The following is a 57671-nucleotide window of genomic DNA, read 5'->3' on the forward strand; positions in this document are numbered from 1 at the left end:
GGAGTAAAGGATTGCCAGAAATACATCATGTCATTTCCTGGAATAATCTTGTAGAAACTGCGTCAGCAGAGGGGTTGCAAACATTGACAGATGCAGTTGCATATTGGCCGGAAAGTGTGACAGCATTAAAGGGTGCATTGCAGAAAACATGGTATGAATATCTGTGGGAAAAAGCATTGATAGCGCATGCTTCACTACGCAAGTTTGAAAGATCAAGTCATGAAGCAGCAGTGAAACAGTTTGTAAAATTAGATACACTTAACCTGCAATATAACAGAGCAAGAGCGGCATTAAAACACTGGGATGGTGTACCTCCGCTGGAAGCCGGCGGACAGGTGAATGTGCTGCGGACTGAGTTTAACAAGAAGGCCAGACATATGCCTATACGTAAACTGATGCAGTCTGCAGGATTGGCCATACAAGCTATTAAACCTGTGTTCATGATGAGCCCTCTTTCTATTGCGAACTTCTTACCACCAGGATCGCTGCAGTTTGACCTTGTGATATTTGATGAAGCGAGTCAGGTGAGACCAGTGGATGCATTGGGTGCTTTATTGAGAGGAAAACAACTGGTGGTGGTAGGGGATAGCAAACAGTTACCACCAAGCACTTTCTTTGATTCATTGATGAAAGAAGTCGATGATGAGGAAAATGTAACAGCAGATATGCCAAGCATCCTGGGAATGTGTGATGCACAGGGAGCACCGCAGAGAATGTTACGCTGGCACTATCGTAGCCGGCATGAGTCGCTGATCAGTATGTCCAATCATGAATTCTATGAAGACAAGCTAGTGATCTTCCCTAGTCCTGGTGCAGAACACAAAATGGGATTAGTATATCATCATTTAAAAGATGCAACATACGATCGGGGTAAAACAAGAACAAATCAGCGGGAAGCAGATGCCATCACGGAAGCGGTAATTGAACATGCAAAAAATCATCCGGACATGAGTCTTGGCGTTGTTGCTTTCAGTTCCGCACAGATGCAGGCAATACAGCAGTCACTGGAAACAGCGAGGAAGAAAATGCCTGAAGTAGAAATGTTCTTCAAGGCACATCCACATGAACCGTTCTTTGTAAAGAACCTGGAGAATGTGCAGGGTGATGAGCGAGATGTGATCTTTATCAGTATTGGTTATGGCCGTACGCCGGAAGGTAATGTGAATCTATCCTTCGGTCCTTTGAATAACGAAGGTGGTGAGAAGAGATTGAACGTATTGATCACAAGAGCAAAGCAACGCTGTGAAGTATTTACCAATCTGACATCTGATGATATCGATCTGACTAAAACAGAAAGTGAAGGAGTACGCGCGTTAAAGAACTTCCTGTATTTCGCGCAGCATGGATCCATGCAAAGCGGATATACTGATGGCATGCCGGTGAATATTCCTTTTGAAACGCTTGTTGCGGAACATCTGACAGCAGCTGGTTATAATGTAAAGAAGCAAATAGGTAGTAAAGGTTTTTATATAGACCTGGCAGTAGTTGATCCGGAGCATCCGGGTAAATATATTCTCGGTATTATGTGTGATGGTGCGGCATATCATGCAGCACGTTCTGCAAAAGACAGGGACAGGTTGCGTCAGCAGGTGCTGGAGAATATGGGCTGGAACATTTATAATGTATGGAGTACAGACTGGTTCCGTCATCCTGCAAGAGAATTGAGAAGGTTGATATCCGCTATTGAAAATGCACGTGGAGGAAATGGAGATGATCAGGAAATGGATGCTATCCCTGAGGAAGATTATACGATGATAAGAGAAGATGAAGGAGAGGAGAGTGATGTACCATTGTATGAAATGGCAGTATTGCCGGAAGAAATAGCAACAAAAGATCTGCATCAGCATCCGGCAGATAAATTAAGATCATGGCTGGAAATGGTAGTGCGTGTCGAAAGCCCGGTTCATGTGGAAGAAGTAACTCGCAGAATATTAGATGCGGCTGATGTATCACGTGTGGGTAACAGAATACGCGAGGTATTGAAACAGGCTATTGCGGATGCTGTTGGAAATGATTCAGTAGTAGTAAAAGAAGAGTTTCTGTGGAACGCGACAATGGATACACCATTGGTGCGCAGCAGAATGAATCTGCCTTCTGCATCGCGTAAGATGACTTATATCGCGCCGGAAGAATTGCAGGTAGTGATTGAAAAGGTGGTAGGTGATGCCATTGCTATTACGATGACTGCGGCCATACCCATTATTGCAAAGACACTTGGTTTTGCCCGGGTAACAGAAGACCTGAAAACAGATCTGCAGGAAGCTGTTGAAAAAGCATTGGCAGATGGTGTCATTTACCAGGATGATGAGTGGCTCAAAGTAAAGTAATCACTTTTTCAATACCAGATCTTCTTTAGCAGCCCAGCCGTTGATATCCTGCTTGCTGAGTGCTGCCGCCATCATATCAGGAAACTTGTCTGGTGTACAGGCAAAAACAGGAATGCCAAGATTAGAGAAGTATTGTGCATTGCTATAATCGTAAGCAGGAGCGCCATCATCATTTAGCGCCAGTAACACGATCACCTGTACACCGGCAGCAACCAGTTCAGCTGCACGTTTCCGCATGTTATCGTCACTGCCTCCTTCAAAGAGGTCTGTGATCAGCACCAGTACTGTATCAGCAGGTTTTGTAATGATCTGCTGGCAGTACGACAGTGCGGCATTAATATCTGTACCTCCTCCTAATTGTACGCCAAATAACAGGTCAACTGGATCTTTCAATTCTTCAGTCAGATCAGCAACGGCAGTATCAAATACCACCATGCGGGTTTTGATGGCAGGTATTGATGCCATTACAGATCCGAAGATACCAGAGTAAACAACAGAAGTTCCCATAGAACCACTTTGATCAAGACAGAGAACTACGTCTTTCAGAGAGGTTGTTCTTCGTCCATAACCGATACGGGTTTCGGGAATGATAGTTTTGTATTCAGGTTGATAATGCTGTAGGTTCTTGAGTATAGTAGCGTGCCAGTTGATCTCATTGTGACGGGGCCTCTTGTTGCGAATGCTTCTGTGCAGACTACCGGTGATAGCTTGTAAGGTAGGCTGTGTCAGCTTTTTCAACAGATCATCTACCACTCTTTTTACTACCTGGCGGGCTGTATCTCTTGTTTTATCAGGAATGGCATGGCGTAACGTTAGTAATGTAGCTACGAGATGTACATCAGGTTCTACATTTTCCAGCATTTCCTTTTCAAGTAAGAGCTGTGTAATGTTTAGGCGTTGTATGGCATCGCGTTGCATGACCTGCACAACGGAGGCTGGGAAGAATGTACGGATATCACCCAGCCAGCGACTAACGTTGGGAGAGGAGGGGCCAAGGCCTCCTTTTTTCTCACTATCATAAAGTGCCTCCAATGTTTTATCCATCTGCAGTTCCTGTCCACTGAGAGAGAAACCAGTGCCGTCTGCATCACTACCTCCCAATACGAGGCGCCATTTATTCAGATCATCCATACAATACTATTTAATACCTAACATTTGTAATACCACAGGAACACCTTTCATCGCTCTTGCAGTATCTATGTTGTCCATTTCCTGCTGATGCAGGCCTGTGATTCCGGTGGTACCACCTTTTGCTTTTTCCCCCAGTTTCCTTCTTTCTGTTTTACTGAAATTAGAGAAGGTTCTGCGCAGTAAAGGCAGTAGTTGTTTGAAGGCCTCTTCTTCCAGCTGATGCATCCAGTTATATACAACGGTCCAGAGATCATTATCTACAAGTAATAGCGTACCACTTCCCTTGAGAAATCCTTCCAGCCACGCTGCAGATATTACAGGTGGCACAGCAGCAGACATAGCATAACTGAACGTTTTTACCAGTTCATTGCCTCCAATTTGTCTGTGGTCTGTTAATAGTCTGGTAGCATAACCTCCGATGATTGGAGCGGTACTATCATTGCCTGCTACCTGGAAGAGGGTTTGTTGCCATTGTGTGGTAAGCTCTAGTTCCTGTAAGATCAGGATAGCGTCATTCATTCCATAGATGAGTTCCAGTAATTCTGTTGCTGCATCATCAGCAATAGCAATACAGGCTGGAGGCAGACTGATACAGATACGTGTGATCATCCCGGCAGTGATACTCTCTACAAGCGTCGCATCCGTTTTCCTGACGTTACCATAGCGGCTGATCTGCACCAGACCTGGAATGACAGTCATTAACTGCATTACATCTCCTGTAGCAGCAGCAAGGTTGTTCACCTGCTGGACTAATACTTCTACGGCAGCATGCAATTCAGCAGGGATGGCTGTTTCGAGTAAGGTACATACTTCTTTCAGAGAAGTAGTAGTACGTGCCTGATGTTGTACGTATTGAGAAGTAGCTTCTTCTACTGTATTACCCCAGCTACCTTTCTCGATGATATCAATTGAAAAGCCGGGATCCCATTGCAGGCGCCATTGTTCTTTGAAGGTACCTTTACCGTTAGTGCCATAACGTTGCCCCCATTGAATACCGAGCATTTCAAGACGATGTAAAAGAATACTACGATCAAGATCTGTCTCCTTACGAAGGTCAAGTACATAATCTTTAAAGTCGGCAGTTTGTGGCAAACGTAATCTCTTCTGCTGTTTTTCGATATCTGTCTGCAATGGAGGGCGGGGGATATCTGAAGGAACCTCACCGATCTTATCACTGACAATTAACTCATCCCTGATAAGCTGCAGCATGAAGTCTTCTCCATTACAGAGCACACTAAGCGTAGCGTCATTCAGTTCTTCCAGACCAGGCTTAGGTAGCTGCCTGATAGCTGTTAAGGCAGAAGAGAGACGAACCGCTTCCAATACATGCGCAACAGAAATATCTTTTTGCTGATCCCTGAATAGCCTTGCCACACGCGACATCCAGCGGGAACCATCATCTGTAGGGTAACGCCAGTTATGTTCGTACCATCCTGGCGAATTGATACCAGCACCGTAGCCGCTGCTATAACTAAGACGATTGTATGTCCAAGGGATCCAGGTGGTCGCTACCTTTACTTTAGGGAGTCCTTTTAACAGGTCGTTATCATCCTTTGCTTTGGGCATATTAATGAGTGCAGGAGCATGCCATGCACCACAGACAACGGCAATCTCCGTGAACATTTCTCTTTCTGCCTGCCGGATAGTTTTGCGCATATGTGCTTCACGCAGCTGTTCCTCTCTGTCGTAAGGCAGGCGCAGGTCCTGGCGTAATGCCTGTATACCTTCTGCTATAGCGGTAAATACTTCCTCGGGGTCCTGCCTGTACTCAAACATATGTTCCCACCATTTCTCCTCATCTTCAAAACCAGCAGCACCGGCCAGATGAGCGATTGGATTATATTTTACAGTACGGGCATCGGGTATGTGAGGAGTAAGAGTACTATTCAGTGAAGGCGCTTCTTCAGCGTCTACCTTTGGTTCTCTTGCTGCCTTTAATTCAAATTGGTGAGCCATGGGCAAATCCATGAAACGCACCGGGATCTTGTTTTTACGGGCGTATAAGATAGCCTGCCATTCCGGAGAGAATTCAGCAAACGGATAGAATACCGCTTTCTGTGGAGCATCCGGCTGATAGGCAAGAATGGCCACTGGCGGAACCAGGTGTTCATTACCTACCCATTCCAGGATGCCATCTGCTTCAGGAGGACCTTCAACCAGCACAATGTCAGGTCTCGTCTTTTCAAGGTACTCCTTCACATGTCTGGCAGAGCCGGGCCCATGATGTCGTATGCCTAATATATGTATTGACATAAGGTCTGTTTATAGGTCGCGGCAGGCGCGATAAATATCTTTCCAGTCTTCACGTGTCTTTACCACAGTTTCCAGGTATTCCTGCCACACCAGTTTATCCTGCACAGGATCTTTTAATACTGCACCGATAATGCCCGCTGCTACATCTGTAGCCTTTAATTGTCCATCGCCAAAATAGGCTGCCATGGCCAATCCGTTGTTCACAACAGAAATTGCCTCTGCGGTGCTGAGAGTACCGCTTGGAACCTTTATTTTGGTCTTGCCATCTGCAGTGACGCCATTTCTTAATTCACGGAAGATGGTCACAATGCGGCGAATCTCTTCTACAGCGGGCTTTTCTGCAGGTAGCTCCATGATCTTCTCATAGCTTTCCACACGTCGCTTTACGATGTCTATTTCTTCCTCTATGGAGTCAGGCACAGGTAGTATCACTGTATTGAAACGACGTTTCAGCGCGCTGGAGAGATCGTTCACTCCTTTGTCCCTGTTATTGGCAGTAGCGATAATATTGAAACCTTTTTGCGCCATCACAGCGGTATTCAGCTCTGGCACAGGCAAGGTCTTTTCAGATAATATTGTAATCAGGGTATCCTGTACGTCAGCGCTGATACGGGTCAGCTCTTCAATCCTGGCTATTTTACCAGTCTGCATTGCCCGCATTACCGGTGTTTCTACAAGTGCTTTTTCAGATGGACCTTCAGCCAGTAGTCGTGCGTAGTTCCAGCCATAACGGATAGCCTCTTCACCAGTGCCGGCAGTACCCTGTATTATCAGGGTAGAATCTCCGCTGATAGCAGCAGCCAGGTGTTCACTTACCCAGCTTTTTGCAGTACCGGGCAGTCCGTATAAGAGTAATGCCCTGTCGGTAGTAAGTGTAGCAACAGCGATCTCAATCAACCTGCGGTTACCGATATATTTAGGTTGTACCTCGAACCCATTTTTCAGTTGCCCTCCCATCAGATAAGTGACTACCGCCTGCGGGGATAACTGCCAGGTGTAAGGACGCTTTTCAGTATCCTGCTTTCTCAGTTCTTCCAGTTCCTCAAGGAACAATTGTTCGGCATGTTGACGTAGTACGTTTGACATCTTTATATGCTTGAAAGTGATCGTTTGGGTTTATAAATTATTTGAAGGCCTTGTTGATCTGTACTTTACAGGACAACAGCTTTCGTATATGCTCGCTTGTATTTCTCCAGGTGGCCTGATATGCAGGTTCTTCCGGAGCAAGCTTTTCCAGTTCTTCTGTTATAACCGGAGGCAACTGCAATACATGTTTGTCGAAGAAGTTCCGGGTATACTGATATGGATTGCGGGCCATCCATTTTAATACCTCACTGGTAATTTCAAGTCCCCATTCATCTGTACGGTTGCTCAGGTAATTAATAACATCCTGCGGATAGTTACTGAACAGTCGTAAGGCATATGCTTCCTGTTCTGTCGCCGGCAACAGGGGAATAACATCAGGATAAAAAGCAGTACTCTTTTGAAGCAGTAATCTCAACCATGCAGCATCTTTAAACCGCCCGGCGGCGAGGATGAGCGCAGGTATGAAACGTTTACCAAGATCATCTTTTTCAAAAAGAAGGAAGACTTCTTCCTTGTCTGCATTAAAAAGAGATTCCCACCATGATGGAGGAACACTGCCCGTTAACTGAAAGAGGATGTAGGCTTCTTCGCTGATGTTCTTCTCATTGCTTAGTGTAGCAATGCCAGAGTCAATAATCCTTTTATCCAGGGGTAGTTGCAAGGAAATATGCAATGACTGACCAGGTCCGCGGGAAATAGCACCTTGTAGTATCTGCCAGTAAGCTTGCACAATAAACGAAGATGGAATCTGCTTCAGTAGCGCCCATACCTCGTCTTTGACCTTCTGGTTTTTCTCCTGTAGGGATTCCAGCCAGGAACGATCATCTTCAGATATATTGATACGCATGATCTTCAGAAATTCCGTTCTGGTAGATATGTTCTCCTGCGCCCATGTTTGCTGTAACCATTCACGCGCCATACCTGGATAGGACTGCCTGATCTCCTGTAATACCTGTCTGCGGTCTTCAGCACTTCCCGTCTGCCAGCGATCTTCATTGCTGACTGCAAAAGGAAATTGCCAGTCAGGGTTCATACTGCTTAGCCACTGCCCACGTTTTCCACATACCGTCATTGCGAGATGGCGTATACGCTTTTGGGCGACTGCCGTATCCAGTAGTACAGGAATATATTCAGACACTACCACCTGTCCTTTGTCGTGACAGGCTTCCAGCCAGTAAGTAACTAAGGGTAAGAGGTCCATATCAAGGGCGTCCTGCAATGCATAGATTGCCTGTGTGCTACAGTAGGGGCGCTCTTCTGCCGGGGCGGGTTGTAGAGGAACGCCGCTGTTGTTAACAGGATTCACACCACTTTGCCGGTAGTTCAACATCACTGCTGCTATATGCAGGAATTGTGTTTCCGCATCAAGGCTTTTATCCTTCATTATCGTTTCGGCTACAGGAGTCAGGTCTGCCGGAAGATCAGCAGGAGTTAACTGTTTTTTCCCTGTACCCAGTAAAGCGGTATTAATGATATTATTCCACATGTCCTGCTATAACAATTTATAGGTCCCATTATGCCAAACGCCCAGTGGTTCGTATTCCTGCTCTTTCCCAAGTACTGCCATGTCTAAAGGATGACCGCCGCTCAGGGATAGCAATTTCCAGATATTCCGGAAGCCGTGTTTTACCGGCATGATCTGGTCATGCTGGTCTTTCAGCCACCATTTCATATTGTGCTGAACAGGGGTCAGCTGTTGTACAATATACGGCCTTTCACTGCGGACAGGCATCTTTTCCGAAAGCTCAGTTTCTGCAGCTGCCAGTTCCTGCCATCCGGGCAATCCATATGTATCTTGCAGGGAATTGTTGGTAACCGGCTCTTTGATGATAGCTCTCAGTGGAACATTGGACTGAAAATAGACCAGTTCTGCTTCAATAGACATGCCTGGCGTTAATAGCAATTGTGGCCTTGACATTCCACGGGCATAGAACTGTAGTACCAGCGCCGGCAGGAAGGAATGAAGGCCATACAGCCAGTATTTTTCAGTAGTGAGATTATCTTCTTCAGTCGTTTGTTTGTTGAGGATCAGCCAGGTGTCTTTTATGCCGGACTGCTGTCGCAGCATTTCCTGGCTTTGTGTAAAACCTACTAAGGAGCGAAGCTCCTGTTGTAAGGAGGAGGAAAGTGCTTCTCCCTGAAGGAAGCCCTGAGCTACCAGGTAAATACGGAGAAACTGATCCATGAATTCATGCTGCCAGCCTTCACCGTAAAAGTTAATTTCTGATAATCCGCGTATCATACCTGCCAGTCCGGGAGCCTGTGCATCCACCATTCTGCGGGCCATGGTTTCCCAGTAGGAAGTGCCTTTTTCCGGCAACTGGAGCAGACCATTACGCACGATATCCTTCATCCACAGTAATAGCTCATAAATGCCGTCTTCCACTTTTTGTTGCCGGGCCTGTTGCCTTTTGGCCTGAGCTGTTTCATCAACAGATTTTTCTTCCTTATCTGCCTGTTTGGTTTCTTTCTGAGTCCGCTTTTGGATCCATTCATTCACCCAGTCAGGCGGAGCGTTATCTGTAAATAGTTCCGGCTGCCGTGCATACAATAGCATCAATCCTATACCATGTTTACAAGGGAATTTACGACTGGGGCAACTGCATTTGAAAGCAAGCGTATCAGAAAGCGCTATCTGGGTTTGATAAGGCTTGCTGCCACTTCCCTGGCATTCTCCCCACAAGGCGTGGTCACTGGCTCCTTTACTTACCCATTTGGCAGTACCGGCCAATGCCTTTCCGGCTTTCCTGGAAGGTTCATCTGGTGCCAATGCAAGCACCTGTTCTTCTGATAGGCGCAATGGATATAATGTTTAAAAAGTACTGTATACAAACAATGTTATGCCAGCAGTGCATGATAAATCCTGGTATATAACATCACCAGGTAAGTGATCAGGATAACAGAATTTAAAACCAGCAGCCAGTTGATGTCTGTTTGCTTGTATTTATTTTTCACGCAAAGGATGGCGAGTGTAATAAAACCAATAAATAATATGGCTGGAAAAACTAGTGTCCACTTACTGGGAAACACCAGATGGGCATTCACCATTTTAGCTTCCCACGATTCACCCTGTCCGGCAATAAGCGGCAGGAGTCCCATGGCAAGAATTATAATAAAGATCCTTAGGGCCGTCTTTGCCGCAATTTTGCTGATTTTCTGACCCTTACTTTCCTGTTGTTGCATCATTTCTTCAAGAGTTTAAAATAACATCCGGTTGCTAAGTTCGGGATTAAAATATTAGGAACCTATTGCCGGTTTGCGAAGATGGGTCCACCAGTGAATAAATATGCCCAGCAGCAGGTTCAACACGCAAAAGAATGTCATCCATGGGTTTTCCCCGGCAAAACCGCCTATGAATAACCATGCGAAAAAGTAGAGATGAAACCAGCCGGGTACCAGCCAGGTGATGGCAGGAAGCTTAGCCGTTTGCAGGACTCGTTTTTTCCTGAATCCCCAGATGCTGAGTATCGGGAACAAGATGAGCAGGAAGATCAGTTTTTCCCTGCTGGCGATGTTGAACTTTTCATGTAGCCAGGTTGACATAGGAAAGAGCGTAATCCATAATGCGAGCTGGGAAATGAGAATAGATAACAAGGGCGTAATTGCCTGCCAGATACGTGTGATAGCACGGCCACGGAAATGTACTTTTTCAAGTGTACGAGCGAATGTGGAATAAAAGAAAACGACGCACAGCCATCCAAAGAAGTTACCATAGGGAATGCCGAACCATTGGGCAGTAAGGGGAGAGAGACCCGGTCCACGGGTTTCCCAGTCCCAATGCCACATGTGCAAACGATAGGCGACTACATCCATGCTCAGGTCAATGCTCAATGCCAGCAATGCATCAAATGCAGCGGCAGCAATGAGTGGCAGGCCACGACTGTCAGATACCAGTCTGGATGTGTAAATGATAATACCCCATCCCATACCAATGCAAACGGGAATGTTGTCCGGCGCATGTCCAAGCATCAGCCAGAACTGGCCGTATTTATAGCCGGCATTGGACATAACATTCACATATTCCAGTAACAACCCAAAGCCCAGACCTCCCAGCAGATAAGCGACATGACCTGTTCCTCTTTTCCATGCATGGAATAGTGAAAGGAGGAACAATATGATCATACAGGATTCTGTCAGCGGATAACAGAAACCGGGCGGAAGGCCATAAGGCATGTTTGCGTAAGGTAACATAGCAGGGATTTTCATTGTTCTTTATCCATATAAGAGGTACGTTTTGTATCTCTTACAAGACTATAAACGATCAGGGAGATAAAGATACAACCGGTGACATACCAGTAATACAGGGATTCGTGATCTACGTTCTTGAAGTATAAGGCAATATACTCTGCCGTACCTCCAAACAACGCCACAGTGAGCGCATAGGGGAGGCCAACACCCAGTGCACGGACCTCGGAAGGAAACATTTCTGCTTTTACAACAGCGTTAATGGAAGTATATCCGCTTACAATGATCAGTGCAGCCAGGATTAGGAAAAAGGCGGTCCACTCACTGCTTGCATGGCTGATAGCCGTTAGAATAGGAACAGTGAGTAAGGTTCCTAATATTCCAAAGCCAAGTAATAGCGGCTTGCGGCCGGTCTTATCGCTCAACATGCCGAACAGCGGTTGCAGGCAGGCATAAATGAGCATGAGGAAGAAGGTAAGTACAGTAGATCTTTCTTTAGTGAGATGCACGGTATTTACCAGGAACTTCTGCATGTACGTGGTATACGTATAAAAGGCAAGCGTACCGCCCATGGTTAAGCCCACAACAGTCAACACGGCCTTGGGATGTTCTTTTAAGAGAATAAGTACAGATCCTCGTTTTTTGTTCTCTTTCTCTGTAGCAATCGTTTCCTGCATATGCTGGCGGATCACCAGGGCGAAAAGGGACAGTCCTGCGCCTATTACAAAAGGGATACGCCAGCCCCATTCATGGAGTTGTTCCGGGGTAAGGAAAACCTTTTGGAGGAGCAATTGTATACCCAATGCGGTTAGTTGTCCGCCAATGAGCGTTACATATTGAAAACTGGAATAAAAGCCTCTCTTTCCCGGTGTAGATATCTCACTGAGGTAAGTAGCGGATGTGCCATATTCGCCTCCTACACTAAGCCCTTGCAGCAGCCTGGCCGTCAGCAGGATGATAGGAGAGAATATGCCCGCTGTGTTATAGGAAGGCGCCAGGGCAATCATCATACTACCGAGAGACATCAGTAAAACGGACAGAGTCATGGACGCTTTTCTGCCTTTACGGTCAGCAATGCTGCCGAATAGCCATCCGCCGATAGGACGCATGAGGAAGCCTACGGCAAAGATGGCGGCGGTATCGAGCAACTGTGCAGTAGGATTTCCTTTTGGAAAGAAGACTGGCGCAAAGTACAGGGCGAAGGCAGCATAGGCATACCAGTCGTACCATTCAACCAGATTACCGATAGAGCCGGTGAAGATGGCTTTTATGCGGTGGACGGTATCTTTTTTCTGATAAGTATTCATTATTGAAAGGAGGGTAGATTTCAAAAATAATACAATCGGGGCAATAGTATTATATTGCTAAACAATTAACAGGATAATCATGGATACGATCACACAAGCAAAGAAAGCAGCAGGAGAGAAGGCTGCAGCGTTAGTACAGCCCGGTATGCTGGTAGGATTAGGAACAGGGTCAACGGCCTATTGGGCCATAGAAAAGATTGGCGAAATGGTTAAAGGCGGATTGAATATCCGTGCGGTGGCAACCTCCCTTGCATCCGAAAAACAGGCAAGAGAACTGGGTATTCCCATTACCTCTTTCAGCGAAATACAACAACTGGATATTGATATAGATGGCGCCGATGAGGTAAGCCATGACCTGCAGATCATCAAAGGCGGCGGTGGAGCCTTACTGCGTGAAAAGATAGTAGCCATGGCCAGCAGAAGAAAAGTGATTGTGGCCGATGAGCGTAAGTATGTAAAGACCCTCGGTAAATTTCCTTTACCGATAGAGATCATCCCTTTCGGCTGGGAACTGGTATTCAGGGCTGTACAATCCCTGCAGGGAGCGCCTACACTGAGAACAAAAGACGATAAACCATATATCACTGACAACGGGAACTATATCCTTGATTGCGCTTTTGGTGCAATCGAGAATCCGGAACAACTGCATCATCAGCTGAAAACCATCACCGGTGTTGTAGAAACGGGACTGTTCATCAACATGAAACCAACAGTCATCATCGCGTATGAAAGTGGTGAAGTGAAGACGATTTAATAGTATATAACAGTCTTTCTCCATGTACCCAAACCTTCATCTGTTTATTGCTCTTATCTGGGTTACGTCAGAGATACTGCTGAACCGTCTGCTCAGATCATCACAATCTGATAAAACAAGATCAGACGGGCAATCGCTGCGTATTATCTGGATCACTATCATGATCTCATTGCCGCTGGCGCATTTACTGTCATGGCAATTGAACTGGCCTATCAGTGCTTCAGCCCTGGTATCTGATATAGGCTTGGGGTTGATTGTGACAGGTATGCTATTCCGGTTTACTGCGATATATACCCTGGGAAGGTATTTCACAGTGGATGTAGCTATACGTACAGATCATAAAATAGTGAAGGCGGGCGTCTACAGGTTTCTGCGTCATCCGTCTTATCTGGGGATGCTGATCTCTTTCTTTGGCAACGCACTGGCATTTAACAGCTGGTATGCGGTGCTGATCGGCTTTCTGCCTGTATTGGGAGCAGTTCTCTACAGGATAAAAATTGAGGAGGAACTGTTGATATCAAACTTCGGGCAGGGCTATATTGATTATAAGAAAGGAACATGGCGGTTGATACCATTCATATATTGATACAAGGATCTAATTACCATATCATTATTTAAAAGACACACTATGAGCTATACAAATTTTGTAAAGCCTGCAGAAGCCCAGGTGCTTATTAACACTCCGGATGTTCTTTTTATTGATTGCAGCTTTGCGCTGAATGATAAGGAATGGGGTAGAAGGGAATATGAAAAATCACATATACCCGGTGCATTGTATGCGGATCTGGATAAGGATCTTTCCGGACCGATCATAGCTGGAGTAACAGGACGCCACCCGCTTCCGGAGAAAGGAGCTCTTGAGGCTACATTCTCTGCATGGGGAATAACGCCGACCACCCAGGTGATAGCCTATGATGCCGGCGCTGGCTTTATGGCCGCTGCCAGATTATGGTGGTTGCTGAAATGGGCAGGGCATGAGCAGACAGCGGTATTGGATGGTGGAAAGAAGGTATGGGCGGAGAAAGGGTTTCCGCTGGAAAGTGGGGTAGTTACACCTAAGGCGACGACGTTCACAGCGCATTTTAACGACTCCCTGCTTGCCTCAGCAGAGGAAGTATTAAAAGCGACAGAAAAGCACGGCAGCTGTGTAATAGATTCCAGGACAGCAGACAGATATGCCGGTCAGAATGAGACTATTGATCCGGTAGCAGGACATATCCCAGAAGCGATTTCCAGGCCGTTTAACGCGAATATTACGCCTGAAGGAATAGTGGCAGGGCCGGAGGCCGTAAGGAGCTATTTTGCGGCTGATTTTGCCAAAGATGATGTGATCTTTTATTGCGGATCAGGAGTGACAGCGGCATTCAATGTACTATTATCAGCTTATGCGGGATATCCTTTGCCGAAGCTGTATGCAGGTTCCTGGAGTGAGTGGATCACTGATCCGGGAAGACCTGTAGCGGTAGGAGTGTAAATAACTCTCTGGTAAAAATAATAAAGGCCACTGGCCCGGAATAACCGGCAGTGGCCTTACGGTTTTATGTGGCGGTCTATATAGAAAATCATTGCTTCGCGGCCCAGTCATCCATATAATGCTCAAGCACCTTCAGCGGCATATCTCCCTGTGCCAGCAAGGCATCATGGAATTTGACAATATTGAATCGGCTGCCCAACATTTTCCTGTATTTCTCCCGTAAGCGCAGCATTTCCAGTTCCCCGATCTTATAAGTGAGTGCCTGCCCTGGTATTGCCATGTAACGTTCTACAGATGTAACAGCATCTTCCTCGCTGATGGATTCATGGACTAGCATGTAATTGATCGCCTCTTCTCTTGTCATTTTGCCGGTATGGATGCCGACATCTGTTACCAGCCGGATGGCGCGGTGAATCTCATTATTAAGAGCGCCCATCTGTTGTGGTATATCTGTATAACATCCCAGTTGCTTACCGAGCGACTCGCAATAAAGCGCCCATCCCTCTGTGAAGGCGCTGAAGTTTATTTGTCGTCTGAAGGTTGGCAAAGACATATTCTCTTGTTGTAAGGAGATCTGGTAATGATGCCCGGGAATTGCTTCATGTATGAAAGTCGCTTCCATACCCAGGAATGTAACGTTGATCTTTGTGGCATCAGGAACCGGCACATAAAATATACCGGGGCGGCTGCCGTCCATGGAACCAATCATATAGGAGGGACCGTTCTGGGATGCTTCCCGGAATGCTTCCACTCTTCTGATCTCAAACCTGGCTTCGGGAGCCACGCTGAGCATTGTATGCAGTCGTGGCTTTATCTTGTCGTAGATCTGCTGGTAAGCCTGTATAACTTCCTCCGGCGTCTTAAAAGGCATAAACTGCCGGTCAGTTCTAAGGAAAACGAAGTATTCCTGTAGCGTACCAGTGAAGCCACTTTGCTTTTTCAATTCCTCCATCTCAGCGTTGATCCGCGTTACTTCTTGTATACCTGTTTCGTAAATCTCTTCTGGTGTCCGGTTTGTAGTGGTGAAATACCGTACATAGTACTGATATAGCTCTTTGCCGCCTGGAATGCCGGAAAGTCCTGCGGCATCAGTAGCATAGGGTAGGTAATCGTTCTTCAGATAATCAGCAAGACGTTGATAAGCAGGAAGCAACTGTGTGTTCAAAACCAGTAAGAAGGATTGTTTCAGCTGTTCCCGTTCCGGACCGGAGATAGCAGGAGGCATGTTATTTAATGGCTGAAACAGTGAATTCTTTGCGGTATCTTTTTCAGCGAGGCTTTCCATTTGAGGGATCATTTTCATCACCAGCACTTTAGGCAAAACAAAACCGCTGGAAACTGCTTTTTGCATATTGCTGATAGCAGTGTCTATCCATGCTGAAAATGCGGCGACGCGTTTAAACCAGTTTTTGTAATCCTTCGCTGTTGCAAAGGGCTGTGCTGATTCTCCTGAACCCAATTGGCCTACTAATAATGGGAGAGAAGAGAACTGATTGATTGGCAGGTATTCCGTGTGATATTTCATCCGCTCAAGATCCATTTCGAGGATCTCTTTCAGCACGTCGTAAGAAATCCGGTCTGCACCATTCAGAGAGCGTCTGTCATATCCGGATAACAAGTGCAGGTACTTTTTATCAAACTGCTCTTTTTGTTTTGAATATGAAGCTGATATGTCATTTGCTAACAGTTCATCATAACGGTGATCACCGGCAAACGTTGCACTGATAGGATCCTGTTGAAGGCTTTCCTGGTAATAGTTTTCAAAAAGCTGGTGTAATTGTGTATTGCGCTGTTGGCCATATGCTGTTGTAAATGCACAACTGCATAGAAAAAGGAAGCTGCTGATCTTAGATGGAAGTCGTTTCATAATGCACCGGGCACATTTTCTACCCTTGTGATACAAAGGTAAAAGGCGCGCTGCCGGCAAAATTGTATCGCATTAGCGTAAGGGGAGGGTCAGATCTTCCTGTACTCTTTCGGAAGCATGGCGGTAACCTGTTGGAAGGTTTTGGTAAAATGCGCCTGATCAGTAAAGCCACACATATAGGCGATTTCTGTCAGGGAGTACTTTTTCGACCTGACTAATACCAGGGCCCGTTCAATTTTGAGTCGTCTGAAGTACTCTCCCAGCGTACAGGAGAAGTATTTGGTAAAGTATTTTGACAGGGTGACGGGATGGATACCTACCTGGTCAGCAAGCCTTTTGAGAGAAAGCGGTTCATTCCAGACATCGTTCAATACTGTGACGATCTGCTTTGTCCATTCGGGATGATGCTTTTCTGTAGTGAAGTTGGTGCTGATTAAATCGATACACAGTTGCTCCATTGAGAGCTGGCTGCATTCATCATTATAGTAATGTTCTCTTAATAAGCGTAGTAATCCGCCGGCATTAATGACCGCATTGCTTTCGAACATTAAGGATTCAGGTGGAACATTAAGATTGTATGCTTTGAAGAAATCTTCTTCTATTTCAATATTAAATATGCGGGTACCTGGCCGGTAATGTATGTTCTGATGAATAATGCCTGGGTAGTAGTATAACCCCTTGCCCGCCATTTGTTGTTCCGCCTTTTTCCCTCTTATTTCCTGGCTGCCTCCGGAAAGGATATGAGAGAAATGGGGATTTTCGTGGCAATGCCAGTCAGATGTAAGATTCTCCGGGAAGATGGTTTCACTGGTGATGATATATCCGATGTTATGTTCCTTCACCTTCGATCCAACGTAACAGCCTTTGGAAAGCACAACAGGATTGTTCATGAGTATGCTTTTAAAGTTGGAATATCGCCAAAGATATGAGTTAAAATAACCACGGCAAACATATAATGAAAATGCTCCAAATGTATTAATTTTAGTTTACGTGAACAACTACATAACCTACCTATGAACACCAGAAAGCAACCCGCAAAAGAAGACCTCATACCATTATGGCAACTGTTAAACTCCTTTCATCCTGTCGGCAAGGGAATTGAACAGCATTTGTTGAAAAGTATTTATTGCTGCAGTATTCCAAAGGGAAAATACCTGCTGCGGAATGGAGAGATAAGTCATAGTCTTTATTTTATCAGAAAAGGATTGTTAAGGGGCTTTATTAAAGAAGAAAATAAGGAGATCACTACCTGGTTTGCCATGGAAAATGAAATGGCATCGGGCATTCGCAGTTTTTTGCTGCAGATAGAGACAGTGGAAAATATACAGGCGGTAGAAGATTGTGAACTGCTGGCGATTAGCTTTTCTGATCTGAATAAAATATACGAGAAGTATCCTTCGTTTAATATTACTGGCCGGAAAATAACAGAGTTCCACTACACATCGGCTGAAAACAGGGCATATATTACCAGACTGCATGATGCGGAGAAGAAATATGCACTTTTCCTGGAATTCTATCCTCAGTTTGCCAACCGTATACAACTTACCTATGTAGCATCCTTTCTGGGAATAACCATTGAAACATTAAGTCGGGTACGGTCTAAAACGTCTGCACGGAAGAGATCAACATAAAAATAAAATTTGATATATATCAAAAAAATGACCCTGATAAGCGGGTTTATTTCTTGGGGAAAAACTCCCTAAACCGCGCTGTGCCTACTATACTGCATTTTTGAGTTTGAAAAGTGTCTTTAAGACAGTTTCCTTCAGGAGACGGCGTTTCGCTAATTCTTTCTAATTTTCCGTCACAATGTGAATGAAACATTGTCATGAAGAGAAAAGAGAACAAGTAACCGTGAAATAACTGTACCTGCTTTTTAAGTTAATTTTTTCTAAGAGAACAAGTAACCGTAAACATGACTGTACCTTTTTTTTAGCCAATTTACTTTATAGAAAATGTAATTGTCCCAATACCTATACCTATGAATGCCAAATGAAGCGTCGCCAGTACTTTCATGCTGGCGTGAAAGTTAGCACAACCAGTTAACCATTTAACCACTACTCATGGGGAACACAAGGCGCCGGGGAGGTCTTCTTCTTCGGTGCCTGTTCCTCGCTGAGTAAAGAGCAAGCGTGAGGTTCTGACTATTCCAATCTTATTTAGGAGGGCATTTATGTAATGATCTGCCACAACCATTAAAATGCCTATGTTGGGAGTTATATAAACGATTGTCGTAAGTAATGTGGGCTCATCTTAAATCGGAGTTGTGTGAAAATTGGTGCTAAAATAATGACGTCTGGAGATCTACTTTGGGAATTTCTTTTTTAGGGTAAAAAACGCCGATGATTACAAATGGGTTCTTTGCCCGGCGCATGTGCCACTCTCTTGTTGTGCCCATAAAAAGATACAGATCTTTTTCCTTAAACTCATCTTCGTACTTAGTCTTAACCTTCTGAAGAGCCTCTGCCTCTGCTTCAACTTTATCTCCTTTAGCGCGGGCCAGGCAGTTCCAATATAAAGCCCCTATTTCCCAGTCTTCAATCATTAACTTCCGCTGCTTCCCTGTTTCATCTGTAAAGACATAGCTAAACTTATAAGGAAGTTTTGGGATTACTATTTCTGGGTCTTTTCCTGGCAGGAATAAGTCACCCTGTTTGCGGAGGTTCTTCCATTCGTTTTTCCATTCTCTTTCTGTTTCTACCCATTCAAGTCTTACAATACTTGCAGGCTTAAAGACAGCTAAAGAGACATTCTTTGGCGACTTTGAGTCATCAATAAGGATATCCATGTTTGTATAAACATTGCGGAGGCAAACATCCTTTCTGGCTTGCCAATTATTTTTTGTATCGAGGCGCTCACCAATTATCAGGTCACGGAAATCATAGTTTACCGGAGAATGGCTTTCTGGTCTAAAATCATCCGTTCTTTTTTTTAGGTCAAGTTCAATCCAGGTGTATTTTACATTTTGGACTTGTCCACTCCCTTTAAGGTCGCCTAAAAAGCTAAGAGGAACCGGATAGATCCTAATCATTTCCCCAGTCTCAAGTATTCCTGCAGTACAAACTAGTTCGTCGTGGCTTCTTGATGGAAGAGGATAGGTGGTAACAGTTATAAGGACTTTTTTGGGGGGCATATAATTCTATATATGTTTTACTTCATACTCGAAGCCCGGTAGCGTTTTTATTGCATTTGCTAAATGACTTCTATGACATTGGCAATAGTTTGCCTCAAAGCAAGTTAAAGCAATTCGTTTATATTCTTGCAGGATTTTTAAGATAGTGATTTGAGTATCAATTGTTTTTGGGATATTATTCTCACGATAATCAGCAAATAATCTATCGTAATCTGCCTGTGTATCTAAAGCCTGCCTTTTATCTGACACAATACCTACCTCGGGGAAATGCATGTATATAATGCCCAAGCTCTCACAATAGCGTTTAAGTTGGCTTTTACTAAAGCCAAATTTCATGCTCAGAGGATTATTGCGAACATCGACCAAAACTTTAACATCATTTCGAAGAAGGCGATTTAGGTAATCTTCTAAACTTCCTCCCTCATATCCAATTGTGTATAAAATCGTTTGGTTAGAAGAGGCCTTTTGCTTTTCTACTTTATCTAACTCGTCTTTTGATAAGATAGATGGAGCTTTTATACTATTGATAGCCCAATACGGGAAATTTCTGTATGTGTGCTTCATCAGCGCAATACTATTCATTTCGCCATAAAGCGTTTTTATACTTCTGAGTTTGGATAGATCAGTAGCCTTCAACTGATTAAAGTAACTGACAGCATCAATTTTTTGAAAACTCTTGTCTGTTTCAGCAAGTAAGCCTTTCGTCGTCATTGCAGTCATATCCGCATTTGCGGAATATGAGTAACAACCATACTTATAAGGGATAAAATCATAGTCCGCTTTCTCCTGTTTTTGGCAAAACAGAAACAACAACTTTTGTAGACGGATTTTTTCTAATTCGCCTTCAAAAAGCTCCAACAAAGAAAGTATGATTTTACGTCTATAAAACATGACTCTAAAGATAGAAGTTACGTGGCGTTCTGCCTAATCAGAATAGAAAACGAAAATAAGGATCAACAATGTTTATATCCAAAGAAAAAGGGTTTGACGTTTATTGCGTCAAACCCTTTATTACTTTTCGTGGTGTGAGGCGGGATCGAACCGCCGACACAAGGATTTTCAGTCCTTTGCTCTACCAACTGAGCTACCGCACCATCTTTTTTTTGTGTCCTTCTCGTGAAGGGATTGCAAAGATAAGCAAATTAAAAATTAACTTCCAAATTTTTATGCAACAAAACTTTTAATTTCTTCCAGGATCCCATTCCACAGTGCGTTTCGCTGTTCCAACGCAGCCTTCGATGCCTGTGCAGCCTGCTCCCATTTCACAGGATCATCACCACAAAGTTCCTGCACCATTTCCATGCCTAAATGACTATGATGATCGCCATCCACTTCTATATGTCTTTCCAGATAATATTTGAAGAGACTGATCTGTCCCGGGAATTGTCTGTCCAGATCTGTTACCAGTGCCAGGAACATATCCGGAATAAGATCTTCACGACCAAAAGTGAATACCGCCGCCTGCACATGTACAGGAGCAGTAGTGATCAGATCGAATGTATATTTCACAAAAGAATGCACCGCAGGTGGCAAGGTATCTAATACTGATGCAATTGATTTGCCGTTCTGTAACTGCTGCAGACAATCGGAAATACCGGAAGTATCCGCACCTGCCTGTTCCATTGCCTGCAGGTATAGTTCAAAATGACTGACACGCGTACCATCCGGAGCTACGTCACTTTCTTCACCAGTCACGATCTCATTGATGAGATAACGGGTAGCAGCGCTGCCCTTAGGTACCCATGGAATATCTGTACAGGTAAGATGTCTTTGTAATGACTTCAGCAATGACATGAAGTCCCATACGGCGAACACATGATACTGCATAAAAGAACGGAGATCTTCTATGCGTTGCATTTCGGTGTATAGCGGATGCTGTATAATCGTATCCCTGATGGGAGCAATGCTCGTTCTAATGTGTTGTATGCCAGTCATGTACGGTTAAGATTCAGCTATTAGTTGCCATATACCACCAGGAACTTGATACGCATGAGTTTCAGCTGTTCAATAGTGTAATCGCTTTCTATCAGTTCCTCACGAGCCAGCGCCAGACTTGAAGTCTCACAGCCTTTGAAATATTCCATGATCTCATCCTGGGCATAGTCGTCCAGTTCTTCATCCAGACAATAATCCAGATTGAGTTTAGTACCGCTCGCCACAATGGTTTCCATTTCATCCAGCAACTGTGGAATGGTTAATTCCTTATTGCGGGCAATGGTTTCCAGCGGCATTTTTTTATCAATATTCTGGATGATAAATACTTTCAGACCACTCTTATTCACCACGCTCTTCATCACGAAGTCGTCGGGCTTTACGATATCATTCTCTTCCACATATTTGGAGATCACGTCCACAAACTGCTTACCGTAGCGGATCGCTTTACCCTTACTGACACCCTGGATCTTTTCCAGCTCCTGTACTGTAGTTGGATATTGTGTGGCCATGTCTTCCAGCGAAGTTTCCAGGAAGATCACAAAAGGAGGCAGGTTTTTTTCTTTGGCTACCTTCTTACGCAATTCCTTCAGCATTTCGAACAGCACGGTATCTGCAGATGCCTGGCCTTCAGTAGCAACGTCGTCATCTTCTCCACCGTCTTCTTCAAACTGGTGGTTCAGGGAGACCATGATGGAATACGGTTCTTTCAGGAATTTGTGTCCTTTATCCGTGATCTTCAGCAGACCATATTCTTCAATATCCTTTTCTATAAGGTCTTCCAGCATCATCTGGCGAATGAGGGAATTCCAGAAGTGAGCGTCAAATTCTTTACCCTCGCCAAATACTTCCAGCTGATTATGTTGATAAGTGGTAATCTGCGGATTCACTTTACCTGTGATAATATTCACCACGTAATCACTACCGAAGCGCTCTTCCAATGCTTTAATAGCATTGAGCACGATCACTACCCGGTTCTTAACTTCTATCTTCTCTTTTGGATTCCGGCAGTTATCGCAGGCATTATTACACTGAGACTCTTCATACTTTTCACCAAAGTAGTGGAGGATCACCTTTCTGCGGCAGGCAGAGCTTTCTGCATACGCTACCGTTTCATTAATGAGCTGTGCGCCCATTTCTCTCTCACTCAATGGTTTATCGCGCATGAGGTGCTCCAGCTTTTGTACGTCCTTATAGGAGTAAAAGCAGACACAGATACCTTCCAGTCCATCACGGCCAGCGCGGCCCGTTTCCTGGTAATAGTTTTCCAGGCTTTTGGGAATATTATAGTGAATTACGAAACGAACATCGGGTTTATCGATTCCCATACCGAAGGCAATGGTAGCCACGATCACATCCACATCTTCATGGAGGAACATATCCTGGCGCTGGGCACGGGTACCCGCATCCAGACCGGCATGGTAGGCAACAGCTTTAATGTTGTTAGCCACCAGCATATCTGCCAGCTCCTCCGTGGTTTTACGATTGAGCGTATATATGATACCGCTTTTCCCTTTATGTTGGTGGATAAACTTGACGATCTCCCTGATGGTCTGGTCCTTTTTGCGTTTAGGACGGATCTCGTAATACAGGTTAGGCCTGTTAAAAGAAGAAAGGAATACCTGCGGGTCACGCAAGCCCAGGTTCTTTACGATATCGCTCTGTACTTTAGGTGTGGCAGTAGCCGTCAGGGCGATAATAGGAAGATTGCCATTGATCTGTTCAATCATCTCCTTCAGGCGGCGGTACTCCGGACGGAAGTCATGCCCCCATTCCGAGATACAGTGCGCCTCATCTACGGCGATGAAAGAGATCTCCAGTTCCTTGAAGAACTCCAGGTTTTCCTGCTTGGTCAGCGTTTCCGGTGCTACATAGAGCATTTTGGTCTTGCCTGCAAGCAGATCCGTTCTTACTTTTTTTATCTGTGCTTTTGACAGGGTAGAATTGAGAAAGTGCGCCACGTTATCTTTACTGCTGTATGAGCGGACCAGGTCCACCTGGTTTTTCATTAAAGCAATAAGAGGGGATACTATCAGCGCGCAACCCGGACTCATAAGAGCCGGTAATTGATAACATAAAGATTTTCCTCCGCCGGTTGGCATTATAACAAAAGTATCTTTACCGGCTAGGATGCTTTTGATGATGATTTCCTGGTTCCCTTTGAAGGAATCAAACCCAAAGTGTTCCCGTAATGCATCTATCAAACTTACCTTTACAACAGCCATTGCATTCAAATTTAAAACAAATAAACTCTAAAGAAAGTAACAAATTATGGATATTGTTTATGTGTTTTTTAGGGGACACGAAGTTAACTAAAAATGCGCTGACCGGCAATTATTTTATGCGGTTTAGGCACTTATAGCTCATTCCAATACCCGTTCAGCCTGCATTTAGCGGCCTCCCGAATCCACAGTTTGGAAAGGAAAATGGAGCGATGAGGAAAAATCTGCCCGGAATGGCTCCTTATTATAAAATAAGACAATATCATCAGCTTAATCTGCTGAATCATAGTTAACTTTGTGGCTGCCCATGAAAAATAGAACGGTTATTAATATTGCCGAGGTGGCAACCAGGACATTGAACCTGGAGGCTGCAGCAATTTCTGAACTCAGGCAATACATCAATAGTGATTTTGAACAGGCGGTAGAATTGATTGCACATTGTGCCGGACGACTAGTTGTATCCGGTATAGGTAAAAGCGCAATTATCGGTCAGAAGATTGTAGCAACATTGAATTCCACTGGCACTCCTGCGATTTTTATGCATGCTGCGGATGCTATCCACGGGGATCTGGGCATGATCCAGGAGGATGATATAATCTTATGTATTTCAAAGAGCGGTAACTCACCTGAAATAAAGGTATTGGTCCCTTTAGTGAAAAACTTTGGGAATAAGCTGATTGGCATGGTGGGAAATATGGATTCTTTCCTCGCAAGGGAATCAGATCTGGTATTAAATACCACAGTTAGCCAGGAAGCCTGTCCCAATAACCTGGCCCCGACAACCAGTACTACCGCCCAACTGGCAATGGGAGACGCACTGGCTGTATGCCTTATAGAATGGCACGGATTTACGGCTTCAGATTTTGCGAAGTTTCATCCGGGAGGCACGCTAGGTAAAAAATTATATCTCAAAGTAGGAGATCTGAGTCGCCTTCACAAAGCTCCACAGGTGGAGAGAGGCAGTTCTTTAAAAGAGATCATTGTAACGATCTCGTCCGGCATGCTGGGTGTAACAGCCGTACTGGAGGCGGATGGATCACTGGGAGGAATTATTACAGACGGAGACCTTCGTCGTATGCTCGAAAAGGGCATACAGGCGGAAAGTGTTACTGCTGAAAGTATCATGTCAAAGTACCCGAAAACGATCCAGGAAGATGAATTAGCCATCAATGCCCTGGAGAAAATGAGAGAACATGATATCACACAACTATTGGTTTTGCGAGATAAACAATATATAGGCATCATTCATTTACATGATTTAATCAGGGAAGGAATTATATAAGATGACAGCTGTGAACAGGCATTTTTACGTGGCCATTATGGCCGGGGGAATAGGTAGTCGTTTCTGGCCCTACAGCCGCACTGATCACCCCAAACAATTCCTGGATATTCTAAATACCGGGAAAACCTTGTTACAATGGACCTTCGAGCGGTTCGCACAATTTATTCCAAGTGAGAATATTTTCATTGTCACACACCATCACTATGTATCAAAGGTGAAGGAACAGCTTCCCGAGTTGAAGGTGGAAAACATCGTGAGTGAACCCTCCCGGAAAAATACTGCTCCCTGCATCGCTTACATTTCCCATAAGATAAACAGGCAGGATCCTAAGGCCAATATCATCTGCGCACCGGCAGACCATCTGATCATGGATCCTATCTCCTTCGCCAGTACCTGTCTGAACGCATTGATGTTTGTACAGAAACACAGTGCCCTGGTGACGCTGGGTATTAAACCTACCCGTCCTGATACCGGCTATGGCTATATCCAGTTTGAAACACAACAGGTGGCAGATAATGTGTACCCCGTAAAGACATTTACCGAAAAGCCCAACCTGGAGCTGGCAAAGACATTCCTGCAAAGCGGAGACTTTCTCTGGAATGCCGGGATCTTTGTGTGGAACGTAAAGACAATACTGACCGCCTTTAGTAAATATCTTCCGGAAATAGACGAGCTGTTCGTGCAGAGTGTAAGCAAGTTGAACACGCCTGAAGAAAAGAAAGTAATAGAGACGATTTATCCACAGTGTACAAATATTTCCATTGATTATGCCATCATGGAAAAAGCAGACAACGTATATGTGATCCCGTCTAATTTCGGATGGAGCGATCTTGGTACATGGGCATCTGCATACGAAAACCTGGAAAGAGATGAAGATGGCAATGCCGTACAGGGTAAAAATGTAATGCTGGTCGATGCCACCAACTGTATGGTGAAGGCGCCACAAGAGAAGCTGCTGGTCATACAGGGCCTTGATGAGTTCATCGTAGTAGATACTTCTGATGTATTACTGATCTGTAAAAAGGAAAACGAACAACAGATCAAGGAATATGTGGCCGAAGTAAAAAGAAATAAGGGAGAAAAGTTCCTTTAAACAATAAAAGCTTGAACGGATGATCAATTACGGATTACATGTTTTAAATTCAGACATTAATTCGCAATTGATCATCCGTTTTTTATGTCAAAACTTCCTAAGGTAGGTACCACCATATTCTCTGTCATGTCTGCGCTTGCTGCGCAACACAAAGCCATTAATCTCTCACAGGGCTTCCCCGATTTTGATTGTGATGAATTGTTGAAAAGACTGGTAAATGATGCCATGGAGGATGGGTATAATCAATATGCTCCCATGCCGGGTATTATTCCGCTAAGAGAAGTGATAGCACAAAAGATCGAAAGTCTCTACGCGCAACAGGTAAATCCGGATACAGAGATTACGATCACGCCCGGAGGCACCTATGCGATCTTTACTGCTATTGCTACGTGTATTGGTCCCGGTGACGAAGTCATTATATTTGAACCCGCCTACGATAGCTATATTCCCAACGTATTGGTGAACGGTGGTGTACCGGTATTGATTCCCCTGTCTTTTCCTGATTATAGTATTGACTGGAACCTGGTGCGTAGTAAGATCACGCCGCGTACAAAGATGATCATGATCAATACCCCGCACAATCCTACCGCTAGTATCATTAGCCGGGAAGACCTGGAAGAACTGCAAAAGATTGTGACAGAACATAACCTGCTTGTATTGTCCGACGAGGTATATGAGCATCTGGTATATGATGGGGAAGCGCACCTCAGTATATTGCGTTATCCGGAATTACTGCGCAACAGTTTTGTAACCTTCTCCTTCGGAAAGGTATTCCACAACACGGGTTGGAAAATGGGCTATTGTGTAGCGCCTGCGCATCTGATGGCAGAATACCGGAAAGTGCATCAGTACCTGTGTTTCTCTGTGAATACACCTATGCAATATGGGCTTTCCCGCTATCTTCAGACGCCGGAACACTATCTCTCCCTGCCAGGCTTTTACCAGCAGAAAAGGGATTATTTCCTGGAGCTGATGAAAGACACGCGCTTTACACCGCTGACCTCAAAAGGAAGTTATTTCCAGCTAATGCGTTATGACCGTATCTCGGATGAGGGAGACAAGGATTTTGCCACCCGTATTACGAAGGAATTTGGTGTGGCCAGCATCCCTGTATCCGCATTTTATGAAAATGGAAAGGATGATCATGTAGTGCGGTTCTGCTTTGCGAAGAAGATGGAAACACTGGAACAGGCAGCAGAACGACTCAGAAAGATATAAACATAGCATAAAGAAAAAAGCCACTCCTGGAGAAGAGCGGCTTTTCCTTTGTATATGACTACAAGCATGGCTTGTCAACTGTTGTTGGCCCTTAAGCGGTTACCGCTTCCAGCGCCTCTTTGAACGTCTCTCTACCTATCACCAGGGTGTCTTCATGGAAGGTTACCACGCCTGTTTCCACATTATACACAGCGCCGATAATGCCGATTTCGCCATTCAGGATCATGTCGCGCAGAATATGGCTCTGCTCCATGATAGCCTGTACCGAACGCTTAGTATGCAGGTCTGTTACTGCGTCTACAAATTCAGGGTTTGAAGATGTTCTGTTTTCTTTGATCGTCTTTTCAGCATACACTGCCGGAGTGATCTTACCCAGCAATCCGGTCAGGTTACCCATTTCCACTTTATCACAGGCGCCTTTAATAGCGCCGCATTTTGTATGTCCGAGTACAACGATAAATTTTGAGCCCGCTACTTTACAGGCATATTCAAGACTACCCAGTACATTATCAGAAATCACTGCACCTGCCAGACGGATACTGAAGATGTCGCCCAGTCCCTGGTCAAAAATGAGTTCTGCAGATGTACGGGAGTCCATACAGCTTACAATAGCAGCCATTGGCCACTGACCATCACGGGTTTCATTTACCTGCTCCAGAAGGTTGCGGTGCAGTCTAAGGTTGTCTACAAAACGCGCGTTACCATTTTTGAGAAGCTCATATGCCTGAGCGGGAGTGATATTTGACTGGGATGCTTTATTTAATGTTTTCATTTTTTTCAACTTTTACTGTTTTAATAATTAATCCTTTCCTGCTGCGGCTGTTTTAATTCAGCTGCAGCTCTTTCAACAATTGTTCATGATTCCCGGTAATGGTATGCACATGACCGCTGGCGATCTTTTCCTGGTGTTCAGGAGAGATATTTTCTGTATTCGGAAGTTTGTATTGTTCCCTGAATCCGGTCAGGATCACAGTGATATTTTTCTCAACGGCTTTTACATCTTTAAACTCACGGATTGTTTCCAGTACGTCAAAGTCTATGTAAGTCGTTTTGCTTGCGTCTATTACTACTGTGGTATTTTCCGGCATATGATCCAGCGTCAGCAGAATGCTTGCTTTGTTCAGGAAGGATACTTCCTGCGCCAGTTCGAGGATGATACTATCGCCGGTTCTGTATTTTTCCTTACGGAAGAAATAAGAGCTGCGGATATTACCACGCAAGATGGCGATCACACTTACCGCCATACCAAGGGCGATACCGATCAGCAGGTCTGTAAATACGATGGCGACTACTGTTACCACGAATGGGATCCACTGGTATTTACCATTCTTAAACATCTCTTTGAAGATGGAGATCTTACACAGTTTGTAACCGGTTACCAGCAGTACTGCCGCCAGTGTAGCCAGTGGGATCTTATTCAGTAAGGATGGTATCAGTGCGGCACAAACCAGCAGTAAGGATCCATGTATGATGGTAGAAAACCTGCTGCGGGCGCCGGCGTTGATATTTGCAGAGGAGCGCACAATCACGGATGTGACAGGCAAACCACCCAGCATACCACTTATAATGTTACCGATACCCTGGGCCCGTAATTCCCGGTTAGGGGAGGAGTACCTTTTCTGCGGATCCAGTTTATCGGTCGCTTCCAGGTTTAGCAGTGTTTCTATAGAAGCTACGATCGCGATGGTAGCTCCTACGATCCATACATCCTTATTGGTAATGGCGCTGAAATCCGGCAGACTAAACTGGCCGATAAAAGAATTGAAATCTTTCGCCACAGGCAGACTTACCAGGTGGCTCGGCGCAACTGCCAGTACACTGCCGGTTGCAATAAAAAGGGCATTCAGACCCACACCAACAAGTACTGCTACCAGTGGCGCAGGGATTATACCCACTTTCGGGATCTTATTCCAGTAGAGAATGATCGCTATTGAAACCAGGGTAATTAATGTTGCCCCAAGATGAATATGATTCAATGTGGAGAGTAAAGCGGTGATGCTGTTATCTCCATCTATCTGGATGAATGCGAAATCTCCTTCAGAGTCGGCGTCATAACCGAAAGCATGCGGTAACTGCTTCAGGATAATAATGATACCGATAGCGGTCAGCATCCCCTTGATGACATTGGATGGGAAGTAATTAGCTACAACACCCGCTTTTAACAGACCGAGTGCCAGCTGCATTACACCACCAACTACAACTGCCATTAAGAAGATGTCGAATACACCAAACTTGGTGATGGCGGTCAATACCACTGCCGTAAGACCGGCAGCTGGTCCGCTTACACTCAGTTGGGAACCACTTAGTGATCCGATCACCAAACCACCTACTATACCGGAAATCATTCCGGCAAATAAAGGAGCTCCTGATGCCAGGGCAATACCCAGGCAAAGAGGTACCGCTATCAGAAATACAACAAGACCGGCCGAGAAATCACTCTTCAGGTTGGAGAATATAGATTGCCTGCTCATAGTCAGAAGGATTTAGAAACGCAATGCGTTGAAAACAGAGAATACGTCTGCCATAGTACTACCAGGCATAGTGACGGTACTCCTGTTAAGTGAATGAAATATGGATAATAGTAAATGAAGCGCAGTATGATGCGCCCGGAAAGTGAAGAATATGCGTTAGCAGCATGTCTTGAATGCCTTCTCAGGCAATCAACGAGGGCTAAAGCATAATACTATTAACAGTTGGGTGGGGGACAGTGGATCTCGCGGGCAGGACTCTGGGGAATTTCCGCAAAGAAGTTATAATGAAGACTTTTTACCAGTAACGAAGGTTCAAACTGGAGGGTATTGTCATGCTTCAGGAACTTTAATTCCTTACCCAGTTTTACCAGATCTCCGCAACCACCATCTTCTACAGGATGTTCTTCGACGATCTGATTATTGAACAATAGCCTCCCCATCTCCTTGATTGGAAGGAGCTGTGTGCACATCAGTGCCAGGAGGAATATGCCAATAATTCTTTTCATCGTTCCGTACAAAAATAGGTAAGCCGAAGTCGACTTTGTAAATATACCATTTAAAAAAATGTTAAATCACCTTTTATGATGAATGGCTGTAACCTATAAGGTTCAATTTCAGAGCATTCTCTGGCAAACCAGGGCTTTTTTCACTTCAGCACGGTCCTGCTTCTTTAGTCTTATTCTAATGCCAGTCCGCTCTGAGTTTCATCAGTCTTCTATATCTCCATATCGCTATACCGTCATCTGGATATCACTTTACCGGCATATCTATATCCCTTCGATATAGATATGCCGGTGAAATGATATGGAAATGCCGGTAAAATGATGAAGACAGTACGAGGAAGGATGCAATAAATAAGCATTCTCAATGAGATGTCTTTGCAAATTCCTTAATTATAAAGGAATTAATACTGGGGGTCTGGTGGTTCAGGAAAAATACCTACTTGGTACGTTCATACCGTTCTAATACCATTCATCACAAAAGGAAAATTTTTTAATCAGGCGAGAAGTGGTCCCCAATGCCCTGCCATGGCTGGATTTGGAGATTAACTGCGGTAATATCTAAAGCAAGTTATTTTGTTTTCTATGGTATTGTGTATTGCATAGTAGTATAAAGTTCCTATCTTTACACTGTAAATATCAAAAACCACCATTAGAAATGTACAAGTATCATTTTATTCATAAAGCTCACTTGCCATGAATATAGATAACACACAGTCACAGATGAGAAAAGGGGTGCTGGAATTCTGCATTCTCTCAGTCATCAAGCAAGGAGAAGCTTATCCTTCAGACATTATAGAAAAAATGAAAGAGGCGAAGCTGGACATCCTGGAGGGCACCCTTTACCCGCTACTCACACGACTTAAAAACGCAGAATTGCTCTCTTACCGATGGGTCGAAAGCAGTTCAGGACCGCCCAGGAAATATTTTTCCATGACCGAAAAGGGAGAATTGTTCTACAAGGAACTGGAAGCAACCTGGAACGAGCTGGCGAATGCGGTCACACAGCTCACAAGTAATTAACAAACTACCATCCAATAACCAAAACCTAAAATAGAGACTCGAAATGAAAAAGATTATTAACATAAACCTGGCAGGCCGCCTCATAGCTATAGAAGATAGCGCATATGAGATTTTGCGGCAATACCTGGATAGTCTGACGCGGTATTTTGCCCGCGAAGAGGGTGGGGATGAAATTGTGAGTGATATCGAGAGCCGCATAGCGGAACTGTTCCTGAATAAATTAAAAACGACCCATTGTATCACTGATGAGGATGTACAATCTGTGAAAGCAGCTATGGGCACTCCTGAGCAGTTTGACGAGGCCGAAGAAGGCAGTCAGAAGCAGGCTCCTGCAAACGATCCGGTATATGATAGTATACGCCCGCGTAAGAGACTGTACCGCGATCCGGACAGTAAAGTACTGGGCGGCGTGTGCGGAGGCCTGGGTGCTTACCTGAACGTAGACCCGGTGGTATTCCGTATCATATTTGCCCTCCTGGCCATCGGTGGCTTTGGTACCGGCATCCTTGTATACTTTATCCTCTGGGTAGTAACTCCCGAAGCCAACACTGCAGCTGAAAAGCTGCAGATGAGGGGCGAGAAGGTAGATGTGCATAACATCAGAACTACCGTACAGGATGAGCTCAACGCGGCAAAAGGTCATCTGAAGAACTTCGGAAATGACGTAAGAAATTTTTCCCAGGGCCGCGGAAGACAATTTGGAAGTGATATAGAAAGGATTTTTCGCAACCTCTTTGAAGGATTAGGAAAAGTCCTGCTGTTACTGACCAAGGGATTCTTTTATTTTCTTGCGGTAGTGATCCTGCTTTCCCTCATCGGTGTAGGAATTGCCATCACCGCATCTTCTGCGGCCCTCTTCCCACTTAAGAACCTGATACTGGCTGGTCCCTTACAGAACCTGCTGCTGTGGGTGTCTATATTATTCCTGATCGGTATTCCCATTGTGGCGCTGATCATATTCTTTGTCCGCAAAGCAACCGGCATAAAAGAAGCCAACCGCTATGTAGGGTATACCCTCAGCCTGCTCTGGTTTGCAGGATTGATTTCCGCTATCGTATTGATAGTTTCTGTAATAAAAGACTTCCGTACCGGCAGTACTCCTATAAAAGAAAAATTTGCACTCGTGCAACCTTCTGGCAAAACGTTAGTCATTAAACAGTCGGAAGATTATACCGGCATCGACGAGATAGAATTTTTCGACGATATTTTACGAGTAGCCGAAGACACCGTTATCATCAATACGGCCAGAATAAAAGTGGAGAAGAGCGACACCGATAGTTTCGAAGTGTATGTTGAGCGCTACTCCCGGGGTAGAAGAGTGTCCCAGGCAAGGGAACTGGCCAGAGAAATACAATACCAGATCGTTCAGAAGGATTCCATTCTTTATGTACCCAATGGAATATCCATCCCGACCAATTCAAAATTCAGAGGACAACATGTGAGGATCGTCGTGAAAGTACCAGCGAACAAACATATAGTGATGGACAAAAGCCTGAACTATTATAATAATCACTGGGACAATGATGATGACTGGGATGAGTGGGGACATTACCATCAGAAAGGCCAGGTTGAGTTCAAAATGAATGAAAATGGTTACCCGGAAGATCTTAACGTGGAGCATGGGAGCGACTCTGACAACAACAGTACTCCTGAAAACAAGGCGGATTCTGTAGAAAGGAATTATCGCTATAAGGGAGGAAACCAGGAAAATAAAACACCTGTAGAAGATAGCGGATCAGATAAAACGCCGGCTGCTAAACATAGTGAAGTCGCGCTGGACGGTATGAGTGTGATCGCCTACAGCTTCTATAAACTGATTAAGTGATGGGATTGTGAACCTGGAGAAAACTTTGTCATCACAATAAGTTCAATAGTTAAAGAAACACATACCACGGTTTTTACCGTGGTTTTTTTATGTCTCATCTTTTTTCCCGATCCGATATCAGCCCTGCCGTATTAATTCATAGTTTTGCTTTTTTAAACGTTTATCAGGATAAGGCTAAGGAATGCAGGCAACAAAAAAAGCAACGGTCAATATTGCGCTGGTAGGAAATCCAAATAGTGGGAAAAGTTCGCTCTTTAATGCGTTGACGGGTCTGAATCAGAAAGTTAGCAACTTTCCGGGCGTTACTGTCGACAAAAAGACGGGTGCCGCCACCATTTCTGCCAATCTGCAGGCCAATATTATCGATCTGCCGGGTACTTACAGCCTTTATCCTAAAAGCGCAGACGAGTTTGTTACCTACGATGTACTCGTAAACCCCTCCGCCGATGAACAGCCTGACATGATCCTCATTATAGCCGATGCCGCCAATCTGAAGCGGAACCTGCTCTTCTGTTCCCAGATCATGGACCTGAAAATTCCTGTCATTATTGGCCTTACCATGATGGACATCGCCCGGAAAAAAGGCGTGGAGATCGATGAGGCCGGGCTGGAAAGAGAATTAGGGGTACCGGTGGTGACAATTAATCCCCGGAAAAATAAGGGAATCCCGGAGCTGAAGAAGATGATCGACCTGTTGGCCCGGGAAAAACAATCCGTTCAGCCCCGCGATTTTATTGACAGCCAGGCACTGGCCCCGGAGGTTGTAACGGAAATCAGGAAGTATGTACAGGTAAAAAGCGACTATGCTGCCCTGCACGTGGCGGTAAATCACCACGAACTGCCATTCCTGAACGGCGGACAAAAGCTGGCTATTACCAACATCCTGCAAACATATCATTTCAATAAGACCAAGGTACAGGCGGAAGAGATCATGCAGCGCTATGCCCGGATCAAACACATCATGAAGAATTCCGTGGTGGAAGCCGATCCTTTGCAGAAACAGCTGCAGACGGAGAAACTGGATAACCTGCTGTTGCACCGCTTCTGGGGATATGTGATCCTGCTGGGGATCATGTTCTTTATGTTCCAGAGCATATTCTGGCTGGCATCTTTCCCGATGGATTGGATAGAGGCCGGTTTTGGTGCTGTAAGCGGCTGGCTGAAGGATGTGCTGCCGGACAATTGGCTGACGGATATCCTGGTGAATGGTATTATCGCTGGTTTAGGTGGTATTGCCGTATTCGTACCGCAGATCATGATCCTGTTTGCCTTCATTACTGTATTGGAAGATACCGGCTATATGGCCAGGATCAGTTTCCTGACCGACAGGCTGATGAGACAGGTGGGTTTAAATGGAAAATCAGTAATGCCGCTGATCAGTGGTGTGGCTTGTGCCGTACCCGCCATTATGGCCACCCGCAATATTGAAAACAGGAAGGAACGCCTGATCACTATTCTGATCACCCCTCTCATGAGCTGTTCTGCGCGTCTGCCTATTTATACCGTGATGATTGCCCTGGTGATACCCAATAAACCCGTGCTGGGCTTCCTGAACCTCCAGGGAGTGGTGATGATGGGATTATATTTACTGGGTTTCGTCATGGCCTTAATCATTGCCGCAATACTGAAGCTATTCATCTCTATAAAGGAAAAGAGCTATTTCATCATGGAACTGCCGGTATACAGGGCACCCCGCTGGGCGAATGTAGGCACTACCATGGTGCAGAAAGCTAAGATCTTCATTACCGACGCCGGTAAAGTGATCATGGTGATCTCCATCATCCTCTGGTTCCTTGCCTCCTATGGTCCCAGGGAGAAGATGCACCAGGTGACCGCTCAATATGAACAATTAAAGGCTGCGCATCCTGAACAAAAGGAACAGCTGGACATGGAACTGCAATCCGAAAAACTGGCAAATTCCTATGCCGGTGTATTAGGACATGCTATTGAACCGGTAATCCGTCCGCTGGGATACGACTGGAAGATCGGTATAGCGCTGATCACCTCCTTTGCTGCCCGTGAGGTGTTTGTGGGCACGATGGCGACCCTGTACAGTGTAGGTGAGTCTCCGGAGGATGGCGATGCTACGTTGCGTGAAAAGATGAGCAATGCCACCTGGAGGGATGGACGGCCGGTATATACCCTGGCCAGTGGCATCTCCCTGATGTTGTTCTACGCCTTTGCTATGCAGTGTATGAGTACCCTGGCCATTGTAAAAAGGGAGACGAAATCCTGGAAGTTCCCGGCTGTCCAGTTTGTGTATATGACCACATTGGCATATCTCTTTGGCCTGCTCGCATTTCAGTTGTTGAAATAGGTGGCTGGTAAGGGGCACGCAGTGAAATACCTTATATTGCACTATAACCACATAAGGTATGAAAATAGTCATCCACAGCTTGCTGCTTTTATTGGCTGTTAGTACACATGCTCAGTCATTAATAGACTCCACCCAGTTAATAAAAGATATACAGACCCTTTCTTCTGACAAATACGAAGGCCGGATGGCCGGCACCCGTGGCAGCCGACTGGCCCAGTTCTATCTTATCGGACGTTTTAAACAGGCAGGACTATCTGCATTCCACAACACATACGAGTATCCCTTCTATTTTAATATAGGAGAGAAGCAGATCATGGGTACCAATCTATTTGGCTACATCAAAGGGAAATCTGAATCCGCAATTGTTGTTTCCGCACACTACGACCATCTTGGAATACGCAGCAACACAACAGCTGGTAAAGACAGTATCTATAATGGCGCGGATGATAATGCCTCAGGGGTAGGAGGATTGCTGGCGCTGATGGCTTATTATCAGAAACACCAGCCCGAACATACCATGATCTTCGTGGCTTTTGATGGTGAGGAGGAAGGATTACAGGGAGCGAAAGCCTTTGTGAAGCAACCACCGGTGCCAATTACACAGATAGTGTTGAATATCAATATGGATATGATAGGCCGGAATGAAAAGAACGAATTGTATGTGTGTGGATTAACCCAATTCCCCGAGCTGAAAAAGTATGTGGATGATGGCGTCAATACCGGCGGAGCAGTGAAATTGCTTTCTGGTCACGATAAAAAAGACGAGGGACATAATAACTGGATCAACCAGAGCGATCACTATGAATTCTATAAATTAAAGATCCCCATGCTTTATTTCGGCGTGGAAGACCATCCTGATTACCACCAGGTATCGGATGAGTTCAAAGGCATCCTGCCATCTTTCTATTACCAGGCGGTGTTAAAAGTGCTGACCGTCCTGGAATCTGCTGATAAGGGAGTTAAATGAGGAGTAAGAGCGCCTTCCAGTGTTAATGCTGCCAGCGCTTCTCCAATAGAGCGCTTCCAGTTTTTCTGGGCGGCCGGGTCCTGTCCGTGGTTGGTTTCCCGGTCATACGCTTCCTGTAACTTATTCATTTCCCGGAAAGACTCAATGTATTGATACTGAATGATACTGTCGAAATCTTCAGCCGTCAGTTCGATACTTTTAATGCGTTGCTGGAACCTGAGTGCAACCAGCCAGGTAATATCAAAATGCAGTTGCTCATGCTCCAGGGCAAAGTCGTCCTTTGCAAAGGATTTGACCCAGGAAGCACTCTTTACAAAGAACACCTGTAATGTGAGGTTGATCTGCAAGGTATCTTTCCGCTGAAGGCTGTTGCCTTCATAGGCGAAACTGGTATAGGATACTGCGCCACTTGGTCCGCGGAGGGGAGGAGTGGCCTTAAAGTCGGCCCAGCGGAGTTTCCGGTGAGGCTGGTAAAACAGGCTGTCAGAGTTTGGATTTTCAGGCCGTCTGTCTGGTGAGAAGACCACCTTGATGACAGTAGGAGGTAGCGAGGCCTTCAGTGACCTGACAGGCTGCGGGAAACAACACCATATGAGCTGAAGGAATAAAAACATAGTACCTCCTCAGAGTTAAAGGTACATTTTTTCGTAACTTACAACCTACCAAAACAATCGCACTATGTACGGTGGCGGATATATTTTCGACGAACCCAACAGGAAACAGCAGCGGGAAGAACAACTGCATGATGATCCTGAAAAACTGGCCGCTTTTGAAGCGCGTATTGCCAGAGGGGAAAAAATTGAACCGGGCGACTGGATGCCGGCGGAATATCGCAGACAGCTCATACGACTGATCGAACAACACGCACATTCCGAAATAATAGGAGCCCTGCCAGAGGGTACCTGGATCACCCGGGCGCCGGGTTTCAAACGCAAACTGGCGCTGATTGCCAAGGTGCAGGACGAGGTAGGGCATGGACAACTGCTGTACAATGCAGCAGAAACACTGGGCAAATCCCGGGAAGCGATGATCAATGATCTGCTGAGCGGAAAGTCCAAGTATTCCAACGTCTTTAACTACCCGGCCGAAACCTGGGCCGACGTTACCGTGATCGGGTTCCTCATCGATGCTGCGGCAATTGTAAACCAGGTGGCCAATTCTAAAGGCTCCTACGGACCATACTGCCGCGCCCTGGAAAGGATCTGTTATGAAGAAAGCTTCCACCTGAAACAGGGACATGACGCCTTCATAGAACTGGCTACCGGTACGCCGGCCCAGAAGGCGATGCTGCAGGATGCGCTTAACCGCTGGTGGCAGCCTATCATGCATTTCTTCGGTCCGCCGGATAAAACCTCCAACCACAGCGAAAAGCTGATGCAATGGAAGGTGAAAATGGCCAGCAACGACGATATGCGTAACCAGTTCCTGGATGCATACGTCCCTAAGATATGGGAACTGGGACTCACCCTTCCTGATCCGCTGTTAAGAAAGAACCCGGATACAGGTAAATGGGAATACTCTGATCCTGATTGGGACCTCTTTTTTGAAGTGATCAAAGGGAATGGACCATGCAATAAAGAGAGACTGGATGTAAGGAAATGGGCAGAAGAACATGGGCGCTGGATCAGAAAAGCCCTCATGCGTCCTGAAGAAATGGAACGAAGTGCGCTCCCGGTGGCGTAATAGCCCCTCCACGTAATTATTATAATGTAGACCACGATTTATGAATGACTCACTAGATCCACGTGTTAACCGGCTCAGGTTAGATAAGAATGACGGCTCCTTTAAGGTAGAAGAAGGAGAGAACTGGAATGTATTCGAAGTATTTCACCAGGAAAAAAGAGGGGCGCACCACGAACATGTAGGATGCGTACATGCCCCCGACGCTAATCTGGCATTGATCTTTGCCAAGGAACAATTTGGACGCCGCAAGAAATGTGTGAATCTATGGGTAGTACGCAGCGCAGATATTCTCGCGTTCGACCTGGAAGATGAAGACATGTTTGCCAACAACCCGGACAAAACTTACCGGGATGCCAGCGGTTTCAAGGTCATGGAAAAGATCAACAAGTTTAAAGCACACACAAAATAGTCCCCCCACATATCCCAATGCAATTACAAGAAGCACTACAGGAACTGATCACAAAAATGGCGGATGATGAACTGGTGATCGGGCATCGCAATTCTGAATGGACGGGCTTAGGCCCTGTTATGGAAGAGGATATAGCCTTTTCTTCCATGGCGCAGGACAAGATAGGCCACGCATTGGCTCTTTATCGCATACTACAGGAGCACTTCGGTGGCTCTGATCCGGACCAGTTTGCGTTCCTCCGGAATGCAGAAGACTTCCGCTGCTGCCACTTCGTGGAAATGCCTATCGGATCTTATGATTTCAGCCTGATGCGGCACTTCCTTTTTGATCATGCCGAGACTGTACGATATCAGGCCCTGGCACAAAGCAAGTATGCTCCTTTTCAGCATCTGGCCGGAAAGGTAAAGGGAGAACTGAAGTATCATACGCTGCATGCAGACGCCTGGATCATACAACTCTGTACCGCTGGGAAGGAAAGTCGCGAGCGTATGCAGGCGGCGCTGGATACCAGCTTTCAGCTGGCTGGCGGCATCTTTGAACCGGGACCGGCAGAGGAGCTGCTGATAGCAGAAGAGATCTATCCCGGAGAAGCGGCTTTATATACACAGTGGCTGGGTCACATATCCCCGGTCATGGAGAAAGCTGGCCTGGTATTGCCGGAGCTGACGGCCCCTGTATATGGCGGCCGCACCGGTAAGCATACCCCGCATTTGCAGCAATTACTCAATGAAATGGGAGAAGTATTCCGTCTTGACCCTGAAGCAACCTGGTAGAAATAAATAACTATGCAAACAATAACAACACTGCAGGCCGTATATAATTCGCTCGAACAGGTGATGGATCCGGAGATTCCTGTATTAAGCGTACTGGAACTGGGCATGATCACAGACGTTAAAGTGGATATAGAAGGTGTGCACATTAAGATGATCCCTACCTTTGCAGCCTGCCCTGCAATAGACATCATTAAGGAAAACATTAAAAATGCCGTTGAGAAAGACCTCCAGATGCCGGCATTCGTAAGTGTGGATAAGGAAGTGAACTGGAATAGTAACCGTCTGACTGCCGAGGCAAAAGAGAAACTCCGCGATTTTGGTATCGCTCCTCCCGGCAGACACGAAGGAGACGTCAGTATGGACATGCTGGTCAAAGTGAACTGCCCACACTGTGGAAGCGAAAACACTTATCTGCGTTCTCCCTTCGGGTCTACCCTCTGCAGAGCCCTGCATTTCTGCCGGCAATGCGGAATGATGTTCGAGCAGTTTAAGCCACTCTCGTAGTCACATATATCACATATCCCTATTATTGATTACATTCACGCTCAAAAAACAGGGGCATGAAGATAGGCTTGTATTTTGGGTCCTTTAATCCTATACATACCGGGCATCTGATTATAGCTAACTATGTGGCATACAATACGGACCTCGATAAAGTATGGCTGGTGGTATCACCTCAAAACCCTTTAAAACCGGCAGGATCATTACTAAATGAACATAACCGCTTTCACCTGGTAGAACTGGCTATTAAAGACGAACCCAAGCTCAGGGCCAGCAACATTGAGTTTTCCCTGCCAAGACCCTCCTTTACCATCGATACCCTCACCTATCTGACAGAGAAGTTTCCCACACAAGAATTCACGATCATTATGGGTAGCGATAGTTTCCAGAATATCACCCGCTGGCGTAACTATCAGCAGATCATCCGGAACTATCCCATCTATGTTTACCTGCGCCCGGGACACGAAGTAACTGAGACACATGGCGCCAGGGTGGAGGTATTGAAAGCGCCTATGCTGGATATTTCGTCTACAGACATACGTAAATGGATCCAGGAGGGAAAATCCATCCGTTACCTGGTGCCGGACAATGTGGCTGCATATATATCAGAGAATAGCTATTACCGGTAACATCACCGCTGCACCCTTACCTCACGTTTTTTGGTCAGGAACTCGTTGGAATAGATATCCAGCAGGAGGATGAACATGGAGATGAGCAGGGGACCAAAAATCAGCCCGATAAACCCGAAAAGATTCACACCTATCAGCACACCAAAAACGGTGATCAGGGGGTGCACATCTCCGATCTTCTTTGCCAGGATCAGGCGAAATAAATTATCAGAAGTACCCACTACAGCAAAACCATATACCAGCACACCGATGCCCTGCCAGGTCATATTGGTAGCGAGAAGGTAAACACCCATAGGCACATATACTGCAGCTGCTCCAACTACAGGCAACATAGCTGTAAAGCAGGTTACGGCAAACCAGAACAGGGGCTGGGGAACCTGAAAAATAAAATAACCAACCAACGACACGATACCTTGTATGACCGCAATTAGTGGAATTCCCACCGCATTGGCGATCACCAGTTTATGGAATTCAGTCCCAAGCCGTAATACGTTCTCGTCTTTCAAAGGAATATATTCATATAGCCAGGCTTCCATTTCCCTTCCGTTCACCAACATAAAGTACAGGATAAAATAGAGTATAGCGATGGCGGTTAGGATGTTAAAGGTGGCGCCCAACAGTCCAGGCAATACTGAGGTCAGGTATTCCTGCAGCCTTTCCAGTCGTACCTGTGAAAGGATGTCTATCTTGGTAGCTGCCTGTATCCGGTCATTCACTGTTTTAAGGCCGGCGATCAGCTCTGAAGAATGAGTAACTGCATAGCCGATCTTATTGGTAAGCATGTTTATGAGCAAGCCGAAAGGCAGCAGAATGATGATGAAGGACATGAACATCAACAGTGCAGCAGCGGCACTTTTACGCCATTTACGTTCTTCTACCAACCGGAACATATATTTTCTGCTGAGGATATACATGGTGATCGCGCCGAGAAATCCGGGGAAAAAAGTATACAGTTCCGAGAAGAGCACGAATGCCAGCAGAACAATGATCAACAGAAAGCTGACTTGTTTAATTCGCTCGTTGTCTATTACGCTCATAAGGTTGAGAGGTTATTCTGTCAGTGATATAATCGATTGTGCAAAAAGAATACCGTTCCCTGCAATAGTACCGGCTGGTATAAGTTAAACCAATCATCCCTATAAAGTGTTTAATCAGAACAGGTTACCGGCCACATTCCAGTACAGGGTAATATTTTATTAATAGTGATTATGGAAAGATTAAAATTATTGGAATAGTGTTTGTAACCTGTACAGTACGAATTACAAAACCATTGTTCATCTTTTAAAACTATTATTTTATGGCGAACAACAGTTCAAAAGCAGTTGTATCATTCATTGTTGGTGCCGCAGTAGGTGTGGCTGTAGGTTATTTATTGAATACTGACAAAAGAGACGAACTCGTAGAAAAGCTGAAATTTCAGGCAGATAAGTTAAAAGAGAAGTTTAAGAAGAGGAAAGAGCATTTTGAAGATGCGCTGGAAAACGAATTGGCGTAAACCCTTGTCGCACAAAAAATATTTGCATGGAAGATAATTTCAGCAATTACTTCAATCAGACAGGCAAGGTTGCCAAGGAATACCTGGAAACCCGTTTGGATCTGATTAAACTCCAGGCAGCAGGAAAGCTATCAAAAGCTTTAGGGCTTTTCTTCTCATTGATACTGGCTTTCCTGCTGTTCTTTTTCGTCGTTGTTTTCCTGGGTATGGTGCTCGGTTTCTGGATCGGCGAGATGACTAATAGTTTTACTATCGGCTTCTCATGTTCGGCAGCCCTGTTCGTTGTGCTGCTGGGTATTCTGCTCATCTTCCGTAAGCCACTGATCCAAACACCTTTGTCCAATATGCTGATCAAAGAGCTAATGAGTGAAATGGATATGGAGACCGGGGAAGAAGATAGGGACCAGAAAAAGGAGATAGAAGAGGAATTTGAGAGGAAAAAAGTGGAAGAGGATGAAGAATTATATGAACAATTATAATCTAATCATTGAAAGCGTAGCGATAAACCTTTACACATGCCCAAGGTGAAAGTAACTAATGGAGACCTGTTACAAAAAGAGATAAACCGGCTGAAGAAACGTTCCCGTGCATTGGAACATGAGTTAGGAGACCGGGTACAATATTTCAAAGGTAACTATGGAAAAATGGCTTTGAACTCTGTGCTTCCCGGCAGCGCTAAGCATAGCGCATTCCTAGGGATAGCAGGGCGCATTGCGAAGGTGGCCTGGCAGAGTGGAAAGTTTAAATCCCTTAGCACCAGTGCGCTGATGACAGCATTGGAATTTGCGGGTGTACGGTTAGGTATTAATCTCTTTGACAAGTTCCGGAAAGGCCGTAGCAAAAAGAAGAAAGCAAAAGCTGCCGCCGAAAAAGAAGAAGATTAAGGGTTGTTATCCCCAAACCTTTGTTCCCTCACTGCAGTTAGCACAGATATCGATATTCTTACGACCCGTTTGGATCTGCGTCCTGAACCGGACATAATTATCATTATGCCATAACTCCTTCAGTGATTCCTTTTTAAGGTCCCCCAGTTTATGCTGAGCGTCTTTATCGAAACAACATGGCACCACCAGCCCATCCCAGGTAATTACCGGGGAATGCCATAAACGCCAGCAGTGATTGCCCATTTTATTCTTGATCGTATAGGTACCGTCGTCATTTTTGTGATAACGGCTGTATTTGTCAATAGTTGGGATCAGGCGGTTACCTTCTTCATAATCATATACCTGAGCCGTCTTAAAGCGAACTTCATCCACACCAATCTCTTTGGCCAGTTGCTTTATATCCTCAATCTGATGCTCATTAGGTTTTACTACCAGGAACTGGAAAAAAACAAATGGTGTTTTTGAGTTCAGTTCTTTTTTCCATTTTACGATATTCTTTGCCCCCTGTATTACTTTTTCCAGGTTACCACCTACACGGTACTGCGTATATACATCCTGGGTTGTACCATCGATGGAGATGATCAATCTGTCCAAACCGCTTTCCACAGTTTTACGGGCATTCTCATCTGTGAGGTAATGGGCGTTGGTAGAGGTAGCGGTATAAATACCTTTCGCATGGGCATATTTGACCATTTCCAGGAAGCCGGGATTCAGGAAAGGTTCTCCCTGAAAATAAAATATCAGGTATAACAGTTCTTTATAGACCTCATCTATCGTTTTCCTGAAGAAATCCTGCTGCAACATACCAGTGGGCCGGGTAAAGGCCCGTAAGCCGCTGGGGCATTCAGGGCATCGCAGGTTACAGGATGTTGTTGGCTCAAATGAAACCGAGATGGGGTAACCCCATTGAATAGGTTTACCGGTCCACTTGCTTACGAAGTAGCTGCTTAACACCTTGGCGGCGTTCCAGCCACGGCGTAGCGTGAACTTGGACATCAGGTTGAGGGTATCATTTAGATTGAATTCAGGCATAACAACATCACTTATTGTTGTAAAATTAAGATATCTATGCCGGTTATGTATAATAATAATTATACTTGCTGTGAAATTGGGAATAAGATTGAAAATGTGAGCATTAAATACCGTCCCTTTAATGTGAAAAGCCGAATAAATAAAAAGTGCCAAAACTCCGAATCAAGAAATCCAGGCGTTTAATTTTCGCCCTGTTATTCCTCCTATGTGCGACATTTGGAGCATGGCTGTGGTGGCGTGAGAGAGAGGAAGCCCTGAATTTTGTCAGGTATGAAGAATTTGGGATCGACATGCCGGTTAACTATTCCATCCATGGGATTGATGTATCTAAGTTCCAGAAGAACATTAACTGGGCGGCGGTGGAACAAATGCAGGTAGACCGTATCCATATCTCTTTTGCATTTATCAAGGCTACAGAGGGTATTACCCGGCAGGATGCCTTATTTAAGCAGAACTGGCAGAAGGCCGGCAAAGCAGGCATTGTAAGAGGGGCGTACCATTTTTTCTATTCCACCCGCGACCCGCTGAAGCAGGTGATCAACTTTCAGAATGTCGTACAGCTCGAATCGGGAGATCTTCCGCCGGTGCTGGATATAGAAACGCACAATAACCAACCTCCTGCAGTGATCAGGTCTACTGCCAGGATCTGGCTGGAAGAGATGGAAAAAGCCTACGGGGTAAAGCCGATCATTTATACTAACATACATTTCTACGAAACATATCTTGGAGAGGAATTTGACCGTTATCCTTTGTGGGTAGCCCATTATTATCAGAAAGAGCGGCCATCCACACAGCGTCAATGGTTGTTCTGGCAACACAGCGATATCGGCCGGGTGAACGGTATTTCTACTACAGTTGACTTCAACGTTTTCAAAGGAGACAGTCTGGCGCTTCGTAAATTATGCCTCCCTTAAACACAATAATTGATATGGAAAATCAGGAACCACAGCAGGACAGGAAGGAACCTTTCGATATGAGGATCGTGAACTATTTTGTCCGGATCATGCGGACGGTGTTCCTGGGTTTTTTCTGGATGCTGATAAATGTATTTCTTGGGTTATACCTGGGTTTTGCTGTACCGGAAGAGTCTACTCCCGGCAGAATGATCTTCTTTTACACCTTTCTGGTGCTTTCATTGGCAGGGTACCTGTTTATCGTCATAAAAATGTGGAAGAATACCGAACACGTGCAGGATAATTATGACTGAAAAAAGAAGTGATCAATTATAGCATCACTCTTACAGGCTCGTAGCCTATATGGGTAACATATAACTGATCACTTACGATCCTACAGCAAAGTTGTCTGCTGCAAATATGCTTGTTGCATACCTTTGATTATGCGGGCAACATCTTCCTGAGACTTGCCGGTCTTCCGCTCAAGTCTCACATACAGCTCCCTTTCTTTACCTCTTTCAAACACTAAATCTTCGTCTGAAAGTTCTGTGAAACGCTGCTTGAGCAGTTTCTTCAGTACCGACCACTGGTATCCCCGGATGTTCATAGTAGCATTTTTTTTTGTTATAGAATTTTATATTGTAGATATCCAAGTTGCCAATTTTCGATTCCTGTCCGTGTTTTCTGCGTAGGGTAAACTGTACACTTGCTGTTGAGGTTTAACTATCGTGATTATCAACACGGCTGGATAGTATAAAGTTCAATATTTATGCCATCAGCAGGTATATAAAAGTTAAAACAATGTTAGTGTTTTTAGGCGCTATTCCTTTGCAGTATTGAGTTTTGGACAACTATATTATAATATTGTTAATGGGTCATCTGCTAAAAATTGGCTAAAACGTATCTGAGGGGCAAAAGTGCAATCTATTGCACCAAACGCTGCATATGCCGCTTTGTGGAAAGTGCTGCACATACGCTACAACGGTTTGGGGTGCTTTGTGTGGAATGCATTACTCATAACTGCCGTGTAACACGCAATTAGCAAGGATTTACATCATGGAACAGACTTTGCAAAGTATTAATTGAACAAAACGATAGCACATTTAAAAACCTCAAACGGAAAAGTATGCTAAGTGAAAAAGAAACCAGAAAGGAAAAACCTTCTGAAGAATCAAAGCAGATAGAGCAGCATCCCGTTGAAATTTTAAAAACCGAAAAGGCAGATAATTCTCGCAATCCACTGCATGCAGACCTCTCAGAAGAGCCTGAAGAAGAAAATGCAGCGGTGCGCGATCAGGATACTAAAAAAACTAAATAACTAATTCGTTACCATAGTTTATTGATTGACCTCTTAACTAACCATGGTATTCCCCTCTGAGGGAAAGGATTAGTGAACATTCTTCTTTAATGTTGTGGTGTATAGCAGGCCGTCCCATTCATGGGATGGTTTTCTTTTTTAGCTACTATGGTCTGCAATGATCTTCCAGCTTCCTTTAATACGCTTAATGATGAGAGAGAAATGTCCCTCGAGATCGCCTATCGTTCTCTGCAGGTGCCATTTACCTACTACAAAGTAAACATCTGATGCCAGGGGCTTCAGTTCCAATATATTGAAGGCCAGTTTTCCCATAGCGGTTGTGTCTGGATATGATTTTTTATAGTTATCCAGGGTAGCCTGCCAGCCATAAGTGGGACCTCTCTTACCGATAAATATCAGGGAATCGGACTGCCAGTAGGTGGTCATAAAGGCGTCCAGGTCGCCCTGGTTCCAGGAAGAGGTCTGTTTCTGCAATAATGCCCTGATGGCAGACTGCGGCTGTTGTGCGCGTACTGCTGCAAACGGAGCGGCCAACAGGATAAGGAACAATAATAAACGCATGGTAATTTTTAGTAAAAGATAAACAGTTTTTGCGATGCAGCGCAATCTGATTATACTACCTTTGCAAAAATCAACAACTTATGCCCGGATATGAATTTTTTGGCCCGGAAGAACGCAAGGAGATAAACGATGTACTGGAAACAGGCATTTTTATGCGTTATGGCTTTGACGGTCCCCGTAAAGGTATCTGGAAAGCTAAAGAGCTTGAACAGGCCATTTCTGAAAAACTGAACGTTGCCCACACTCACCTGGTATCCAGCGGTACTGCCGCCCTCACAACAGTGATGGCTGCATTGGGAATTGGCGCCGGAGATGAGGTGATCATGCCCACATTCACATTTGTGGCCAGCTTTGAATGTATCTTTTCTGTAGGAGCGACTCCTGTCCTGGTAGATGTAGATGATACCCTGACACTGGACCCCGCAGCCGTGGAAGCCGCTATTACTCCCCGCACAAAAGCGGTGATGCCGGTACACATGTGTGGCGCTATGGCCGACCTGGATGCACTGAAGGCGATCTGCGATAAACATAAACTGATTTTACTGGAAGATGCCTGCCAGTCTTTTGGCGGTAGCTATAAAGGCAAAGCGCTGGGAACGATCGGTCATGCCGGTGCATTCTCTTTTGACTTTGTGAAAACGATCACCTGTGCTGAAGGCGGCGCTGTTGTGACAAACGATAAGGATATCTATATTAAGTGTGATGCATATGCTGACCATGGTCACGATCACCTGGGCGTTGACCGCGGTGCTGACCTGCACCCATATATCGGGTATAATTACCGTATCTCCGAACTGCATGCTGCCGTGGGCCTTGCCCAGGTACGCAAGCTGGATACCTTCCTGGGCATCCACCGGAAAACAAAAAAGATCTTTAAGGATGCCCTGGCAACTATACCGGGCATAACTTTCCGCCGTTTGCCTGATCCAGACGGGGATAGCGCTACCTTCCTCGCATTCTTCCTGCCGGAAGAAAGTCAGGCAAGAGCCGCAGCGGCTGCCATGAAAGCTGCCGGATTACCTGCATTTTACTGGTATGACAACAACTGGCACTACATCCGTAACTGGGAGCATTTCAAGCAAAGCTCAGTGATGTTCCGGTTCGCACCGGGACTGCAGCAGGCAATGGAACTGTATAAAGTAAAACAGTTCCCTGTGTCAGATGCTATCATGAGCCGTTGTATCTGTACACCTATCAATCTGGGTTGGAGTGATGCAGAAGTACAGCAACGTGCTGAGAAATTGGTGAATGTAGTTAAGAGCGCCCTATAAAAGATAAGCATGAAGAAAGTAGCCTTGATTCCTGCCCGTTATGGGGCTACCCGTTTTCCGGGTAAACTGATGGCAAAGCTGGGAGGTAAATCGGTTATTCTACGTACTTATGAAAGTACTGTGAATACCGGCGTGTTTGACGAGGTAATGGTAGTTTGCGACAGCGAGATCATTTACAATGAAATTGTAAACAACGGCGGTAAAGCCGTGATGAGCAAAAAGGAACATGAGTGCGGTACCGATCGTATAGCTGAAGCTATTGAAGACCGTACAGATGTTGACATTGTTGTGAATGTGCAGGGCGACGAACCCTTTACCCAGAAGGAACCGCTGGAAAAGTTACTGAAAGTATTTGAAGGTGAAGAAGGTAAACAGGTACAGGTAGCATCTCTGATGCAGGTACTGAAAGACCCGCAATCCATTGAAGACCCGAACTACGTGAAGGTGGCCGTGGATAAAAAATTTAATGCCCTGTTCTTTTCCCGTTCTGTCATTCCTTACCCGCGCGATAAGAACGTTCAAAGCATCTATTATGAGCACATCGGGATCTATGCATTCCGCAGACAAACGCTGATGGACTTTACCAAAATGCCGGTAAGTCCGCTGGAAGCTGCAGAGAAGATAGAATGCCTGCGCTACCTGGAAAATGGGATTTCCATGAAAATGGTAGTGACAGAATATATGGGTGTGGAGATCGATACGCCGGAAGATCTGCTGAAGGCGGAGAAATTACTGTAATACTAAATCATTAAACGACTGAGATGAAATTCAGGAACTTTAAAATGGTCGATTACGTGGTGTTTGGCCGTGGTGCATTTGACCAGCTTGATGAGATACTGGCTCCCCGCCGTAAAGGTGAGGCGCCAATGATATTCTTTGTAGACCATTTCTTCCAGGGTAATGAGGCCTTTGCCAAACGCATTCCCCTGAGAGGTAAAGATAAGATCGTATACATTGATGTTACGGACGAGCCGAAGACCAAATATGTGGATAAAGTAAGAGATGAGCTGCTGGCAGAATTTGGTGAAGTAAGCGGTATCATTGGTATTGGCGGTGGTTCTGTAATGGACATGGCCAAGGCGGTATCCCTGATGATGAAGAACCCCGGTTCTTCCGCAGACTACCAGGGATGGGACCTCGTGAAAGTAGCGGGTGTATATAAAGTGGGTATCCCTACACTCTCCGGTACTGGCGCTGAAGTAAGCCGTACCTGCGTGCTGACCGGACCTACCCGTAAACTGGGTATGAACTCCGACTTCACTCCATTTGACCAGATCGTACTGGATCCGGCCCTGATAAAAGGCGTACCGGTAAACCAGCAGTTCTATACAGCGATGGATTGTTATATCCACTGTATCGAATCCCTGCAGGGTACTTACCTGAATGCATTCAGCCGTTCTTACGGAGAAGAAGCATTGCGCCTCTGCCAGGAAATATTCCTGGAGAAAGATACCTGGGATGATGATGCAGACGAAAAACTGATGATGGCGTCTTATGCCGGCGGTATGAGTATCGCTTATTCACAGGTGGGTGTAGCGCACGCGGTGAGCTATGGTCTGTCATACCTGCTGGGTACAAAACATGGTATCGGTAACTGTATCGTGTTTGATAAACTGGAAGAATTCTATCCGGAAGGAGTGAGGGAGTTCAAGCAAATGGTGAAGAAGCATAATATCGACATCCCGCAGGGTATTACCAAAGGGCTGTCTGATGAGCAGTTCAATGCCATGATCGATGTATCCCTGGGCATGGCGCCACTGTGGGAAAATGCATTAGGTAAAGACTGGAAAGAACAGATGACACGTGAACGCCTTCGTGCATTGTACGAGCAGCTGTAATACAACGCAGTAATAATTACTTATAAAAAAGCCCCCTGCTGAAAAACAGGGGGCTTTTTTTATAAATAACTTATCGCAGGAACCTTCTGATAGGCACCCGCATATGAACGAAACGCCACATAATTTGCAGACGGCGGTTATGATAAATAAACAAGAGATAGCAGGCAGCCATTAATGTCACGACCGCGGTACTAAAGAACGTGACTGAGAAGAAGCGTGCGTCGTTGTGATAAATAAAGGCAGACAGGTAAGCGCCAAGACCGATACCTGCTTCCATCGCAATATACATGGTAGCCAGAGCCCGGCCCTTATGCTGCGGATGACCCAGGTCGATAGTCCAGGCGGTAATAGCCGGAGAGTTCATACCAACAGAAACGCCGTAAATAACAGCAGCAGTCAGCATCATTGCCGGCGTGTGCGCAATGCCCAGCAGGAACACGCCAATGGCCATGGTAATGGTAGAGATCTTCAGAATAGGCACACGGCCATATTTATCAGACACCTTACCAGCCAGCAGGCGGATGCTGATGGACGCGGCAGTAAAGAAGGTAAAGAACAACCCTTTATTCTGGATGCCCAGGTAAGTACTGAAGTCGGGAATAATGGTGAACAGTACCCCGTAGCTGAGATAGGTCAGGAAGATAACAATCACCGGCGCCAGTACCAGCGGCTCAAATATTTCACTTTTGGAGATCTTTAAGGTAGATAAACGGAAGGGTTGTTTGTCCTGCAGTGTCTCCCGCATTCCTCCGACCAGTATTACGACAGACAATAATGCAAATACCGCAGATACCTGGAACATGATGTGGATATCCCAGTGGTTAGTGATATAACCGCCGATAGCCGGTCCCATAGCTAGACCTATTGTGCTGAACAGGCCAACCATTCCCATTGCTTCCGCCCGGCGGGTAGAAGGTACAATGTCGGCAACATAGGCGGCTGTACCGGTAGGTTTGAATCCTGTGGAAAAACCATGAAAGAAACGGAGCAATAAAAATGCGCCTACAGAGCTGACGAGTGGGTATAACAGGCTGCACACCACACACACCAGCGAGCCAAAGATCATGACAGGTACACGACCGATCGTATCTGTCAGCTTTCCGCTGAAGGGGCGGGACAATCCTGCCATCAACGTAAAGAGCGCAAGTATATATCCTTTGTAGTCCTCACCACCCATCCGGGTCAGATAGGCAGGCAATTCCGGTAGCAACATGTTAAAGCTGGCGGAAAACAGTGCATTGCTGAGGCATAACATCACAAAATGGAAAGTGTAAATTCTCCCGGGCGACTGATCCATGCTGCAAAGTTACAATAAAGGGCAGAACCCCAGCCCGTTAAAGGGAAAAATACAACTTATATTATTTATCGACCTGCGGGTAGTAAATTTGTGAACACCCCCAAAATACAGGTATGGAAAACAAAGAGCTCCGTTTGGCAGTCCTCATCGATGCAGACAATATTCCTTACGCCAGCGTAAAAGCCATGATGGAAGAAGTAGCCAAATACGGGATACCGACTTTTAAACGGATATATGGAGATTGGACAAAACCCACACTCACCGGCTGGAAAACAGTCCTGCTGGATAATGCGATTACACCTATACAACAATACAGCTACACCAGCGGCAAAAATGCGACAGACTCCGCTATGATCATAGACGCGATGGACATTCTTTATACCGGGAGAGTGGATGGGTTCTGCCTGATCACGAGCGATAGTGATTTCACCCGTCTGGCCACCCGCCTGCGGGAGGCCGGGATGCGTGTGTTCGGACTGGGAGAGAGAAAGACGCCCAGCGCTTTCCGTGCTGCCTGCGACAAGTTCATCTACCTGGAGATCCTGGCAGATACAGGTAAGGAATCATCTGCCAAACGGAAAACAGAGAAGGGAAATGGAAAAGGCATCAGCAAGGCCGATAAAGAGGTCATAAACATGCTGTCGTCCAGCATAAATGATATTGCAGATGAAGATGGCTGGGCCTACCTGGGAGAGCTGGGAAACCTGTTGCTGAAGAAACAACCAGACTTCGATGCCCGCAACTATGGGTATAACAAGCTGTTACAGCTGATCAAAAGCTTTGAAAATTTCGAAATAGATATCCGGGAAAGCAGCCGTAAAATGGGAAAGCTGGTATATGTCAGGGTAAAATAAGACATAAAAAAAGCTGCTTTACCATGGAGTAAAACAGCCTTCTTAATATCTTAATAAGTTGGATACTAGCGCTTAGCGTATTTGATAGCTGCGTAGAGGAACATTAATGCGAACAGAGCGATAACTGCAAAAGTCAGATAATGAGCAACCTTGTCTCCAGCCCTGTAAAAATCGGTAGTCTCTACGTTATTGATTACTTCAAGCAACATAAAAATAATGTTTAGTGGTCCGGGCTGCAAGTTAGCGCATTCTGTTTAAAAATCCCAACATGCATATCTGCCTAATAGTTCGCCAGTTGCTCTATACATTGATGCATACGTGTTTTAGCCAGGAAATTTTTCTCGAGTGGCGCGGCAAACGGAACCGGCGTATCCAGTCCTGCACAGCGCATCACAGGGGCATCCAGTAGCGAAAAGCAATGTTCTGCTATCCATGCGCTGATCTCTCCGCCCAGCCCGCCGGTAAGCGTATCTTCATGAAGAATTAAAACTTTCCCCGTGGCGGCCACGGCCTCTCTGATAGCCGTATAATCCAATGGCAACAAGGTACGAAGGTCCAGTATGTGAATAGATAACTGCGGATGTTGTTGTGCATATTCCAGCGCCCAGTGTACACCTGCACCGTAGGTGATGATACTGACGTCTTCCCCTGCCTGCACTACTTTCGCTTTCCCTATCTCAATAGTGTAGGGCGCTTCCGGCACAGGCCCGCTGATACTGCGGTACAAAGCTTTATGCTCGAAGTACAATACAGGATTGGGATCTGCAAACGCTGCCAGTAACAAGCCCTTGGCATCTGCCGGAGTAGCCGGGTATACTACTTTCAGTCCGGGTACATGTGTGAACCAGGCTTCATTACTCTGGGAGTGGAAGGGGCCAGCCCCTACACCTGCACCTGCCGGTAGCCGGATCACCACATCGGCAGTCTGCCCCCAGCGGTAATGTATCTTCGCCAGGTTATTGACGATCTGGTTGAAACCGCAGGTTACAAAGTCGGCAAACTGCATCTCCACCATACTCTTATATCCCATAATGGAAAGTCCCAGTCCGGCGCCCACAATGGCGCTTTCACATAAGGGCGTGTTTCTCACCCTTTCCTTTCCATACTTTGCTACGAAACCATCCGTGATCTTAAAAGCACCGCCATATTCCGCAATATCCTGTCCCATCAGTATCAGGTTAGGATACTGTTCCATCGCCTGATCCAGGCCTTCGGAAATAGCATCGATGAAACGCTTATCATGTGTAGCCCCGTTGGCTATTGGTGGAATAGGAGAAGGAGGGGGGGCGTAAATATCTTTCAGTTCATCCCCGATACTAACGGGCGGAGATACTGCTGCCAGGGCGGTATTTATCTCCCGGTCTATTTCCTGTTTCAGCGTCTCCCGGATATCATGAATGCCTTCTGTGTTGATCAGTTGCAGATATTCTAAGAAACCTTCAAAATGCTGGATAGGGTCCTGTTTAGCCCATTCTTCCAGCAGGGCGGGAGGGACGTATTTAGTGCCGCTGGCTTCCTCATGTCCCCTCATGCGGAAGGTCATGGCCTCTATTAAAACCGGCTGTTGTTCCTGCAGGGCATGACGTTTCGCTTCTTTTACAGCGTGATACACTTCCAGGAGATTGTTCCCGTTAATGCGCATTCCCCGCATGCCATAGCCTGCTGCTCTTTGTACGAGTTGTTCACAGCGGTATTGTTCTTCTACCGGTGTGCTCAACCCATAGCCATTGTTTTCTATCAGGAAGATGACAGGCAAATCCCATACAGCCGCCACATTCAGCGCTTCATGGAATTCGCCCTCACTGGTACCCCCTTCGCCGGTAAAGGCCAGCGATACCTTGTCTTCTTTTTTTAGTTTATGTGCCAGGGAAATGCCATCAGCAATGGAAAGCTGAGGTCCCAGGTGAGAGATCATGCCACAGATATGATGTTGCCGGCTGCCGAAGTGAAAGGAACGTTCCCGTCCTTTGCTGAACCCCAGTGTACTGCCCTGCCATTGGTGGAAGAGCTGCTGCAATGGCATCTGCCGTGCAGTGAACACACCAAGGTTTCTGTGCAGGGGCAGGATCCATTCGTCGTTATCCAACGCTAAAGTGGCGCCTACAGCAATGGCTTCCTGTCCGATACCGGAAAACCATTTACTTACTTTTCCCTGCCGCAGCAACAACAACATTTTCTCTTCTACCAGGCGGGGATATAACAGGGCTTTGTAAAAAGCCAGCAGTTCCCCGTCACTGATATGTGCACGTTCAAAATACATGGTATTAAACTCAATCGTTATCGCCTCCCGCTATACTATGCATAAAACCACTAACAACGGTGAGCACCAGGCTGAATATCAGCGCCCACCAGAATCCGTCCACTTTGAATCCTTTTACAAGGTTGGACGCCAGCAGTATAATAATAGCATTGATCACCAGCAAAAACAATCCCAGTGTAATTATCGTAGCAGGAAGTGTCAGTATTATCAGTATTGGTTTTACCAACAGGTTCAAGATAGCTAATACTAATGCGAGCACAAGGGCAGTCGTAAAATCCTTAATAGTTACACCTGGCAATACGTATGCAGAAAGCATCGCTGCCAGCGCCGTTACAAGTAAGCGGATGAGAAAATTCATGTGATGAAATTTTTCGGGAAGGTAACAAAAATTGATGCTATACCGGCTTACAGAAAATCATCGCTTTCCCTGTAAGCTTTTATGAGAGCCAGTTCTCCCTCTTTACCAGGGTTGGCATTACCGTGCTCCATACCCAGCACACCCTTAAAGCCTTTTTTATGTAAGTGCTTGAAGATGTTCTTATAATTGATCTCGCCGCTGGTGGGTTCCTTACGGCCAGGATTATCACCTATCTGTATATATGCAATTTCATCCCAGCAGAGGTCCATAACAGGGATCAGGTTGCCGGTGTTGCGCTGCATGTGATAGATATCGTAAAGAATCTTGCAGCTAGGGCTGTTTACAGCCTTGCAGATGCCATAGCTCTGCTCTGCAGTACGCAGGAACAGGTCAGGGTTATCGCTTAACGGTTCCATTACCATGATCAGTCCCTCCTTTTCCAGTACCTCAGCTCCCATACGAAATGCCTCGATCACATTACCTGTCTGTACACCAATGGGCAGGTTCCTTTCAAAATAACCGGGTACCACAGTCGCCCATTTGGCATTCACGCGTTTCGCCGTTTCCAGTGCCTGTTTACATATTTTTACGAAAGCATCCTTGTACTCCTGTTTGCCGGTAGTGAGGGATACCTTCCAGTTGTCGCCGGCATCGATCACAAATACGCCCATCTGCATACCCAGTTTGCTGAGCAGCTTTCCGATCTTTTCCTGTTCTGCAGGATCGCGTTTCATCAGGCCATTATCTTCAATAGCACGGAAACCCTGATCATACATAAATTGGATCTGGTCTAAGAAGTTGGCGCCGGCGCTGTTTTTAAACATCCCATCGTGAGGGGCATAGTTCAGATTAAAGGTTTTCCCGGCAGGTGTTGGGTTGAGATCATTGTGTGCTGCCGCAGCTGCTGTACTGCCAATAGCCAATGTGGATAGTCCTGCCAATGTGCTTTGCTGAAGGAATTTTCTTCTTTCCATAACGTTAAAGGGTTGATTGCATGAATACTAAATGTAATCGCTTTTTGATTCTGTTGCAAGGGGCCGTGAAGGAAAAGTGTATACTTGACGCCTTTTCGTAGAAAAACGTTGCATTCCATTATTTGATTTAATAAATTCACAGGTATTACAGGTTTTATCTTTCAAGAAGTGTTATGAAAAACAGACTATTGGCCTTATCGCTGGGAAGCATGCTGACCAGCGTCGCGTTCGCACAGGAAACTAACAACCAGCCGTTTACTACGTATGAAGAGAAGCTGCCCGGAACAGCATTGAGCTTTAAAATGGTACCCATCCCCGCGGGAGAAGTCACAATAGGAAGCCCGGAAAATGAGAAAGGACGAGACGCCGACGAAGGCCCTCAGAAAAAAGTAAAGATCGCTGCTTTCTGGATGGGCGCTAATGAAGTAACCTTCGAACAGTATGATATATACTCCGATCCGGAGAAAGATAAAACACCCATTCCGGATGGAATGACAAGGCCCAGCCCTCCTTATATAGATCTGACGCTTGGTATGGGAAAAGTGGGAGGTTACCCGGCGAATAGCATGAGCCAGTACGGTGCGCTGATGTACTGCAAATGGCTGTATGCCAAAACAGGAGTTTTCTACCGCCTCCCCACAGAGGCTGAGTGGGAATATGCCTGCCGTGCAGGAGCTACCACCGCTTATCCTTTTGGTAATGATGCGTCAAAGCTGAAGGAATATGCCTGGTATGCCGACAACAGCGATGACAAGTATCATAAAGTAGGAGAATTGAAACCTAATGCCTGGGGACTGTACGACATGCTGGGGAATGTAGCCGAATGGACGCTGGACCAGTATGACGAGCAGTACCTGCAGCATGTGTCAGATACAGACCCCTGGAATAAGCCAACAGCCAAAACGCCCAGGACCATCAAAGGTGGTAACTATCATGATAACGCCGCCATGCTGCGTAGTGCAAGCCGCCTGAAGTCTGATCCGAACTGGAACCGCCGGGACCCGCAGGTACCTAAAAGTTACTGGTGGAACGCAGATGCGCCCTTCGTTGGATTCCGTATAGTTCGCCCACTTAAACAACCGACAAAAGAAGAGGCCGAGCAATTTTTTGAAACCGTCATAGATCAATACAAAGGAGCAAGATAACAGCCAAAAAAAGGGCTGCGCTACTGTTCTGTACATATCCCCACATTAACTCATAAAAAAACTTATCATGCAACAGGAAGAACTAAATCAATTCCACGGAAAAACCCGCAGAGACTTTATGAAACAATCGTCTCTTTTAGCCGGCGGACTGCTGGCGGCTCCTATGCTGTCCCAGGCCAACTTCTTTTCAGGCGCAGACAATGTTATCAAGATAGCCCTGATCGGTTGTGGTGGTCGCGGTACCGGTGCGGCAGTACAGGCGCTCAGTACAAAAGAAAATGTACAACTGGTGGCAATGGCGGATGCTTTTGCCGACAGGTTGAACACCAGCTATAACAATATCAAAGACGAGGTAGGCGATAAGCCCGGCCGTCTGAATGTAAAGGAAGAAAACAAGTTCGTCGGTTTCGACGCATATCAGAAAGCCATTGCATTGGCTGATGTCGTGATACTGGCAACACCTCCGGGTTTCCGTCCTATTCATTTCGAAGAAGCAGTGAAACAGGGAAAACACATCTTCATGGAAAAACCGGTAGCTACTGATCCTGCTGGTATCAAAAGAGTACTGGACGCCGCTGAAGTAGCGAAATCGAAGAAACTGAATGTGGTGGTAGGCTTACAGCGCCGCTACCAGACCTCTTACCGTGAGATGTATAAACGTTTCCAGGATGGCATTATCGGCGATATCGTGTCTATGCAGGTATGGTGGAACCAGGGCGCGCTGTGGGTAAAACCACGTAAACCTGAGTATACAGAAATGGAATACCAGATGCGCAACTGGTATTATTTCAACTGGCTGTGTGGCGATCATATCGTAGAACAGCATATCCACAATATCGATGTGGGTAACTGGTTTATGAACGATTATCCGGTAACAGCAGTGGGTATGGGTGGCCGTTCCGTACGTACAGGTAAAGAGTTCGGTGAGATCTATGATCACCACTTTGTAGAATACCGCTTTGGCAATGGTGTGGTGATGAACAGCCAGTGCCGCCACTGGAAAGATGCCGACAGCAGGGTAGATGAAGAGATTGTGGGAATAAAAGGTCGTATGCTGATGGATAAGGCCGTGATTAAAGATCACAAGGGAAAGGTGCTGTACCAGTTTGATAAGAAAAATGAGAACCAA

Annotated in this window: 55 protein-coding genes and 1 tRNA gene (2 of these 56 running past the window's edge); 29 read left to right on the forward strand and 27 right to left on the reverse strand. The window is 45.6% G+C overall.

Features of this window, described 5'->3' with window-relative positions; translation table 11 throughout:
• Positions 1-2327, forward strand: the 3' end of a protein-coding gene (locus BLR32_RS06055; RefSeq protein WP_089829526.1) for a DUF3320 domain-containing protein. The gene continues 2341 nt to the left of window position 1, outside the view; the window shows 2327 of its 4668 coding nt (coding positions 2342-4668); its start codon lies off the left edge, out of view; the stop codon is at positions 2325-2327.
• Here BLR32_RS06055 and BLR32_RS06060 read toward each other — a convergent pair whose 3' ends face one another.
• The 8 genes from BLR32_RS06060 to BLR32_RS06095 are packed head-to-tail and all read right to left on the reverse strand — an operon-like array spanning position 2328 to position 12289.
• On the reverse strand, positions 2328-3458 hold the full coding sequence (locus BLR32_RS06060; RefSeq protein ID WP_089829528.1) for a VWA domain-containing protein: 1131 nt from the start codon (positions 3456-3458) through the stop codon (positions 2328-2330).
• Between the two features lie 6 nt (positions 3459-3464).
• Positions 3465-5711 (reverse strand): DUF5682 family protein, encoded by a 2247-nt coding sequence (locus tag BLR32_RS06065; RefSeq protein WP_089829530.1) that lies wholly within the window; start codon positions 5709-5711, stop codon positions 3465-3467.
• Between the two features lie 9 nt (positions 5712-5720).
• A complete protein-coding gene (locus BLR32_RS06070; protein ID WP_089829532.1) occupies positions 5721-6797 on the reverse strand; it encodes an ATP-binding protein in 1077 nt (358 codons plus the stop codon).
• Positions 6798-6834: 37 nt separating this feature from the next.
• The gene (locus BLR32_RS06075; protein ID WP_089829534.1) at positions 6835-8283 is read right to left on the reverse strand and encodes a DUF5691 domain-containing protein; all 1449 of its coding nucleotides are present in this window, start codon (positions 8281-8283) and stop codon (positions 6835-6837) included.
• 6 nt (positions 8284-8289) lie between these two features.
• Positions 8290-9597 (reverse strand): SWIM zinc finger family protein, encoded by a 1308-nt coding sequence (locus BLR32_RS06080; protein WP_089829536.1) that lies wholly within the window; start codon positions 9595-9597, stop codon positions 8290-8292.
• Positions 9598-9635: 38 nt separating this feature from the next.
• On the reverse strand, positions 9636-9983 hold the full coding sequence (locus BLR32_RS06085) for a hypothetical protein (protein ID WP_089829538.1): 348 nt from the start codon (positions 9981-9983) through the stop codon (positions 9636-9638).
• A 51-nt stretch (positions 9984-10034) separates the two neighbouring features.
• Positions 10035-10988 (reverse strand): carotenoid biosynthesis protein, encoded by a 954-nt coding sequence (locus BLR32_RS06090; protein WP_176842180.1) that lies wholly within the window; start codon positions 10986-10988, stop codon positions 10035-10037.
• Between the two features lie 11 nt (positions 10989-10999).
• Positions 11000-12289, reverse strand: coding sequence for an MFS transporter (locus BLR32_RS06095; protein ID WP_089829542.1), 1290 nt, complete (start codon positions 12287-12289; stop codon positions 11000-11002).
• Positions 12290-12368: 79 nt separating this feature from the next.
• Here BLR32_RS06095 and rpiA point away from each other — a divergent pair, with 79 nt between their 5' ends.
• Genes rpiA through BLR32_RS06110 form a run of 3 tightly spaced genes read left to right on the forward strand, consistent with a single transcriptional unit; the run spans position 12369 to position 14517 of the window.
• A complete protein-coding gene (gene rpiA / locus BLR32_RS06100) occupies positions 12369-13043 on the forward strand; it encodes a ribose-5-phosphate isomerase RpiA (RefSeq protein WP_089829545.1) in 675 nt (224 codons plus the stop codon).
• 22 nt (positions 13044-13065) lie between these two features.
• Complete coding sequence (locus BLR32_RS06105; protein ID WP_089829547.1) at positions 13066-13629, forward strand: methyltransferase family protein; 564 nt, start codon at positions 13066-13068, stop codon at positions 13627-13629.
• 42 nt (positions 13630-13671) lie between these two features.
• Positions 13672-14517, forward strand: coding sequence for a sulfurtransferase (locus BLR32_RS06110; protein ID WP_089829549.1), 846 nt, complete (start codon positions 13672-13674; stop codon positions 14515-14517).
• A gap of 88 nt (positions 14518-14605) precedes the next feature.
• Here BLR32_RS06110 and BLR32_RS06115 read toward each other — a convergent pair whose 3' ends face one another.
• Positions 14606-16384, reverse strand: coding sequence for a DUF885 domain-containing protein (locus BLR32_RS06115; protein ID WP_089829551.1), 1779 nt, complete (start codon positions 16382-16384; stop codon positions 14606-14608).
• A gap of 89 nt (positions 16385-16473) precedes the next feature.
• A complete protein-coding gene (locus BLR32_RS06120) occupies positions 16474-17274 on the reverse strand; it encodes a helix-turn-helix domain-containing protein (protein WP_089829554.1) in 801 nt (266 codons plus the stop codon).
• Between the two features lie 123 nt (positions 17275-17397).
• Here BLR32_RS06120 and BLR32_RS06125 point away from each other — a divergent pair, with 123 nt between their 5' ends.
• Entirely contained in the window at positions 17398-18015 is a 618-nt protein-coding gene (locus BLR32_RS06125; protein ID WP_089829556.1) for a Crp/Fnr family transcriptional regulator, read from the forward strand.
• Between the two features lie 650 nt (positions 18016-18665).
• Here BLR32_RS06125 and BLR32_RS06130 read toward each other — a convergent pair.
• The 5 genes from BLR32_RS06130 to recQ form a co-directional block, all read right to left on the reverse strand.
• The gene (locus tag BLR32_RS06130; protein ID WP_089829558.1) at positions 18666-19517 is read right to left on the reverse strand and encodes a hypothetical protein; all 852 of its coding nucleotides are present in this window, start codon (positions 19515-19517) and stop codon (positions 18666-18668) included.
• Between the two features lie 6 nt (positions 19518-19523).
• On the reverse strand, positions 19524-20408 hold the full coding sequence (locus BLR32_RS06135) for a DUF488 domain-containing protein (protein WP_089829560.1): 885 nt from the start codon (positions 20406-20408) through the stop codon (positions 19524-19526).
• Between the two features lie 130 nt (positions 20409-20538).
• Positions 20539-20611: transfer RNA gene (locus BLR32_RS06140), tRNA-Phe, on the reverse strand.
• Between the two features lie 70 nt (positions 20612-20681).
• Entirely contained in the window at positions 20682-21452 is a 771-nt protein-coding gene (locus BLR32_RS06145) for a DUF3050 domain-containing protein (RefSeq protein ID WP_089829562.1), read from the reverse strand.
• Positions 21453-21472: 20 nt separating this feature from the next.
• Positions 21473-23674: a DNA helicase RecQ gene (recQ, locus tag BLR32_RS06150; RefSeq protein WP_089829564.1), complete on the reverse strand. Its 2202-nt coding sequence runs from the start codon at positions 23672-23674 to the stop codon at positions 21473-21475.
• A 304-nt stretch (positions 23675-23978) separates the two neighbouring features.
• Between recQ and BLR32_RS06155 the strand changes: the two genes are divergently transcribed.
• From BLR32_RS06155 to BLR32_RS06165, 3 genes are all read left to right on the forward strand, one after another.
• The gene (locus BLR32_RS06155) at positions 23979-24953 is read left to right on the forward strand and encodes a KpsF/GutQ family sugar-phosphate isomerase (RefSeq protein WP_089829565.1); all 975 of its coding nucleotides are present in this window, start codon (positions 23979-23981) and stop codon (positions 24951-24953) included.
• A 1-nt stretch (position 24954) separates the two neighbouring features.
• Complete coding sequence (locus BLR32_RS06160; protein WP_089829567.1) at positions 24955-26046, forward strand: mannose-1-phosphate guanylyltransferase; 1092 nt, start codon at positions 24955-24957, stop codon at positions 26044-26046.
• Positions 26047-26130: 84 nt separating this feature from the next.
• Positions 26131-27264 carry a methionine aminotransferase gene (locus BLR32_RS06165; RefSeq protein WP_089829568.1) on the forward strand — a complete coding sequence of 378 codons (1134 nt, stop codon included), beginning with the start codon at positions 26131-26133 and terminating at the stop codon, positions 27262-27264.
• Positions 27265-27355: 91 nt separating this feature from the next.
• Here BLR32_RS06165 and BLR32_RS06170 read toward each other — a convergent pair whose 3' ends face one another.
• The 3 genes from BLR32_RS06170 to BLR32_RS06180 all read right to left on the reverse strand — a co-directional run bounded on the left by BLR32_RS06170 (position 27356) and on the right by BLR32_RS06180 (position 30241).
• Positions 27356-28036 (reverse strand): carbonic anhydrase family protein, encoded by a 681-nt coding sequence (locus BLR32_RS06170; RefSeq protein ID WP_089829570.1) that lies wholly within the window; start codon positions 28034-28036, stop codon positions 27356-27358.
• A 52-nt stretch (positions 28037-28088) separates the two neighbouring features.
• Entirely contained in the window at positions 28089-29735 is a 1647-nt protein-coding gene (locus tag BLR32_RS06175; protein WP_089829571.1) for a SulP family inorganic anion transporter, read from the reverse strand.
• Between the two features lie 215 nt (positions 29736-29950).
• Positions 29951-30241 carry a hypothetical protein gene (locus BLR32_RS06180; protein ID WP_089829573.1) on the reverse strand — a complete coding sequence of 97 codons (291 nt, stop codon included), beginning with the start codon at positions 30239-30241 and terminating at the stop codon, positions 29951-29953.
• 690 nt (positions 30242-30931) lie between these two features.
• Between BLR32_RS06180 and BLR32_RS06185 the strand changes: the two genes are divergently transcribed.
• From BLR32_RS06185 to BLR32_RS06200, 4 genes are all read left to right on the forward strand, one after another.
• Positions 30932-31258, forward strand: coding sequence for a PadR family transcriptional regulator (locus tag BLR32_RS06185; RefSeq protein WP_089829575.1), 327 nt, complete (start codon positions 30932-30934; stop codon positions 31256-31258).
• Between the two features lie 43 nt (positions 31259-31301).
• The gene (locus BLR32_RS06190) at positions 31302-33083 is read left to right on the forward strand and encodes a PspC domain-containing protein (RefSeq protein ID WP_089829577.1); all 1782 of its coding nucleotides are present in this window, start codon (positions 31302-31304) and stop codon (positions 33081-33083) included.
• Between the two features lie 181 nt (positions 33084-33264).
• The gene (feoB, locus tag BLR32_RS06195) at positions 33265-35400 is read left to right on the forward strand and encodes a ferrous iron transport protein B (protein WP_089829579.1); all 2136 of its coding nucleotides are present in this window, start codon (positions 33265-33267) and stop codon (positions 35398-35400) included.
• A gap of 58 nt (positions 35401-35458) precedes the next feature.
• Complete coding sequence (locus tag BLR32_RS06200) at positions 35459-36367, forward strand: M28 family peptidase (RefSeq protein ID WP_089829581.1); 909 nt, start codon at positions 35459-35461, stop codon at positions 36365-36367.
• On the opposite strand, the gene BLR32_RS06205 is transcribed toward BLR32_RS06200, so the two are convergent.
• A complete protein-coding gene (locus BLR32_RS06205) occupies positions 36307-36981 on the reverse strand; it encodes a hypothetical protein (protein ID WP_089829583.1) in 675 nt (224 codons plus the stop codon). The genes BLR32_RS06200 and BLR32_RS06205 overlap by 61 nt on opposite strands.
• Positions 36982-37045: 64 nt before the next feature.
• On the opposite strand from BLR32_RS06205, the gene paaA reads away from it, so the two are divergent.
• From paaA to nadD, 5 genes are read left to right on the forward strand one after another with little or no spacing between them, the layout of a single operon-like run.
• On the forward strand, positions 37046-38050 hold the full coding sequence (gene paaA, locus BLR32_RS06210) for a 1,2-phenylacetyl-CoA epoxidase subunit PaaA (protein ID WP_089829584.1): 1005 nt from the start codon (positions 37046-37048) through the stop codon (positions 38048-38050).
• Positions 38051-38090: 40 nt separating this feature from the next.
• The gene (locus BLR32_RS06215) at positions 38091-38459 is read left to right on the forward strand and encodes a 1,2-phenylacetyl-CoA epoxidase subunit B (RefSeq protein ID WP_089829587.1); all 369 of its coding nucleotides are present in this window, start codon (positions 38091-38093) and stop codon (positions 38457-38459) included.
• Between the two features lie 17 nt (positions 38460-38476).
• The gene (paaC, locus tag BLR32_RS06220; protein WP_089829588.1) at positions 38477-39232 is read left to right on the forward strand and encodes a 1,2-phenylacetyl-CoA epoxidase subunit PaaC; all 756 of its coding nucleotides are present in this window, start codon (positions 38477-38479) and stop codon (positions 39230-39232) included.
• 12 nt (positions 39233-39244) lie between these two features.
• Positions 39245-39736 (forward strand): 1,2-phenylacetyl-CoA epoxidase subunit PaaD, encoded by a 492-nt coding sequence (gene paaD / locus BLR32_RS06225; protein ID WP_089829590.1) that lies wholly within the window; start codon positions 39245-39247, stop codon positions 39734-39736.
• Between the two features lie 56 nt (positions 39737-39792).
• Entirely contained in the window at positions 39793-40362 is a 570-nt protein-coding gene (gene nadD, locus BLR32_RS06230) for a nicotinate (nicotinamide) nucleotide adenylyltransferase (RefSeq protein WP_089829591.1), read from the forward strand.
• A gap of 2 nt (positions 40363-40364) precedes the next feature.
• Here the strand turns inward: nadD and BLR32_RS06235 are convergent, their stop codons facing one another.
• Positions 40365-41399, reverse strand: a complete 1035-nt coding sequence (locus BLR32_RS06235; RefSeq protein WP_089829593.1) for an AI-2E family transporter — start codon at positions 41397-41399, stop codon at positions 40365-40367.
• Positions 41400-41659: 260 nt separating this feature from the next.
• Here BLR32_RS06235 and BLR32_RS06240 point away from each other — a divergent pair, with 260 nt between their 5' ends.
• Genes BLR32_RS06240 through BLR32_RS06250 form a run of 3 tightly spaced genes read left to right on the forward strand, consistent with a single transcriptional unit; the run spans position 41660 to position 42741 of the window.
• Positions 41660-41857, forward strand: coding sequence for a YtxH domain-containing protein (locus tag BLR32_RS06240; RefSeq protein WP_089829595.1), 198 nt, complete (start codon positions 41660-41662; stop codon positions 41855-41857).
• A 26-nt stretch (positions 41858-41883) separates the two neighbouring features.
• A complete protein-coding gene (locus BLR32_RS06245) occupies positions 41884-42336 on the forward strand; it encodes a hypothetical protein (RefSeq protein ID WP_089829597.1) in 453 nt (150 codons plus the stop codon).
• Between the two features lie 36 nt (positions 42337-42372).
• The gene (locus tag BLR32_RS06250) at positions 42373-42741 is read left to right on the forward strand and encodes a hypothetical protein (RefSeq protein WP_089829599.1); all 369 of its coding nucleotides are present in this window, start codon (positions 42373-42375) and stop codon (positions 42739-42741) included.
• A gap of 6 nt (positions 42742-42747) precedes the next feature.
• Here BLR32_RS06250 and BLR32_RS06255 read toward each other — a convergent pair whose 3' ends face one another.
• A complete protein-coding gene (locus BLR32_RS06255; RefSeq protein ID WP_089829600.1) occupies positions 42748-43773 on the reverse strand; it encodes an SPASM domain-containing protein in 1026 nt (341 codons plus the stop codon).
• A gap of 146 nt (positions 43774-43919) precedes the next feature.
• Between BLR32_RS06255 and BLR32_RS06260 the strand changes: the two genes are divergently transcribed.
• Complete coding sequence (locus tag BLR32_RS06260) at positions 43920-44687, forward strand: glycoside hydrolase family 25 protein (RefSeq protein WP_089829602.1); 768 nt, start codon at positions 43920-43922, stop codon at positions 44685-44687.
• Positions 44688-44701: 14 nt separating this feature from the next.
• Positions 44702-44980, forward strand: a complete 279-nt coding sequence (locus tag BLR32_RS06265) for a hypothetical protein (protein ID WP_089829604.1) — start codon at positions 44702-44704, stop codon at positions 44978-44980.
• Positions 44981-45060: 80 nt separating this feature from the next.
• Here the strand turns inward: BLR32_RS06265 and BLR32_RS06270 are convergent, their stop codons facing one another.
• On the reverse strand, positions 45061-45273 hold the full coding sequence (locus BLR32_RS06270; protein ID WP_089829606.1) for a hypothetical protein: 213 nt from the start codon (positions 45271-45273) through the stop codon (positions 45061-45063).
• Positions 45274-45792: 519 nt separating this feature from the next.
• On the opposite strand from BLR32_RS06270, the gene BLR32_RS06275 reads away from it, so the two are divergent.
• Entirely contained in the window at positions 45793-45984 is a 192-nt protein-coding gene (locus BLR32_RS06275) for a hypothetical protein (RefSeq protein ID WP_089829608.1), read from the forward strand.
• A 138-nt stretch (positions 45985-46122) separates the two neighbouring features.
• Here the strand turns inward: BLR32_RS06275 and BLR32_RS06280 are convergent, their stop codons facing one another.
• Positions 46123-46545, reverse strand: a complete 423-nt coding sequence (locus BLR32_RS06280; RefSeq protein ID WP_089829610.1) for a YybH family protein — start codon at positions 46543-46545, stop codon at positions 46123-46125.
• Between the two features lie 80 nt (positions 46546-46625).
• On the opposite strand from BLR32_RS06280, the gene BLR32_RS06285 reads away from it, so the two are divergent.
• From BLR32_RS06285 to BLR32_RS06295, 3 genes are read left to right on the forward strand one after another with little or no spacing between them, the layout of a single operon-like run.
• Positions 46626-47816, forward strand: a complete 1191-nt coding sequence (locus BLR32_RS06285; protein ID WP_089829612.1) for a DegT/DnrJ/EryC1/StrS family aminotransferase — start codon at positions 46626-46628, stop codon at positions 47814-47816.
• Between the two features lie 9 nt (positions 47817-47825).
• Positions 47826-48554: a 3-deoxy-manno-octulosonate cytidylyltransferase gene (gene kdsB, locus BLR32_RS06290; protein WP_089829614.1), complete on the forward strand. Its 729-nt coding sequence runs from the start codon at positions 47826-47828 to the stop codon at positions 48552-48554.
• A 23-nt stretch (positions 48555-48577) separates the two neighbouring features.
• Complete coding sequence (locus tag BLR32_RS06295) at positions 48578-49654, forward strand: iron-containing alcohol dehydrogenase family protein (RefSeq protein ID WP_089829616.1); 1077 nt, start codon at positions 48578-48580, stop codon at positions 49652-49654.
• A gap of 70 nt (positions 49655-49724) precedes the next feature.
• On the opposite strand, the gene BLR32_RS06300 is transcribed toward BLR32_RS06295, so the two are convergent.
• On the reverse strand, positions 49725-50951 hold the full coding sequence (locus tag BLR32_RS06300) for an MFS transporter (RefSeq protein WP_089829617.1): 1227 nt from the start codon (positions 50949-50951) through the stop codon (positions 49725-49727).
• Between the two features lie 113 nt (positions 50952-51064).
• Between BLR32_RS06300 and BLR32_RS06305 the strand changes: the two genes are divergently transcribed.
• Positions 51065-51805, forward strand: a complete 741-nt coding sequence (locus tag BLR32_RS06305; RefSeq protein ID WP_089829620.1) for an NYN domain-containing protein — start codon at positions 51065-51067, stop codon at positions 51803-51805.
• Positions 51806-52085: 280 nt separating this feature from the next.
• On the opposite strand, the gene BLR32_RS06310 is transcribed toward BLR32_RS06305, so the two are convergent.
• Genes BLR32_RS06310 through BLR32_RS06320 form a run of 3 tightly spaced genes read right to left on the reverse strand, consistent with a single transcriptional unit; the run spans position 52086 to position 55397 of the window.
• Positions 52086-54065, reverse strand: a complete 1980-nt coding sequence (locus BLR32_RS06310; protein WP_089829622.1) for an alpha-ketoacid dehydrogenase subunit alpha/beta — start codon at positions 54063-54065, stop codon at positions 52086-52088.
• Between the two features lie 10 nt (positions 54066-54075).
• Positions 54076-54423 (reverse strand): phage holin family protein, encoded by a 348-nt coding sequence (locus BLR32_RS06315; RefSeq protein WP_089829623.1) that lies wholly within the window; start codon positions 54421-54423, stop codon positions 54076-54078.
• A 47-nt stretch (positions 54424-54470) separates the two neighbouring features.
• Positions 54471-55397 (reverse strand): hydroxypyruvate isomerase family protein, encoded by a 927-nt coding sequence (locus BLR32_RS06320; RefSeq protein ID WP_089829625.1) that lies wholly within the window; start codon positions 55395-55397, stop codon positions 54471-54473.
• A 173-nt stretch (positions 55398-55570) separates the two neighbouring features.
• Between BLR32_RS06320 and BLR32_RS06325 the strand changes: the two genes are divergently transcribed.
• A complete protein-coding gene (locus tag BLR32_RS06325) occupies positions 55571-56542 on the forward strand; it encodes a formylglycine-generating enzyme family protein (RefSeq protein ID WP_089829627.1) in 972 nt (323 codons plus the stop codon).
• A gap of 67 nt (positions 56543-56609) precedes the next feature.
• Positions 56610-57671, forward strand: the 5' portion of a protein-coding gene (locus tag BLR32_RS06330) for a Gfo/Idh/MocA family protein (RefSeq protein WP_089829629.1). It continues 276 nt past the right edge of the window; 1062 of the gene's 1338 nt are visible here — the first part of the coding sequence; it begins with the start codon at positions 56610-56612; its stop codon lies beyond the right edge, outside the window.

It is taken from the genome of Chitinophaga filiformis (genome assembly GCF_900102545.1).
Classification (GTDB): Bacteria; Bacteroidota; Bacteroidia; order Chitinophagales; family Chitinophagaceae; genus Chitinophaga; species Chitinophaga filiformis.

Coding starts and splice junctions, on each gene's coding strand:
- BLR32_RS06060 (WP_089829528.1), bottom strand. CDS start 3,458: ATGGATGATCTGAATAAATGGCGCCTCGTATTGGGAGGTAGTGATGCA.
- BLR32_RS06065 (WP_089829530.1), bottom strand. CDS start 5,711: ATGTCAATACATATATTAGGCATACGACATCATGGGCCCGGCTCTGCC.
- BLR32_RS06070 (WP_089829532.1), bottom strand. CDS start 6,797: ATGTCAAACGTACTACGTCAACATGCCGAACAATTGTTCCTTGAGGAA.
- BLR32_RS06075 (WP_089829534.1), bottom strand. CDS start 8,283: ATGTGGAATAATATCATTAATACCGCTTTACTGGGTACAGGGAAAAAA.
- BLR32_RS06085 (WP_089829538.1), bottom strand. CDS start 9,983: ATGATGCAACAACAGGAAAGTAAGGGTCAGAAAATCAGCAAAATTGCG.
- BLR32_RS06090 (WP_176842180.1), bottom strand. CDS start 10,988: ATGTTACCTTACGCAAACATGCCTTATGGCCTTCCGCCCGGTTTCTGT.
- BLR32_RS06095 (WP_089829542.1), bottom strand. CDS start 12,289: ATGAATACTTATCAGAAAAAAGATACCGTCCACCGCATAAAAGCCATC.
- rpiA (WP_089829545.1), top strand. CDS start 12,369: ATGGATACGATCACACAAGCAAAGAAAGCAGCAGGAGAGAAGGCTGCA.
- BLR32_RS06105 (WP_089829547.1), top strand. CDS start 13,066: ATGTACCCAAACCTTCATCTGTTTATTGCTCTTATCTGGGTTACGTCA.
- BLR32_RS06110 (WP_089829549.1), top strand. CDS start 13,672: ATGAGCTATACAAATTTTGTAAAGCCTGCAGAAGCCCAGGTGCTTATT.
- BLR32_RS06115 (WP_089829551.1), bottom strand. CDS start 16,384: ATGAAACGACTTCCATCTAAGATCAGCAGCTTCCTTTTTCTATGCAGT.
- BLR32_RS06120 (WP_089829554.1), bottom strand. CDS start 17,274: ATGAACAATCCTGTTGTGCTTTCCAAAGGCTGTTACGTTGGATCGAAG.
- BLR32_RS06125 (WP_089829556.1), top strand. CDS start 17,398: ATGAACACCAGAAAGCAACCCGCAAAAGAAGACCTCATACCATTATGG.
- BLR32_RS06130 (WP_089829558.1), bottom strand. CDS start 19,517: ATGCCCCCCAAAAAAGTCCTTATAACTGTTACCACCTATCCTCTTCCA.
- BLR32_RS06135 (WP_089829560.1), bottom strand. CDS start 20,408: ATGTTTTATAGACGTAAAATCATACTTTCTTTGTTGGAGCTTTTTGAA.
- BLR32_RS06145 (WP_089829562.1), bottom strand. CDS start 21,452: ATGACTGGCATACAACACATTAGAACGAGCATTGCTCCCATCAGGGAT.
- recQ (WP_089829564.1), bottom strand. CDS start 23,674: ATGGCTGTTGTAAAGGTAAGTTTGATAGATGCATTACGGGAACACTTT.
- BLR32_RS06155 (WP_089829565.1), top strand. CDS start 23,979: ATGAAAAATAGAACGGTTATTAATATTGCCGAGGTGGCAACCAGGACA.
- BLR32_RS06160 (WP_089829567.1), top strand. CDS start 24,955: ATGACAGCTGTGAACAGGCATTTTTACGTGGCCATTATGGCCGGGGGA.
- BLR32_RS06165 (WP_089829568.1), top strand. CDS start 26,131: ATGTCAAAACTTCCTAAGGTAGGTACCACCATATTCTCTGTCATGTCT.
- BLR32_RS06170 (WP_089829570.1), bottom strand. CDS start 28,036: ATGAAAACATTAAATAAAGCATCCCAGTCAAATATCACTCCCGCTCAG.
- BLR32_RS06175 (WP_089829571.1), bottom strand. CDS start 29,735: ATGAGCAGGCAATCTATATTCTCCAACCTGAAGAGTGATTTCTCGGCC.
- BLR32_RS06180 (WP_089829573.1), bottom strand. CDS start 30,241: ATGAAAAGAATTATTGGCATATTCCTCCTGGCACTGATGTGCACACAG.
- BLR32_RS06185 (WP_089829575.1), top strand. CDS start 30,932: ATGAATATAGATAACACACAGTCACAGATGAGAAAAGGGGTGCTGGAA.
- BLR32_RS06190 (WP_089829577.1), top strand. CDS start 31,302: ATGAAAAAGATTATTAACATAAACCTGGCAGGCCGCCTCATAGCTATA.
- feoB (WP_089829579.1), top strand. CDS start 33,265: ATGCAGGCAACAAAAAAAGCAACGGTCAATATTGCGCTGGTAGGAAAT.
- BLR32_RS06200 (WP_089829581.1), top strand. CDS start 35,459: ATGAAAATAGTCATCCACAGCTTGCTGCTTTTATTGGCTGTTAGTACA.
- BLR32_RS06205 (WP_089829583.1), bottom strand. CDS start 36,981: ATGTTTTTATTCCTTCAGCTCATATGGTGTTGTTTCCCGCAGCCTGTC.
- paaA (WP_089829584.1), top strand. CDS start 37,046: ATGTACGGTGGCGGATATATTTTCGACGAACCCAACAGGAAACAGCAG.
- BLR32_RS06215 (WP_089829587.1), top strand. CDS start 38,091: ATGAATGACTCACTAGATCCACGTGTTAACCGGCTCAGGTTAGATAAG.
- paaC (WP_089829588.1), top strand. CDS start 38,477: ATGCAATTACAAGAAGCACTACAGGAACTGATCACAAAAATGGCGGAT.
- paaD (WP_089829590.1), top strand. CDS start 39,245: ATGCAAACAATAACAACACTGCAGGCCGTATATAATTCGCTCGAACAG.
- nadD (WP_089829591.1), top strand. CDS start 39,793: ATGAAGATAGGCTTGTATTTTGGGTCCTTTAATCCTATACATACCGGG.
- BLR32_RS06235 (WP_089829593.1), bottom strand. CDS start 41,399: ATGAGCGTAATAGACAACGAGCGAATTAAACAAGTCAGCTTTCTGTTG.
- BLR32_RS06240 (WP_089829595.1), top strand. CDS start 41,660: ATGGCGAACAACAGTTCAAAAGCAGTTGTATCATTCATTGTTGGTGCC.
- BLR32_RS06245 (WP_089829597.1), top strand. CDS start 41,884: ATGGAAGATAATTTCAGCAATTACTTCAATCAGACAGGCAAGGTTGCC.
- BLR32_RS06250 (WP_089829599.1), top strand. CDS start 42,373: ATGCCCAAGGTGAAAGTAACTAATGGAGACCTGTTACAAAAAGAGATA.
- BLR32_RS06255 (WP_089829600.1), bottom strand. CDS start 43,773: ATGCCTGAATTCAATCTAAATGATACCCTCAACCTGATGTCCAAGTTC.
- BLR32_RS06265 (WP_089829604.1), top strand. CDS start 44,702: ATGGAAAATCAGGAACCACAGCAGGACAGGAAGGAACCTTTCGATATG.
- BLR32_RS06270 (WP_089829606.1), bottom strand. CDS start 45,273: ATGAACATCCGGGGATACCAGTGGTCGGTACTGAAGAAACTGCTCAAG.
- BLR32_RS06275 (WP_089829608.1), top strand. CDS start 45,793: ATGCTAAGTGAAAAAGAAACCAGAAAGGAAAAACCTTCTGAAGAATCA.
- BLR32_RS06280 (WP_089829610.1), bottom strand. CDS start 46,545: ATGCGTTTATTATTGTTCCTTATCCTGTTGGCCGCTCCGTTTGCAGCA.
- BLR32_RS06285 (WP_089829612.1), top strand. CDS start 46,626: ATGCCCGGATATGAATTTTTTGGCCCGGAAGAACGCAAGGAGATAAAC.
- kdsB (WP_089829614.1), top strand. CDS start 47,826: ATGAAGAAAGTAGCCTTGATTCCTGCCCGTTATGGGGCTACCCGTTTT.
- BLR32_RS06295 (WP_089829616.1), top strand. CDS start 48,578: ATGAAATTCAGGAACTTTAAAATGGTCGATTACGTGGTGTTTGGCCGT.
- BLR32_RS06300 (WP_089829617.1), bottom strand. CDS start 50,951: ATGGATCAGTCGCCCGGGAGAATTTACACTTTCCATTTTGTGATGTTA.
- BLR32_RS06305 (WP_089829620.1), top strand. CDS start 51,065: ATGGAAAACAAAGAGCTCCGTTTGGCAGTCCTCATCGATGCAGACAAT.
- BLR32_RS06310 (WP_089829622.1), bottom strand. CDS start 54,065: ATGTATTTTGAACGTGCACATATCAGTGACGGGGAACTGCTGGCTTTT.
- BLR32_RS06315 (WP_089829623.1), bottom strand. CDS start 54,423: ATGAATTTTCTCATCCGCTTACTTGTAACGGCGCTGGCAGCGATGCTT.
- BLR32_RS06320 (WP_089829625.1), bottom strand. CDS start 55,397: ATGGAAAGAAGAAAATTCCTTCAGCAAAGCACATTGGCAGGACTATCC.
- BLR32_RS06325 (WP_089829627.1), top strand. CDS start 55,571: ATGAAAAACAGACTATTGGCCTTATCGCTGGGAAGCATGCTGACCAGC.